The sequence below is a fragment of the Paraburkholderia rhynchosiae genome, from assembly GCF_002879865.1.
GTDB lineage: Bacteria > Pseudomonadota > Gammaproteobacteria > Burkholderiales > Burkholderiaceae > Paraburkholderia > Paraburkholderia rhynchosiae.
Genome location: NZ_PNXY01000010.1, coordinates 171642 through 229094 on the forward strand (window position 1 = coordinate 171642; position 57453 = coordinate 229094).

General features: G+C 63.6%; 47 protein-coding genes and 2 pseudogenes. 14 read left to right on the forward strand and 35 right to left on the reverse strand.

What is annotated here, in order from left to right:
• Nucleotides 1-83 precede the first annotated feature (83 nt).
• The 3 genes from C0Z16_RS16445 (at nt 84) to C0Z16_RS16455 (ending at nt 6336) form a co-directional block, all read left to right on the forward strand.
• Nucleotides 84-1520, forward strand: coding sequence for a sigma-54-dependent transcriptional regulator (locus C0Z16_RS16445; RefSeq protein WP_102633178.1), 1437 nt, complete (start codon nt 84-86; stop codon nt 1518-1520).
• A 91-nt stretch (nt 1521-1611) separates the two neighbouring features.
• On the forward strand, nt 1612-3357 hold the full coding sequence (locus C0Z16_RS16450) for an MFS transporter (RefSeq protein WP_102633179.1): 1746 nt from the start codon (nt 1612-1614) through the stop codon (nt 3355-3357).
• Nucleotides 3358-3606: 249 nt separating this feature from the next.
• Nucleotides 3607-6336, forward strand: a complete 2730-nt coding sequence (locus C0Z16_RS16455; RefSeq protein ID WP_102633180.1) for a mechanosensitive ion channel family protein — start codon at nt 3607-3609, stop codon at nt 6334-6336.
• 20 nt (nt 6337-6356) lie between these two features.
• Here C0Z16_RS16455 and C0Z16_RS16460 read toward each other — a convergent pair whose 3' ends face one another.
• The 8 genes from C0Z16_RS16460 to C0Z16_RS16495 all read right to left on the reverse strand — a co-directional run bounded on the left by C0Z16_RS16460 (nt 6357) and on the right by C0Z16_RS16495 (nt 17109).
• Entirely contained in the window at nt 6357-8621 is a 2265-nt protein-coding gene (locus C0Z16_RS16460; RefSeq protein ID WP_102633181.1) for an ATP-dependent DNA helicase, read from the reverse strand.
• Entirely contained in the window at nt 8618-10456 is a 1839-nt protein-coding gene (locus tag C0Z16_RS16465) for a VRR-NUC domain-containing protein (RefSeq protein ID WP_102633182.1), read from the reverse strand. The genes C0Z16_RS16460 and C0Z16_RS16465 overlap by 4 nt, the downstream gene beginning before the upstream one ends.
• A gap of 73 nt (nt 10457-10529) precedes the next feature.
• Entirely contained in the window at nt 10530-11114 is a 585-nt protein-coding gene (locus tag C0Z16_RS16470) for a LutC/YkgG family protein (RefSeq protein ID WP_102633183.1), read from the reverse strand.
• Nucleotides 11101-12492: a lactate utilization protein B gene (locus tag C0Z16_RS16475; RefSeq protein ID WP_102633184.1), complete on the reverse strand. Its 1392-nt coding sequence runs from the start codon at nt 12490-12492 to the stop codon at nt 11101-11103. The genes C0Z16_RS16470 and C0Z16_RS16475 overlap by 14 nt, the downstream gene beginning before the upstream one ends.
• Entirely contained in the window at nt 12489-13232 is a 744-nt protein-coding gene (locus C0Z16_RS16480; protein ID WP_102633185.1) for a (Fe-S)-binding protein, read from the reverse strand. Before C0Z16_RS16480 ends, C0Z16_RS16475 begins: the two co-directional genes overlap by 4 nt.
• Before the next feature lie 197 nt (nt 13233-13429).
• Complete coding sequence (locus tag C0Z16_RS16485; RefSeq protein WP_102633186.1) at nt 13430-14158, reverse strand: FadR/GntR family transcriptional regulator; 729 nt, start codon at nt 14156-14158, stop codon at nt 13430-13432.
• 152 nt (nt 14159-14310) lie between these two features.
• On the reverse strand, nt 14311-15489 hold the full coding sequence (locus tag C0Z16_RS16490; protein ID WP_102633187.1) for a pyridoxal phosphate-dependent aminotransferase: 1179 nt from the start codon (nt 15487-15489) through the stop codon (nt 14311-14313).
• Between the two features lie 138 nt (nt 15490-15627).
• Nucleotides 15628-17109 (reverse strand): RNA polymerase factor sigma-54, encoded by a 1482-nt coding sequence (locus C0Z16_RS16495; protein WP_102633188.1) that lies wholly within the window; start codon nt 17107-17109, stop codon nt 15628-15630.
• Nucleotides 17110-17604: 495 nt separating this feature from the next.
• Between C0Z16_RS16495 and C0Z16_RS16500 the strand changes: the two genes are divergently transcribed.
• On the forward strand, nt 17605-17943 hold the full coding sequence (locus C0Z16_RS16500; protein WP_102633242.1) for a BON domain-containing protein: 339 nt from the start codon (nt 17605-17607) through the stop codon (nt 17941-17943).
• Between the two features lie 124 nt (nt 17944-18067).
• Here C0Z16_RS16500 and C0Z16_RS16505 read toward each other — a convergent pair whose 3' ends face one another.
• The 6 genes from C0Z16_RS16505 to C0Z16_RS16530 form a co-directional block, all read right to left on the reverse strand.
• Nucleotides 18068-18517, reverse strand: a complete 450-nt coding sequence (locus tag C0Z16_RS16505) for a PA2169 family four-helix-bundle protein (protein ID WP_102633189.1) — start codon at nt 18515-18517, stop codon at nt 18068-18070.
• 180 nt (nt 18518-18697) lie between these two features.
• On the reverse strand, nt 18698-19279 hold the full coding sequence (locus C0Z16_RS16510) for a hypothetical protein (RefSeq protein ID WP_102633190.1): 582 nt from the start codon (nt 19277-19279) through the stop codon (nt 18698-18700).
• Nucleotides 19280-19359: 80 nt separating this feature from the next.
• The gene (locus tag C0Z16_RS16515) at nt 19360-19704 is read right to left on the reverse strand and encodes a DUF1488 family protein (protein ID WP_102633191.1); all 345 of its coding nucleotides are present in this window, start codon (nt 19702-19704) and stop codon (nt 19360-19362) included.
• A complete protein-coding gene (locus C0Z16_RS16520) occupies nt 19701-20267 on the reverse strand; it encodes a DUF4142 domain-containing protein (RefSeq protein ID WP_102633192.1) in 567 nt (188 codons plus the stop codon). Before C0Z16_RS16520 ends, C0Z16_RS16515 begins: the two co-directional genes overlap by 4 nt.
• Nucleotides 20268-20330: 63 nt before the next feature.
• A complete protein-coding gene (locus C0Z16_RS16525; protein ID WP_102633193.1) occupies nt 20331-20882 on the reverse strand; it encodes a type 1 glutamine amidotransferase domain-containing protein in 552 nt (183 codons plus the stop codon).
• Nucleotides 20883-21086: 204 nt separating this feature from the next.
• Nucleotides 21087-21431: a chemotaxis protein gene (locus C0Z16_RS16530; protein WP_102633194.1), complete on the reverse strand. Its 345-nt coding sequence runs from the start codon at nt 21429-21431 to the stop codon at nt 21087-21089.
• Nucleotides 21432-21583: 152 nt separating this feature from the next.
• On the opposite strand from C0Z16_RS16530, the gene C0Z16_RS16535 reads away from it, so the two are divergent.
• Nucleotides 21584-22897 (forward strand): DNA topoisomerase IB, encoded by a 1314-nt coding sequence (locus C0Z16_RS16535; RefSeq protein WP_102633195.1) that lies wholly within the window; start codon nt 21584-21586, stop codon nt 22895-22897.
• Nucleotides 22898-22926: 29 nt separating this feature from the next.
• On the opposite strand, the gene C0Z16_RS16540 is transcribed toward C0Z16_RS16535, so the two are convergent.
• On the reverse strand, nt 22927-23226 hold the full coding sequence (locus C0Z16_RS16540) for a hypothetical protein (RefSeq protein WP_102633196.1): 300 nt from the start codon (nt 23224-23226) through the stop codon (nt 22927-22929).
• 398 nt (nt 23227-23624) lie between these two features.
• Between C0Z16_RS16540 and C0Z16_RS16545 the strand changes: the two genes are divergently transcribed.
• From C0Z16_RS16545 to C0Z16_RS16555, 3 genes are all read left to right on the forward strand, one after another.
• Nucleotides 23625-24140, forward strand: coding sequence for a PRC-barrel domain-containing protein (locus tag C0Z16_RS16545; RefSeq protein ID WP_102633243.1), 516 nt, complete (start codon nt 23625-23627; stop codon nt 24138-24140).
• A 182-nt stretch (nt 24141-24322) separates the two neighbouring features.
• A complete protein-coding gene (locus tag C0Z16_RS16550) occupies nt 24323-24733 on the forward strand; it encodes a DUF3175 domain-containing protein (RefSeq protein ID WP_102633197.1) in 411 nt (136 codons plus the stop codon).
• 132 nt (nt 24734-24865) lie between these two features.
• Nucleotides 24866-26197 carry a cation:proton antiporter gene (locus C0Z16_RS16555; RefSeq protein WP_102633244.1) on the forward strand — a complete coding sequence of 444 codons (1332 nt, stop codon included), beginning with the start codon at nt 24866-24868 and terminating at the stop codon, nt 26195-26197.
• Between the two features lies 1 nt (nt 26198).
• On the opposite strand, the gene C0Z16_RS16560 is transcribed toward C0Z16_RS16555, so the two are convergent.
• The gene (locus C0Z16_RS16560; protein WP_102633198.1) at nt 26199-27248 is read right to left on the reverse strand and encodes an aldo/keto reductase; all 1050 of its coding nucleotides are present in this window, start codon (nt 27246-27248) and stop codon (nt 26199-26201) included.
• 265 nt (nt 27249-27513) lie between these two features.
• On the opposite strand from C0Z16_RS16560, the gene C0Z16_RS16565 reads away from it, so the two are divergent.
• Nucleotides 27514-32142 carry a DEAD/DEAH box helicase gene (locus C0Z16_RS16565; RefSeq protein WP_102633199.1) on the forward strand — a complete coding sequence of 1543 codons (4629 nt, stop codon included), beginning with the start codon at nt 27514-27516 and terminating at the stop codon, nt 32140-32142.
• A gap of 211 nt (nt 32143-32353) precedes the next feature.
• Complete coding sequence (gene pdeR, locus C0Z16_RS16570) at nt 32354-34357, forward strand: cyclic di-GMP phosphodiesterase (protein ID WP_102633200.1); 2004 nt, start codon at nt 32354-32356, stop codon at nt 34355-34357.
• 52 nt (nt 34358-34409) lie between these two features.
• Here the strand turns inward: pdeR and C0Z16_RS16575 are convergent, their stop codons facing one another.
• The 3 genes from C0Z16_RS16575 to C0Z16_RS16585 form a co-directional block, all read right to left on the reverse strand.
• The gene (locus C0Z16_RS16575) at nt 34410-35297 is read right to left on the reverse strand and encodes a crotonase/enoyl-CoA hydratase family protein (protein WP_102633201.1); all 888 of its coding nucleotides are present in this window, start codon (nt 35295-35297) and stop codon (nt 34410-34412) included.
• A 409-nt stretch (nt 35298-35706) separates the two neighbouring features.
• A complete protein-coding gene (locus tag C0Z16_RS16580) occupies nt 35707-36810 on the reverse strand; it encodes a malate/lactate/ureidoglycolate dehydrogenase (RefSeq protein WP_102633202.1) in 1104 nt (367 codons plus the stop codon).
• A gap of 158 nt (nt 36811-36968) precedes the next feature.
• Complete coding sequence (locus C0Z16_RS16585) at nt 36969-38432, reverse strand: M20 family metallopeptidase (protein WP_102633203.1); 1464 nt, start codon at nt 38430-38432, stop codon at nt 36969-36971.
• A gap of 288 nt (nt 38433-38720) precedes the next feature.
• On the opposite strand from C0Z16_RS16585, the gene C0Z16_RS16590 reads away from it, so the two are divergent.
• On the forward strand, nt 38721-39032 hold the full coding sequence (locus C0Z16_RS16590; RefSeq protein WP_102633204.1) for a superinfection immunity protein: 312 nt from the start codon (nt 38721-38723) through the stop codon (nt 39030-39032).
• Nucleotides 39033-39051: 19 nt separating this feature from the next.
• Here C0Z16_RS16590 and C0Z16_RS16595 read toward each other — a convergent pair whose 3' ends face one another.
• The 11 genes and pseudogenes from C0Z16_RS16595 to C0Z16_RS16640 form a co-directional block, all read right to left on the reverse strand.
• Nucleotides 39052-39321: a YodC family protein gene (locus C0Z16_RS16595; RefSeq protein ID WP_102633205.1), complete on the reverse strand. Its 270-nt coding sequence runs from the start codon at nt 39319-39321 to the stop codon at nt 39052-39054.
• 141 nt (nt 39322-39462) lie between these two features.
• Entirely contained in the window at nt 39463-39705 is a 243-nt protein-coding gene (locus C0Z16_RS37425; protein WP_146014317.1) for a hypothetical protein, read from the reverse strand.
• A 96-nt stretch (nt 39706-39801) separates the two neighbouring features.
• Nucleotides 39802-41404, reverse strand: a pseudogene (locus C0Z16_RS16600) (MFS transporter).
• A gap of 30 nt (nt 41405-41434) precedes the next feature.
• Nucleotides 41435-42073, reverse strand: coding sequence for a TetR/AcrR family transcriptional regulator (locus C0Z16_RS16605; protein ID WP_102633206.1), 639 nt, complete (start codon nt 42071-42073; stop codon nt 41435-41437).
• 70 nt (nt 42074-42143) lie between these two features.
• Nucleotides 42144-42992, reverse strand: a complete 849-nt coding sequence (locus C0Z16_RS16610) for an isocitrate lyase/PEP mutase family protein (RefSeq protein ID WP_102633245.1) — start codon at nt 42990-42992, stop codon at nt 42144-42146.
• 128 nt (nt 42993-43120) lie between these two features.
• Nucleotides 43121-43546: an OsmC family protein gene (locus C0Z16_RS16615; protein WP_102633246.1), complete on the reverse strand. Its 426-nt coding sequence runs from the start codon at nt 43544-43546 to the stop codon at nt 43121-43123.
• A 205-nt stretch (nt 43547-43751) separates the two neighbouring features.
• Nucleotides 43752-44306, reverse strand: coding sequence for a carboxymuconolactone decarboxylase family protein (locus tag C0Z16_RS16620; protein ID WP_102633207.1), 555 nt, complete (start codon nt 44304-44306; stop codon nt 43752-43754).
• Between the two features lie 106 nt (nt 44307-44412).
• A complete protein-coding gene (locus tag C0Z16_RS16625) occupies nt 44413-45741 on the reverse strand; it encodes an aspartate aminotransferase family protein (RefSeq protein WP_102633208.1) in 1329 nt (442 codons plus the stop codon).
• A 33-nt stretch (nt 45742-45774) separates the two neighbouring features.
• Nucleotides 45775-46842 carry a C45 family autoproteolytic acyltransferase/hydolase gene (locus tag C0Z16_RS16630; RefSeq protein ID WP_102633209.1) on the reverse strand — a complete coding sequence of 356 codons (1068 nt, stop codon included), beginning with the start codon at nt 46840-46842 and terminating at the stop codon, nt 45775-45777.
• Nucleotides 46843-46937: 95 nt separating this feature from the next.
• Nucleotides 46938-47792 (reverse strand): MurR/RpiR family transcriptional regulator, encoded by an 855-nt coding sequence (locus C0Z16_RS16635; RefSeq protein ID WP_102633210.1) that lies wholly within the window; start codon nt 47790-47792, stop codon nt 46938-46940.
• A 98-nt stretch (nt 47793-47890) separates the two neighbouring features.
• Entirely contained in the window at nt 47891-48649 is a 759-nt protein-coding gene (locus C0Z16_RS16640; protein WP_102633211.1) for a spermine/spermidine synthase domain-containing protein, read from the reverse strand.
• 288 nt (nt 48650-48937) lie between these two features.
• On the opposite strand from C0Z16_RS16640, the gene C0Z16_RS16645 reads away from it, so the two are divergent.
• Entirely contained in the window at nt 48938-50506 is a 1569-nt protein-coding gene (locus C0Z16_RS16645) for a sensor domain-containing diguanylate cyclase (RefSeq protein ID WP_102633212.1), read from the forward strand.
• 66 nt (nt 50507-50572) lie between these two features.
• On the opposite strand, the gene C0Z16_RS16650 is transcribed toward C0Z16_RS16645, so the two are convergent.
• Nucleotides 50573-50866, reverse strand: coding sequence for a hypothetical protein (locus C0Z16_RS16650; RefSeq protein WP_102633247.1), 294 nt, complete (start codon nt 50864-50866; stop codon nt 50573-50575).
• 263 nt (nt 50867-51129) lie between these two features.
• On the opposite strand from C0Z16_RS16650, the gene C0Z16_RS37760 reads away from it, so the two are divergent.
• Nucleotides 51130-51303 (forward strand): hypothetical protein, encoded by a 174-nt coding sequence (locus C0Z16_RS37760; RefSeq protein ID WP_158244493.1) that lies wholly within the window; start codon nt 51130-51132, stop codon nt 51301-51303.
• A gap of 490 nt (nt 51304-51793) precedes the next feature.
• On the opposite strand, the gene C0Z16_RS16665 is transcribed toward C0Z16_RS37760, so the two are convergent.
• Nucleotides 51794-54076, reverse strand: coding sequence for an amylo-alpha-1,6-glucosidase (locus tag C0Z16_RS16665; RefSeq protein WP_102633215.1), 2283 nt, complete (start codon nt 54074-54076; stop codon nt 51794-51796).
• Nucleotides 54077-54534: 458 nt separating this feature from the next.
• On the opposite strand from C0Z16_RS16665, the gene C0Z16_RS16670 reads away from it, so the two are divergent.
• Entirely contained in the window at nt 54535-54936 is a 402-nt protein-coding gene (locus C0Z16_RS16670) for a hypothetical protein (protein WP_102633216.1), read from the forward strand.
• Nucleotides 54937-54961: 25 nt separating this feature from the next.
• Here the strand turns inward: C0Z16_RS16670 and C0Z16_RS16675 are convergent.
• From C0Z16_RS16675 to C0Z16_RS16685, 3 genes and pseudogenes are all read right to left on the reverse strand, one after another.
• A pseudogene (locus tag C0Z16_RS16675) lies at nt 54962-55108 on the reverse strand (alpha/beta fold hydrolase); the annotation flags it as partial.
• 131 nt (nt 55109-55239) lie between these two features.
• Nucleotides 55240-56292 (reverse strand): rod shape-determining protein, encoded by a 1053-nt coding sequence (gene mreB / locus C0Z16_RS16680; protein WP_102633217.1) that lies wholly within the window; start codon nt 56290-56292, stop codon nt 55240-55242.
• Nucleotides 56293-56492: 200 nt separating this feature from the next.
• Nucleotides 56493-57152, reverse strand: coding sequence for an alpha/beta hydrolase (locus C0Z16_RS16685; RefSeq protein ID WP_102633248.1), 660 nt, complete (start codon nt 57150-57152; stop codon nt 56493-56495).
• Nucleotides 57153-57453: the final 301 nt, after the last annotated feature.

Below are 57453 nucleotides of genomic sequence, written 5' to 3' on the forward strand. Positions count from 1 at the left end.
CCGGAGGCCGGGGCGGCTTTCCGGTCTTTGAGAACGTCGAACAGCAGTCCTGAGAGCAGCATTGAATCGGGGGTAAATGAAAAATGGCTTTCGCACCTGCGGACACCGAACGCACCGTTCTTTACGTCTCGAACTCGCCTGATCAGAAACTCGCGGACTTCCTCGCCGCATCTGGCTGGCACGCCGTGCACACGAAAAGCACCGCGACCGCGGAACGCATGATCGAGCGCGACAACATCAAGGTCGGTCTCGTCGAACTGCCTAACGACTGCACGTCGCAGCATCTGTCCGCGCTCGCCTCCTGCATGCGGCGCGCCGAAACGAACTGGGTCGCGCAGATCGCGCCAGGCCAGGCGGATAACGAACTCGTCAGCCGCTTCATCCTGGATTACTGCTTCGACTTCGTCACGCGGCCGTGGCTCAACGAGCGGCTCGTGTTCGCGCTCGGCCACGCGCACGGGCTGTCGGCGCTGCGGCAAGTGCACGTGACGCCGGAACCGTCGCTCGGGCGTCATGGCATGGTCGGTCAATGCGAGGCGATGCAGCAGCTCTACCGGCGCATCGACAAATGCGGCGCGACGGAAGCGCCGGTGTTCGTCGCCGGCGAATCGGGCACGGGCAAAGAGCTGACTGCGCGCGCGATCCATGAACGCTCGCCGCGTACCGGCCGGGCGTTCGTCGCCATCAATTGCGCGGCGATTCCGCCGAGCCTGTTGCAGGCCGAACTGTTCGGCCACGAGCGCGGCGCCTTTACCGGCGCGCTTCAGCGCAAGATCGGCCGGATCGAAAGCGCTCATGAAGGCACGCTGTTTCTGGATGAAATCGGCGACATGCCGCACGAATGCCAGGCCGTCTTGCTGCGCTTCCTGCAGGAAGGCACGATTGAGCGGCTCGGCGGCAACGGTCCGATCCACGTGGATGTGCGGGTCATTTCGGCAACCCACGTCGACCTCGACAAAGCGGTTGAAGATGGCCGCTTTCGCGCCGACCTCTATCACCGGCTGTGCGTGCTGCGCCTCATTGAGCCGCCGTTGCGCGAGCGCGGCGGCGACATCAAGCTACTCGCCAACTATGCACTGAGCATGTACAAGCAGGACGGCGCGCGCAAACTGCGCGGACTGTCGAGCGACGCGATCGTCGCGATGTCGAACTACGCGTGGCCGGGCAACGTGCGCGAGCTGATCAACTGCGTGCGCCGCGCCGTCGTGATGAGCGAGGGACGCTTCATCACTGCGAGCGACCTCGGCCTGCCCGAGACGGACAACTGGCCGGCCGTCACACTGGCGGAAATCCGCAGCAAGGCCGAGAAAGATGCGATCGAGCATGCGTTGCAGCGGCATGGCTACAAATTGTCCGAGGCGGCGGCCGAACTCGGCATCTCGCGCGCCACGCTGTACCGGCTGATGCATGCGGACCGTCTGCATCAGGAGCCGTCAGGCGGCCGCACGTCGAGCGGCGCCGATGGCGACGACGAGGCCGAGCGGCGGGCGCCTTCACTGATGTCGGCGGCTCCGGCGTAGCTCGATAGCAGAGACCGCGCCAACCCACGCCGCCTGCGTCTTGCTGGAGCGATTGCTATGCTGAAGGCAATCGATCCACCCAGGAGCGCGCTTGGCCGATCAGCACATCCGGGCGTTGGGCCGCAGCGCGTCGCCGGCTCATCCTGCGCAGGCGAGCCCGTGCGACGCGCTCGTCATTCGCGCGCAAGTTCACAACCCGCACCGTCCCTGCGCACGTAAGAAGCTTGCGCTGGCCGCGACGGTCCTCGGTTCGAGCATGGCGTTCATTGACAGCTCCGTGGTCAACGTCGCCTTGCCAGCGCTGCAGGCGGAGCTGCACGCGAGCGTCGCGGCGATGCAGTGGGTCGTCGACGCCTATCTGCTCTTTCTCGGCGCGCTCGTGCTGGTGGGCGGCTCGCTCGGCGACACGCTGGGCCGGCGTACCGTGTTCATCGCCGGGATCGCGCTGTTCACGCTCGCCTCGATCGGCTGCGGTCTGGCGCCGGCTGCGGGCGCACTGATCGCGGCACGCGCCGTGCAAGGTGTCGGCGCCGCACTGCTCGTGCCGAGCAGCCTCGCGATCATCGGCGCGGTTTTCGACGATGCGGAGCGCGGCCGGGCGATCGGCACATGGGCAGGCGTCGGTGCGATCACTTCGGCGCTCGGGCCGGTGGCAGGCGGATGGCTCGTCGACGCGTTCTCGTGGCGGGCCATCTTCTTTCTCAACGTGCCGATTGCGCTCGCGACGACCGTACTTGCGGCTATTGCCGTCCCAAACAGCCGCAAATTTCGCGCGACAGAATTTCACGCCGCAGAGCCTAGCGATGCTCCGTCTCAGGCTCCGCGGGACGAAAGCGCGGCGCCCCGGCTCGACTGGCAAGGCGCGCTCGCCGCGACCGCCGGACTCGCCGCGCTGACCTACGGCCTTACGATCGCGTCCACGCGCGGTTTTGCGGACCGCTGGGTGCTGGCGTCACTGGTTGGCGGCATTGTCGTACTGGGCGCATTTGTCGCAATGGAAGCCCGAACCCGCAACCCGATGACGCCACTCGACGTGTTCCGCTCGCGCGACTTCGCCGGCGCAAATCTGGTGACCCTGCTGCTCTATTTCGGTCTTGGCGGCGCGTTGTTCTTCCTGCCGTTCACACTGATTCGCGCCTATGGTTACAGCGCGACCGAGGCCGGGGCGGCGCTACTGCCGGTGCCGGTCACCATCGGCCTGTTGTCGCGCTTCACCGGCGGTTTGACGAGCCGCTATGGCGCGCGAGTGCTGCTGAGCGTCGGGCCGCTCGTCGCGGCCAGCGGATTTGCGATGCTCGCACTGCCGTGGGTAGATGGCGAATACTGGCGCGGCTTTTTCCCGGCGCTGACCGTGCTTGGTCTCGGCATGACGATCACCGTCGCGCCGTTGACTACCACGGTCATGTCGTCCGTGCCGGGCGAGCGCGCTGGCATTGCGTCGGGCATCAATAACGCAGTCGCGCGCATCGCCGGTCTGCTGGCGATCGCGATGCTCGGCATCGTGTTCGCGTGGTCACACGACGCGGCGCTCGACGCGCGTCTCGCCGCATTACATGTTCCGCAAGCGGCACACGGCGCACATCCACTGGGTGAGTTCGGCGTGGATAGCGGCGGCGCGGCTGGGGCTGGGGCCGCTGGTCTAGATGGTCCGTCCCGGACGGAAGGGGTACAAGCTGCGGCGAAAGCTCCGGCCAATGCAAGCGCCGATGCACGGGCCGATGCACGGGCGTACGCTTTAGGCGCCGCGCTACGCGCCGTGGCGCTGGTGTCCGCCTTGTGTGCAGTCGCGGGGGCGATGCTGGCGGCGGCGATGATCCGAGGGCGGGCACATCAGTAGCGTTGCTAATCGCTGCCACGGCAGCGTAGCTCGCTACAGGCAAGCTATTTGCTACCGCTTGTGTCTTTACGCCGGCTGTTGCCTGTCAGCCCGGCCGTCGCCCAACAACGCCGCAGTTACAGGAACTTGTGCGACGAAAGCCGTGTCGGTTAAGGGATAAACCCAAAGGGCTAAACTCCAAGCCTCCAAACCGGCCGATGCGTCCCGCAAGCCGTCCGCACCGTAGCCCGTCCGCCCGTCCTACAGCCTATGCGCAAATTACTACACGCCTGCTTCCTCGCCGTTATCCTTCTCGGCGCGCCGTCCGTTTTCGCCGCGGTGACGCCGGCCACAGCCGCTTCCGCAGCCTCCGGCACCGCGGTCACGTTGACGCCCGATCAGGCGCGGCAGGCTCTCTCGGTTCTCAACGATCCGAAGCGCCGCGCGCAAGTTGCCGATACCTTGCAGGCCATCGCCGCAGCCGGCGCGCTGAGTGCGCCGGCGTCCGCCGCGACGCCCGCGTCGGCGCCCGCCGCGGCCAGCGGCGCTGCCGCTCTCGTGCCCGCCGCGTTCAAGTCGAACGGACTCGCGTCGCAACTCGCGCGTCAAGGCGCGCACTGGGCGGTCCATCTGGGCGCGTCGCTGCGCAGTTCGGTCACGGCTCTACTCGACGTCGCTTCGGTACGCGCATGGTGGAACTGGCAATCGACCAGCCCGCAAGCACGCTCGGTTTTCACGCACGTCGCGTGGTCGCTGCTGGCTGCGCTGCTGCCCGCGCTCGTGCTCGAATGGCTGGCGCGGCGTCTGTTGCGCCGCGCGTACCGCGCATTAGCCGCGCGCCGTGAACACGGCGCTGAAGCCGACGCGCCGCGCACGGACTTGCCGGTCGACGTCGAACCACAACCTGCCGACGCGCCCAACGCCGCGCCTCCCCTGCCCGCCCCGCCGCTCGCAGAGGCTCAGGCAGAGGCGCAGGCCAAAGCCCAAGCGTCGACGGCGGGCACAGCGGCCAATGAGCCAGGCGCGGCAACGACGCTCGCAACCGGCCAACCCGCCATGACGCCCCCACCCTCATCTGCGCACGGCAAAGCCGCCGAAGCCAGGGGCAAGCAGAACGCCACGCATCACTGGACGCTTTTGCAGCGCCTGCCGCGCGCGCTTTTCATTACCGTGCTGCGCCTCGTGCCGCTTGCGGTGTTCGTCGGCGCGGCGAGCGCGCTCATGTCCATCTTCACCGACGACGGCACGCCGCAAGACCGCGCGCTCGATTCGCTCGTCGACATCTACGTGCTGTGCCGCCTCGTCGTGATCGTCGGCGATTTCTTCCTGCAACCTGGCGCGCCGCGTTTGCGTCTGTTGCGCATGAGCGATGCATGGGCCGCGTTCGTGCATCGCTGGTTGATACGGATTGTCAGCGTGGTGGGCGCGGGTTCGGCGGTGGCCGAGATCGCGCAGTCGCTGGGTCTGAGCGACGCCGCGCATCTCGCGTTGATGAAAGTCGTCGCGCTCGCCGGCCACGTCATGATCTCGATACTGATCCTGCAGTGTGCGAAGCCTGTGGGCGAACTGATCCGCCAGCGCATGGCGTCGCGCAAGTCGCTCGAGATGGCCGGCAATGCCCTCGCCGATGCCTGGGCATGGCTCGCGGCATTCGTCGTGATGGCGCTGTGGTTCATCTGGGCGCTCGACGTGCAAAACGGCTATCACGCATTGCTGCATCTCGGCGGCATGTCCCTCGCGGTGCTGGTGGGCGCGCGCGTGATGTCCATCGTGATCTTCGGCGGACTCGCGCGGCTCTTCAACGGACAGGAAGACGCCGCGAAGTCGCTCGTGCATCAGCACGCGTACCGCTATTACCCGCTATTGCGGCGCGTGGTGTCGTGGATCATCGGCATCGTGACCGCGCTGGCATTGCTCCAGGTCTGGGGCGTCGATATCGCCGACGTGTTCCGCTCCGGTACGGTCGGCCATCGTCTCGCCTCGGCGATCGTCACAATTGGCGTCGCCGCCGTGATCGCGCTGCTCGTGTGGGAAAGCGTCAACGTGTCGGTCGAGCGGCGGCTCGATCGCTGGACGACGAGCGGCGACCTGGTGCGCGCCGCGCGTTTGCGCACACTGCTTCCGATGCTGCGCACGGGGCTCTTCTGCGTGATTGCGCTCGTCGTCGTGCTCACCGGATTGAGCGAACTCGGCGTGAACATCGGGCCGCTTCTGGCGGGCGCGAGCATCTTCGGCGTGGCGCTCGGCTTCGGCTCGCAAAAGCTGGTGCAGGATTTCATCACCGGCATTTTCCTGTTGATGGAAAACGCGATGCAGGTCGGCGACTGGGTGACGCTCGCGGGCGTGTCCGGCACCGTCGAATATCTGTCCATACGCACGGTGCGGCTGCGCGGCAGCGACGGCTCGCTGTTCACTGTGCCGTTCAGTTCTGTCTCGACGGTGAACAATACGAATCGCGGCATCGGCAATGCGGCGGTGCGTGTCAACATCGTGTTTGGGCAGGACGTGGATCTGGCGATCGACACGCTGAAGGAAATCGGCGCCGCGCTGCGCGAGGAGGAGAAGTTTAAGGACGGCATCCTGTCCGACTTCAGTTTCTGGGGCGTCGACGCGGTGGACGGCTCGGCCGTGACGCTGGCCGGCCAGATGCAGTGCCGGGATTCGGCGCGCTGGGGCGTGCAGCGCGAATTCAACCGGCGCATTCTCGACCAGTTTCGCGAGCGCGGCATCGAAATTGCGAACCCGCAGCGTAATCTGTTGACCTGGGACCCCGACAGCGTCGCCCCCCGTATCGAAGCGGACGAGCCCCAGAAGGACGAGCCTCAGAAGGACGAGCCGAAAGAAGCGCCACAAGGCCGCTCTTCCGCCGATGGCGCATCGTCGTCCGACGGCGCGTCAAAAGGCGACGCGCCGGTGGAAGACCAGATTCCTGTCGACTCGAAGCCCGCAGGCGGCCCCGGCACGCCAGCCAATCCTGGCTCGACGTCGCCGCACGAGTGAAGCGATATGACCGTGGGCGCTTATTGAACCTGCCACCAGCGCGGCAACAGGCGGCGCACCTCGGGCCGCCTGTAGCGGTCGTCGATCAGATGCACGACGCCCTCGTCGTGCTCAGTGCGAATCACTCGCCCGGCCGCCTGCACGACTTTTTGTAAACCAGGGTACAGGTACATGTATTCGTAGCCGTTGCCGAATCGCGCGTCCATCGTGCGGCGCATCTCTTCGTTGACTTCATTCATTTGCGGCAAGCCAAGCGTCGCGATGAAAGCGCCGATCAACTGCTGTCCGACCAGATCGACGCCCTCGGAAAACGCGCCGCCGAGCACGGCGAAGCCGACGCCCTGCTGCGTGCTGCGAAATCGGGCGAGAAACGCGTCGCGCGCCGCTTCGTCCATGCCCGGTTCTTGCGCCCACACGGGCAAACCGGGATGACGCTCGCGCATCAACGCAACCACCTGTTTTAAATATTCGAAACTGCTCAGGAACCCCAGGTAATTGCCAGGCTGCGTCGTGTACTGCCTGGCTATCAGTTCGACGATAGGCACGAGCGAGCGCTCGCGGTCGCGCCAACGCGTCGACACATTGCCAGCCACATGCACTTGCAATTGCTCCGCGCGAAACGGCCCTTCGACGTCCAGCCATTGCGTCTCTGGTGGAAGCCCCAGCGTATCGCGGTAAAAGTGATGCGGACTGAGGGTGCCCGAGAACATTACCGTGGTGCGCGCCGCGGCATAACGCGGCGCGAGAAACGGCGCGGGAATCACATTGCGCACGCATAGCGTGCAATTGCTTTGGTTGCGCGAAGCGTGGCGGTCCGCTGTGAGTGCGATGTCGAAAATCGAATGCTCGCCAAATTGCTCGGCGAGCGCGACGAAATGCATCGCATCGAAGAAAAAGCGCAGCGACGCCTCGTCGATGGAAAGCGGTGCCTCGGCAAGCTGATCCGTAACCGCGCCGATCAGATTTTGCGCTGCCGACAGCAGTTTGCCCGGCACGTCCGCATAGACCTGGTACGAGGCGGTTTGCGCTCGCTTCACCGCGTTCCATTCGCGCTGCAAACGTTCGAGCGGCTTGCGCAAAGTGGCCGGCGCCGTCTTGCACGCGAGCCGCAAAGCGGCCTGATCCAGCGAGGCCGTGTACATGCGGCGCGCACGGTCGAGCAGATTGTGCGCTTCGTCCACCAGTACGCCGACGCGCCACTGGTTGATCTGCGTGAGCGCGTAGAGCATCGCACTGCTGTCGTAATAGTAGTTGTAATCGCCCACTACCACGTCGGCCCAGCGTGCGAGTTCCTGCGCAAGATAGTACGGGCAGACGTCGTGAGCGAGCGCCGCTTCGCGGACGGCCGCGCGATCGAGCCGAGGGCCGGCGAGCGCCGCGCTGCGCGCCGCGTGGAGCCGGTCATAAAAGCCCCGCGCGAGCGGACACGATTCACCGTTGCAGGCTTTGTCCGGATGCTCACAGGCTTTGTCGCGCGCGACCAGTTCAAGCGTTCTCAACGGCACAGGCGCGGCGCTTTGGCGAAGCGTTTCGATAGCGTCGAGTGCAAGCGCGCGGCCCGGCGTCTTTGCAGTGAGAAAGAGCACGCGATCGATCTGCTCCGACGCGCACGCCTTCAGCAACGGAAAAATAGTGGCCAACGTTTTACCGATGCCGGTTGGCGCCTGCGCCATCAACGGCTTGCCATCGCGCGCGGCACGATAGACCGACACCGCCAACTCGCGCTGTCCGCTGCGAAACTGCGCATGCGGAAACTGCAGTGCACTCAAGGCGGCGTTGCGCGCCGCACGATGCGCTTCTTCCTGCACGGCCCAGTCGAGAAACCGCTCGCATTGCTCGACGAAGAAAATCTCCAGTTCGCGCGCGGTGTGCGTTTGCGTCAGCAGCGTTTCCTTCTGACTGCCGATGTCGAAGTACACGAGCGCCACCGTCAACCCGGCAAGCTCGCGCGCGCGGCACAGCAGATGCCCGTACGCCAGCGCCTGCGCCCAATGCAACGTGCGGTGATTTGCGGGCATGCGTTCCAGGTCGCCACGATGCGTCTTGACCTCTTCAAGCCGGTTAGCCACCGGATCGTAGCCGTCCGCGCGACCGCGCACGGTGAGGTTGCGATGCGTGCCTGTCAGCGTGATTTCGGTTTCGTAGCCGCCTGCGCGACGGCCCGCGACCGTCATATGACCCGCCATGCCTTCGAGCGAAGTCGGCGCCGGCGTGAACCGAAGATCGAGATCGCCGCGTCTTGCGGTGAACTCGCACATTGCCCGCACGGCGACGACGTAAGTCATGCGGTGCGCTCCGCGGCGAACGTCGGGTTTGACGTTGCCTCGGCGATTGACTCTGTGCTCGCATTCGCGACCCCATTTGCGACTGCTTCTCCGACTGCTTCGTCAGTCCAACGCACATCGAGCACGCGCACCGACATGCCATGCTGCACGCAGTACGCGAGCCAGCGAATCTGGTTGTCCTGCAAACGGTCGCCGGGGCCCTTCACTTCGATCAACTCATAACGGCGCTCGGTGGGCCAGAAACGGATCAGATCGGGCAGACCCGAGCGATTGCCGCGGATGTCGAGCAGCAAGCGCTCAAACCACAATTTCAAATGCTCGGCGGGCAGGCAGTCGAGCGCCGTCGCGACAAGCTCCGGCGTAAGCAGTCCCCAGAACAGGAACGGCGATTGCACACCGGCCTTGCCATGCAGATGCCGCTCAATCGTCTCGCGATAGATGCCGCTATCGAGTTGAGCCAGACACGCCGCGAACTGTTCCGCGCGCCGCGCATGGAAATCCGGCGCGTGAAGGTCGGCGGGACCACGTTGGAACGGATGAAAGAACGCACCCGGCAGCGCCGCGAACACCGGCTCCCAGCACAGCAGTCCGAACAGGGAGTTGATCAGCGCATTCTCGACGTAATGCACGGGCGCGGACTCGCAAGTCAAATGATCGCGGACGACATATTCGACCGCTTGCGGCGCCTGCGGCCTCGGCAATATCAGTGTGCTGCGTTCCGCCGCGCGCGCAGCAACCGCGCGAACCGTCGGCTGACCGAGCTTACGCCGCAAACGCGGCAACATGCGCGCAATGCGCTGCGCCTCTTCCTCGCTCTCGGGCAAGACGGCGGCCTGCGAAGCGAGCGCGAGCGCTTCTTCAAAACGCTCGCTGCGCTCGAGCACGCGCATCCGCCGATGGCGCGCGCCCGGCCATGCGCAAACCTCGTACACGGCGAGCGCAGTGAGCCAATTCTGGCGCCGTTCGCAATGCTGGCCGATGCGAAAGAGCAGCTTCGCGCGGCGCGTTTCGAGCCACGAGTTAGAGATTTGAACCGCCTGAATGCGAGCGACCAGATCATGGATCGCCGCGCTCTCCATGTCGCCGCTAACGAGCGATCCCAATGATTCTATTGATTCAAGCTCGTCACGGCACACATGCAACGCGAGATAAACGTCCACGTCCACGCGCTGCTGAAAGGCTCGCGACGACGGCGCAAACGCCACCTTTTCATACTGGAAGACGCCGAGATCGGCGAGCACGAATTCGGACCAGTCCTGTTGGAGATTGCCGAAGAACATCAGACGCAGACGTTCGCAGAGCGGCGCGATATCGACGCGGAACACGCAATCGGTCGTTTGACTGTGCCAGGCAGAGAGCGGGCGCGCCAGGCAACCAGCTGTATCTGGCTCATCGAGTTCTGCGTAGAACGGACGCAGCGCTTCCAGCAAATCCGGCTTACGCAAACTCCTTGCCCCGGGAACCAATGCGAGTGCATCCGCGAACAGGTCGAGCAATTCGGGGCGCGTGGTGAGCGCGAAAAGATCGTCGAGTGTGAGAGGCGGCTCGGGGTCCAGCCAGCCGAGCGCCGTGATGGGCGCTGCGGCTCGCAACGGGCAGCCGATCTCATCGTAAGACAGGCGGCTCGCGCGAAACAGCGTGCCTTTGCGCATCAGCATGCGGACCAGCAGCGCGCGCGACACTTGCGGCAAGACCGCGAAAGAGCCGAGAAAAGCGCGCTCGTGCGTATCGAGCAGATCGTCGTAACGTTGTGCGAGCCACGCCAGCGCACGCTCAAAGTTCAGCAGATAGTAAGGGACGCCGGCGAGGGAATCCGGCGGAGCATCGGTTGCCACGGAGTTTGCAGGACCTGTACGTTTATACAGTGATGATAGCAAACTCCCTTGCCGTCACCGCGAGCGCTTTCCCTTAGGGCGCGATCCACACCACCGTCAACGAGCGCACGCCTTGCGCGCCGCGAATCAGCACGCCTTCGATGTCCGCCGTCGCCGAGGGCCCCGTCACGAGCGCGGCATAACGCGCGTCACGAAAATCATCGCGGCGGTAAACGTCCTGCAAACCTTCGATCAGTTGCGCTGGATCGAGCAGCACAATCAGATGCTGCACGATGTAACCCAACGCATTGACCACGTACTCGCGTTCGCTGAACCACACCGAGCCCGTCTCGGCGACGCCGAAGCGCGCACGCACCACCCCGACATCGACGTCCTGCAACGAGGCCGGTTCGGTATCGGCTCTGAGCGCACGCGTGCCGGGCACTTCGGCGGTGGCTGATGCGACCGATACCGCCGCGCCGAATCGCTCGCGGATCAGGCCGGCGACGTCCGAGCCCGCCGCGACTTCGACACACGCGCCGCCCATCATTTGCAATGCGGCGGCAAAGCGCGCGCGCAGATCGCCGCCGACAGCGCTGAACAACGGCACGTCGGGCCGCGGTCGCGCCGCCGGTTGCGCCTGGCGCACTTTCGCGAGAAAGGCCTCACGCGTTGCCATCGCCACCTCCTCGGTTTTGCTTGTACCAGGCGTGGAAGGTCTGCTTCGGTGCCTCCGGCAATTCGCGTTGCCTGCCCCAGATATTCAATGGGTTATAGAGCACGAAGTTCGGCAGCCGCCGCAATGCGCCGCTCATGGACGCCACCGTCGCGCGATATAGCGTCGAGCTCCCGAGCAGTCGCCCGGCCATCTTCAACACTTCCTGCTTCACGAAAGGCACTTCGTGACGCTCGGCAATCACCGTGCGCCATTTGTAGATCTGCTCGTGAATATTGATCTTCACCGGACATACATTCGTGCAACTGCCGTTGAGCGTGGACGCGAACGGCAGCGCGCTATAGCGCTTCAGATCGAACGTCGGGTTGATGATCGCCCCAATCGGCCCCGAGTAAGTGCCGCCATACGACAGACCGCCGCTGCGCCGGTAAACGGGACACGTGTTCATGCACGCGCCGCAGCGAATGCATTTCAGCGAATACCAGAAGTCTTCCATCGCGAGCCGTTCGGAACGGCCATGATCGACCAGGATGAAATGCATCTCGGCGCCCGGACGCGGCGCGCGGAAATGCGACGTGTATTGCGTGATCGGCGAACCAAGCGCGCTACGCGAGAGCATGCGAATGAACACGCCGAGATCGGAGACCTTCGGGATCAGCTTCTCGATACCAATCGACGCGATATGCAATGGCGGCACATTCGCCGAAAGATCCGCGTTGCCTTCGTTCGTGCACACCACGACCGTGCCCGTCTCCGCTACCGCGAAATTGCAGCCGGTCATGCCCGCCGTTTTCTCGCGTACGAAATACGGGCGCGTATTCATACGCTGACTTTCGGCGAGATAATGAATGTCGCTGTTTTTCGGGTCTGTGCCGATGGTTCGGCCGAACAGTTCGGCGACGTCCGCGCGCAGTTTGTGCACCGCGGGCACCACCATATGGCTCGGGTCCTGATGATCGAGTTGCTGGATGCGCTCACCCAGATCGGTTTCCATCACCGTGATGCCGCGCGGTTCGAGATATTCGCGCATCTTGCATTCGTCGGTGAGCATGGACTTGCTTTTGACAAGCGTGGTCATGCCGCGCTCCGACATGATCTTGTGCACGAGCGCGTTGTGCTCTTCGGCCGTCGATGCGCAATGTACGACCACACCATTCGCCTCGGCCGCCGCCGCGAACTGTTCGAGGTACTCGGACAAATGCGATAGCGTGTGTTCCTTGATGCCTGATGCAAGCTCTCGCAACGTCTCCCATTCGGCAATGCCGTGCGCCTGTGCGTCGCGTTTCTCACGCAAATCCCATAGACGCCTGTCGTGAAACGCAACGTGCTCCGTCTTTTTGATGAACTGGCCGGCTGCTCTTGCGTGGTCGATCCGGCTCATGCGCGCGCTCCGTTCAGCACTTGCGCGATGTGGATGAAGCGCGCGTCGGCTTTCATGCGTTCCGCGCAGCCTTGTTGATGCATCAGGCACGACATGTCGCCCGATACGATGTATTGCGCGCCGGCGTTCAGATGATCGCGCACCTTGTCCTGCCCCATGCGTACTGACACCGGCTCTTCTGTGACGGAGAACGTGCCGCCGAAACCGCAGCATTCGTCCGGCCGCGACGGCTTCACGAACTCGATGCCCTTTACACCTTCGAGCAACGCACGCGGCTTCGAAAATGGCGTGCCCGCTACTTCCGACACCGATGCTTCCTTCAGATGCCGCAATGCGCTGCAACTGTTATGCAAGCCGACGCGATACGGAAACTCGGCCCAAGGAAATTCGCGCGCGCCGACCACGTCGTGCAGAAACTCGACGAGCTCATAAGCGCTCGCGCGCACCTTCTTTACATCATCGGTTTGATCGATGGCGGTTAGATGCTCACGCACATGATGAATACAGCTCGCCGACGGTCCGACAATGTAGTCGTAGCCCGCGAAGTTGCGCGCGAACACGCGCTCGGCGCCGGCCGCTTCGGCGTGCGCGCCACTGTTGGCCATTGGCTGGCCGCAACAGGTCTGCTCCTGCGGATAGTCGACCTCGATGCCGAAGCGTTCGAGCAATTCGAGCGTGGCGATGCCGACCTCGGGATAGAACGCGTCGATGAAGCACGGAATAAAGAGGGCGACTTTCATAGGCTCATCGAAGGTAAAGCGGCATACGGAGACACCGCCAGTAAGGCTGGTATGCTTGGTCTGACCAAAATATAAGGAAGTCGCTTCGGCGTGTCAATCGGAAGATCGTCAGCGCAATTGGCGAGCGGCGGCGAACCGCCCCGAGCGTCAGTCCCGATCCAACGGTGTGAAGGTGAATCGAATGTTCCGAACGAGGCCTACAGTTTCGCCGCGTCTTCCTGATAGATCTCGCGCACGAAGGCCAGATGACGCTCGGCGGCCTTGCGCGCCTTTTGCGCGTCGCGCGCGATAACGGCGTCGTAGATGGCCTGATGCTGGCTCATCAGCTGCTTTTCCATCACCTCGTCGTAATCGATCAGCCGATGATATTGGCGCATGCCTTCGCGAATCAGCGTATGAATGCCGTGCATCACATGCGCGAGTGCGATGTTGTGCGTGGAGTCGGCAATCGCGAGATGAAATGCAGCATCGAGTTCCGCGAGATTCACGCGGTCTTGCGACAGCGAAGCCGCCTTCAATGCCTCGAACGCGGCCTTGATCTTGCGAAGATCGGCGGCGGTGGCCCGCTCAGCCGCATACACCGTCGAAATGGATTCGAGCCCCTGGCGCAACTCGAGAATGTCGGCACTGGTACGCGGATTCTGAAGAAGCAGCTCCGCGAGCGGCTTCGAGATGATCGGCGCAGTCAGGTCCACCACCATAAAGCCGCCCCGCCCAGAGGTGGCGATATATCCATCCGACTCCAGCCGGATCAGCGCTTCGCGCAACGAAGGCCGCGAGACGGCGAGCTGCGTGGCCAGATCGCGTTCAGCCGGCAGCCGGTCGCCCGGCATCAACGTGCCGTCCGAGATCAGTTGCTTGATCTGGTCGGCTACGACATCGGACAGCCGTTTGCGCGTGAAGGACTGGATCGGGCGAAAGTGCATAGGCGGCGGCTGACAAAGCCGGATTGTTCAGGGTGGTTCGTTAGCGACGGTTAGCGACGGTGCGGAACGGTTAGCGGCGCACGCGAGGCGGGTGAATTATACCGTTGCGCGGCTCGCACAAATTAGCCTGCGCGAGCGCGCATCCACGAGTCTCAACGCAACGGCAATGCCGCCACAAACGCCGCAATCCGTTCGCATGCGTCGGCAAGACGCGTTTCATCGACGACAAAGCCCAGCCGCACGAAACCGCTCGCGGTCTCGCCAAAAGCGCTGGCGTCGAGCACCGACACCCCTTGCGCGCGAAACAGTTGCCACGTGAAATCCATCGTATCGAGGCCCGTGCCGCTTACGTCGACCATCATGAACATGCCGGCTTCGGGCAGCAGACAGCGCAGTCGCGGAATGCGGCTCAAACGCTCGAACACCACGTCGCGGCGGCGCCGGTAGATGTCGCGCATCTCCGCGACGATGCGCGCCTTCTCCCGCAGCGCCGTCAACGCGGCTTGCTGGATGAAACCCGGCAGGCCGTACAGCATGGCGAGCGCGAGCCGCCCCATATGTTCGATGAGTGGCGTGGGCCCGATCGCCCAGCCCACGCGCCACCCCGCCATTGCATGCGATTTGGACAGACTGCCGAGCGTGACCGTACGCTCGGCCATGCCGGGCAACGACATGATGCTCAGGTGTTCGCGCTCGAACGTGAGATCGGCGTAGACCTCGTCGGACAGCACCCACAGATCGTGCTCGCACGCGAGCCGCGCAATGCGTTCGAGGTCAGCGCGCGGCATCACGACACCGGTCGGATTGCACGGCGTGGCGAAGAAAATCGCCTTCGTGGCCGGCGTAACCGCACGCTCGAGCGCATCGCAGTCCAGGTGAAACGCCCGCGCGGGATCGACCGGCACCGGCACTAGCGTGGCCCCTGCGGCGCGCACGCAAGCTTCGTAGGTGAGGTACATCGGCTCCGGAACGACCACTTCGTCGCCCGCTTCGAGTAGGCAGAGCGACGTGGCGAACACGCCGTTTTGCGCGCCCGCCGTGAGAATCACATTCGCCGCGCTCACGGCGCAGCCGCTCATGCGCGCGTGCTCTTCGGCAATCGCCGCGCGCAGCGGATCGCGGCCGGACACCGCGCTGTAATGCGTATCGCCGCCGCGCAAGGCTTCGATAGCGCGCTCGACAATCGGCGTGGGCGTCGCGAAGTCGGGGTCCCCCACGCTCAGCACGATGACGTCCTCGCCATTCGCGGCCGCCTGCTGCGCCACGCGATGAATCTCCCATGCCGACGTGCGCCGCCCTTGCAAACCCTCGACCCGACTCGAATACTTCATCGCGCTCACCCGTTTCTGATTTGACCCGCCAATGTAAATGGGTGCGCGCGAAACGTCCAGATACGAAAAAGCGCCATGCGGGCGGACAGCCTCGCGTGGCGCTTCAGTGGAGCCCCTGCTTGCACGGACGCCGCAAGTTCAGACTTGGCGGCGCAACTCCGCCGGTGGCACCTTCATCAAATGACGATACTTCGCGACAGTGCGGCGCGCGACGAGCACGCCCTGGTCGGCGAGCATCTTCGCAAGCGTCACGTCCGAAAGCGGATCGCGTGTATTTTCCGCGGCGATCATTTCCTTGAGCAGCGCCCGCACCGCGGCGGCGGAACAGGTGCCGCCGCTTTCGGTGCCGAGCTCGCGCGGGAAAAAATGCTTGAATTCGAAAATGCCGCGTGGCGTGGCCATATATTTGTTGCCGGTCGCGCGCGAGATGGTCGATTCGTGCAGACCCAGTTCGTCGGCGACATCGCGCAACACCATCGGCTTGAGCGCGATTTCACCGTACTGGAAAAACGCCTTCTGATGCGCGACGATGCACTCGGCCACGCGTTGAATCGTGTCGAAGCGTTGTTGCGCATTCCTGATCAACCAGCGCGCCTCCTGAAGCTGCTGGGCGAGCGGCGAACGGCTTGCACCCGCCGACTGCGCAAACAGTTCGGCATACATGCGATGAATCCGTGCGCGCGGCTGAACCGCCGGGTTGATCGTCACGACCCATTTGTTGCGCACCTGACGCACGATCACGTCCGGCACGACGTAGTTATCCTCAGTGCGGCCATAGCAGTTGCCTGGCTTCGGATCGAGCTTGCGCACCAGAGCACAGGCCACGCGCAACTCGTCAGCACTGCAGCCGATCTGCTTTTGCAGTTCGGCCTGCTCGCGACGCGCGAGCCGTTCCAGATGATGCTCGACGATTTGCCGCGCGACATCGCGCCCCGGCGTGTCGGCGGGCAACGCATTCACCTGCAGCAACAGACACTCGGACAGAGAACGTGCACCGAGCCCCGGCCGGTCGAGCGACTGCACGAGGCGCAGTGCCACGAGCAATTCCTCTTCCGTCAACTCGGGGTCGAGATCGACGCTGCCGGCGAGATCGGCGAGGTCCTGGCGCAGATAACCGTCGTCGTCGAGCGCCTCGATGATGAAGCGCGCGACGGCGCGATCGCGGTCGTCGAGCCGGTAGAGACGTAGCGCGTCATGTAGCTGCTCGCGCAATGTCGGTTGCGAGCGCGCCCATTCGGCGGGATCGCTGCCGTCTGAGTCGCCGTTCTGGCGCGCCGAACTGCGGCTGCTGTAGTCGCCCGAAAAATCGCCGGGCATGTCGTCAGGGCCACTGCTATCGAGCGTCTCTGCTGTGACCGCTTCAGCCGGCAACGCATCCGGCTCCGCTGTCGCAACCGCATCGGTGGCAGGCAGCGCGCCGGACTCTTCGCCGGGCGCTGCAGTGGCAAGCGCGACGTCCTCGGTATCTGACGAGTCGTATTCGAGGAACGGATTCGTGTCGAGCGCAGTTCGCAATTCCTGCTGGAACTCCAGAGACGATAGCTGCAACAGACGCACCGATTGCTGCAGACGCGGCGTGAGTGCAAGAGACTGCCTTGTGCGAAGTTCGATTGAAGGCATCGTGTTGAGGTCCCGTGGAAGCTGAAGATGAAGGGTGACGTGAATACAGCAACACCTGTACCAGGCTTCGCAACGCGCTGTTTTTCCTACGCTTTGTATTTTTCAGGCCCACCAATTGCGCCCCCTTCCGAAGCCATTTTTACAAGCGACCCGGCAAATTCCGGTTGGACTTCGCACTAGCGATAGAGCCCTTTTCTATCGGTGCTTTCCTCTATTCATCAGCAGAAAAGCGACGACACGAGCGGCACTTGCGCGATTGCTGCCACCAACGCACGCGCGCAGGCACAGACTTTGCACCTCAGCAGCATGTGGACGGACGAGTGTCTTTGCATCCCGCCGCGGATTCGCGCAGCGACTGTGAGGACCCGGCCGGTGTCGATAACGGGCCCTGACGGGGCCGTAGCGGCAACGACCCCACGCGCGTCATCGGCGGCCTTGGCCGCGATCGACCGCAGGCAACAAGACCGCACTTTCATCAACACCGAAGGAGAAACCATGAAGACCATCCAACTGTTGAAGACCGCAGGCAGCATCGCTTGTGTTGCATTCGCCCTTAACGCCACTGCGCAAACCAGCGCCTCGGCTCCGCGGGCCTCGTCAGAAACCATCGGCGAGCACATCGACGACGGCACCATCACCACCAAGGTCAAGGCAGAACTGCTGGGCGCGAAGAACGTGAAATCGACGCATATCCACGTGAAGACTCGTAAGGGCGTCGTGTGGCTCACGGGCACGGTGCCTTCCGCCAACGACAAATCTGCTGCCCAGGAAGTCGTGGAAGGTGTGAAGGGCGTGAGCAGCGTGAAGAACCGCCTCAAAATCGCTGCCGAATAACTTCAACTGCAACTCCAACTCCAGTTCTGGCTTTCGCGTCGAGCGAATGGAAAAGCCGTCCGCGTGTGAGCATGCGGACGGCTTTTTTCGTCGAAGCCGGGTCTCGAAGCCCGGCCTTTAGCCGTTAGCTTTTCGCGGCATACTGGTCGCGCAGATCGCGCACGCGGTCATGGTTTTGCAGCACGCCCTGGTACTGACGCTCGACAATCGCGCGCACGTCCGCGGGCAATTCCTTTTCCAGCGCGTCGTGATAGTTCTTCTTCGCGACGTCCTCGCCCTTCTCGACCTCGACAAGAATCTGGTGATCGCTGCGGTTCGTCACGGCCGACTTCATGTCGACCCAACCGCGATGCAGCGCGCCGCTCACGCTTCCGCCCGTTTCCGGCTTGCCTCCCAAACGCTGAACCACATCCTGCAACTCACGTGCGCCGCGTGTGCAATCTTCGGCACGCGCCAGGAATATCGTCTTCAATTGCGGGTCGCGCGCATCTTCGGCTGCCTTGCGAAAGCCCTTTTCGCCATCCTTCGACGTTTCGATGAGATCGTTGAGCACGGAAACAACGTTCGTAGCCATTCAATACCTCCAGGGATTTCGTTAATCGTGGAATCCGTCGCCGGCATTCGCGCATGTTTTGCTGCGCGCCTGTCGCCAGCTTGTCATTGCTGCATATGGCAACGGGGTTCGTCGATTACTTCGCATGGGGCGTGCCCGGAGCGTCGCGTCGAGCGCTGCATACTTCGGCATCCAATCGCATCAAGCGCGATTTTCGTTGTACTCGTTGAGCGGCACGGGGTCCCGCAGCGGATCGAAGTCGGCCCAGCGGCCTTGCTGCCAGCGGCCCGTCGCGCGTTCAATGGAGACGCCGCCTGCTTCGCGCAACACCCGCGCGGCGTCGAGCTGATTATCCGGCGACACGTGCACCGCAACCAGCACGCCGGAATCGCGCGCCTCGTGATGAAACGCGGGGCCGAGTCCCCCATTACCGTTATCACGTGTGCGCCACATCGCACCGGCCAGCGAGCCGATATAGGCGCCGACGCCCGCCGCTATGACGGAAACGAGCAACGGCGCCGAGAACGCCGCGAATATACCCACGCCGATAATCGCGCCCGCCACGGCGCCGATCGTCACGCCGAGGCCCGCACCCTTCGGTGCGCCCTTCGCGCCCGCATCGGTGCCGATGTCGCCGCCAATCGGAAAACGCGCATGCTGGCCGCGCGGATTGACGAAAAACAGCGTGACGTCTTCTTCTACAAAGCCGGCATTAAAGAGTTTTTGCGCCGCTTCTTCCGCGGCAGGGAAAGTCGTAAAGCGTGCTGCGACGATGAGCGACATAAGGCCTCCTTGCATCGTGATAGCGTTTTGACGGACGGCGCTCGCGAGTTGCGGTGCGCCTTCAGAAACGGGCGGCGGCGCTAGGCCGCCGTGCCGCGGTCGGGTTCCATGCCTTCCACTCTGAACAATCCGCTATGCAAGATTACGCCCTCGCCGTTGTTCTGGTCGAGCGCCTCGGCGCAGACCGAACGGATCCGGTTGCGGCCTTTGTCGAAGGCCTCCATCAATGCGCTTTCGAGCGGCGACTCGGCGCCGAAATGATCTTCCAGCGCTTCGACGGTAATCGCGCAGACAACCGGTTCGCCTTCCACGCTGGCCATGAATCGAAGCGTCAGATTCGCTCCGTCGAAGATCGGCTTATCGTCGGAAAAAGTGATCTGCATAAGGGAATCCTCATAGGCAGGACGCGGCAGGATTGCGTTCATGATGACGAACCCTTCATTGCGCCGGCGAGTTGCTGCGCCATCTCGAGATGATGCTTGATGATCGGCAGCGCGCGTGCGGCCGCGGCCTTCAGTTGCGAGTCGGTGCCGCTCTGACTCTCCTGCTGGAACAGATCGACCGCTCGCTGATGCGCTTCGAGCCCAATCTGCTCGACGTACGCCTCGTCGAACTGCTGGCCCTTGAGCGTCTGCAGTTTGCCGACCAGAGCCGAGTCCGCGGCCGGCACCGCGTCGAGCCTCTGCTTCGCAGCGAGCGCCGCCATGCTGCGAGCGAGCTTCGTATGATCGGTAATCATCTGCTGCGCGAACTTCTTCACACGCGGATCGCGTGAATTCTTCAGCGCGACCTTGCTGGCCGCAATCTCCGTGGCGTCGGCTTTCGAAGCGTCCTGAATGAACTGCTGATCCGCGGGCGAAAGCCTCGTGCCGGTGACGGGCGCGTCGCTCGCGGGGGCGTCGCTCGCCTGCGCATACACCGCGCCGACCGACGCCGCGCCTAGACTTAGCGCAACAGTCATCACTTGTAGGGAATACCGTGGTTTCATGCATTTTCTCCCTGGTTCACGGAGTCACCGAGGCCTTCTCGCTTGCCTTTGCAACTCGCCCGCTCATGCAGCCTTGCGTTTCGACAATTGCCCGATCAATGCCTTGTTGAATGCGGGAAGGTCGTCGGGCTTGCGGCTCGAAATCAGATTGTTGTCTTCGACCACTTCCTGATCGATCCACGTGCCGCCCGCGTTACGGATATCGTCTTGCAGGCTCGGCCAGCTCGTTACCGTGCGGCCCTTGATGATTCCCGCCGACACGGGGAGCCACGTGCCGTGGCAAATCACCGCGATCGGCTTCTTCGCACTGTCGGCCGCTTTGACGAATGCCTGAGCCTGCGGCAGCAGACGAATCGCGTCGCCGTTCACTACGCCGCCTGGCAATACGACGGCGTCGTAGTCGTCCGCGCTCGCTTTGTCGAAAGTCGAATCGACCTCGACCGTGTCGCCTTTGTCGACATGCTTGAAGCCCTGGATCTTGCCGGCCTTCGCTGAAATCACATGCACGGTCGCGCCGGCTTCAGAAAGCGCGCGTTTGGGCTCGATCAGTTCCGCCTGTTCGAAACCATCCATCGCGAGTACGGCTACCTTCAGACCGTCGAGGCTGTTAGCCATGCGTTCTCTCCTTCAATCAAGTGCGGGGCCGCGCGCATGGAGCGCTGCTTGGTGCGCTGCTTGGTGCGCTGCTTGATGCCCTTTGGCCCCTTGGTCCATCATTAATCACGTCGCAGCAAAGCGCGTGCCCGGCGCCCGAGGCGCGGCGCAGCGCCCCGTTGCGACGGGCTTTGCAGGCGGACTCTACTGAACCGCTAAAACGGCTCACAGACCGCTCGGGTCCTCGTCGAGGCCGTCGTCATCGTCAGCAGCTGACGGCGTCACGATGCGGTCCGGTTCGATGTCCCGATCCGGATCGAGCGTCGAATCGCCGTCCGCTGCGGCGCGCTCGCCGGTGCCGGCGCGATCGGTGTCGCTGCTGAGTTCCGCGTCGCCCGCTTCGAGCGCGTGATTGTCGAGTTCCGTGTCGACGTCGAACTCGTGACGCTTCGCACCGGCGACATCGCTGCCGCTATCGGACGAATCGCTCGGGCCCAACGCGCCCGTCGTGCCGGAGGTTTGTTTGACGACCTGTTGCGGCTCTTCGTCGGGATTCAGCGTGCTGCTCATAGCGCTCTCCTTTTGCAGTGTCGATACGTATGACCTGGTTCGCAAGGACTGTTCCGCCCGTGTGTGGGCGGCTGCAGCGCTGGGCACTGCCTTTGCTTCGGGCCATCACGGGCGCAACGCGCGCTTCACGCTTGAAACTTCTACCTGCAAAGATGGCCACGACGAACAGCACGACTCACAACGCTCACGCATCGGCCAACGACAGCGAGAAGCCAGTCGCGCCAGCCGCGATGCCACCTGGCTTGCGCCATGCCGACGACAGCAAGCCCGGCTACACGCGCAAGCGCGAGAAAGGCGGATTCGCGTATTTCGACGTTGAAGGCAAACGCATCGACGACGAGGCGGAAATCCAGCGCATCAACTCGCTCGCGATTCCACCCGCGTACGAAGACGTATGGATCTGCCCGGACCCGCGCGGCCACATTCAGGCGACCGGCCGCGACACACGCGGGCGCAAGCAGTACCGTTATCACCCGCGCTGGCGCGAAACGCGCGACGCCGACAAGTACGAACGCATGGCGCAATTTGGGCGAGCCTTGCCGAGGATTCGCGCCCGCGTAGCGCACGATCTCGAATTGCCGGGCATGCCTTGCGACAAGGTCGTGGCGGCTGTCGTGCGCCTGCTCGATACGACGCTGGTTCGCATCGGCAGTGTCGAGTACGCGCGCGAGAACCAGTCGTATGGCCTGACGACGCTGCGCAAAAAGCATGTGAAGGTGGAAGCGGGACAACTGCGTTTCAAGTTTCGCGGCAAGAGCGGCATCGAACATGACGTGACCGTCGACGACGCGCGCATCAAACGCATCGTGCGGCGCTGCGCGGAACTGCCAGGTCATGACCTGTTCCAGTATCTCGACGAAGACGGCACGCGCCGTACTGTCGGCTCGGCCGACATCAACGATTATCTGCGTCGTGCAAGCGGCGCGGACTTCACCGCTAAGGACTACCGAACGTGGGCCGGCAGCGTCTATGCGCTCGCCTCGCTAAGGCGCCTCGTGTGCGGCAGCGCCGCGGAAGCACGCAGCCATATCGTTGCGACCGTCAAGGAAGTGGCGGGCTTGCTGCGCAACACACCGGCGGTGTGCCGGCGTTGCTACATCCATCCGGCGATCATCAATGCCTTCGAAGCCGACGAATTGCGAAGCTTGCCGCCCGGCCAGGCGCGCCGTGGCCTCAAAGTGGACGAGGTGGCGTTTGCCTCGCTGCTCGCGCATGCGGAGAAGCGCGCCGCCAAACTCGCGCGCGAAGCAGGCGCGAAAGGCCGGAAGCTACGCGAGACCGAAGCTGCCGACAGCATCAACGGCTCAATTACGACGCTGCTGAAGAAGTCGCGCGCGATTCGCAAGCAAGCGGCGGCGAAAACCAGTGGGAAAGCCGCTGCCAAGACCGGCGCGCGAACAACGCGGCGGACCGCGAGCGCTCCTGCCGGGTCCGCACCGCAAGATGAAAAACCAGTGGCGCGATAGGGTCGTTCTTTATTACTTCGGGCAACGAATTATTTTTCCTCTTCTTTGAAAGCGGCCATCACGAGCCATACGTCACGCTCGCCATCGCGGATTTCCGCAGCGAGCGCATAGGGATCGCCCGGATCGCAAACGCGCTCCAGCGCTTCATGCGCCACTTCTCCGTTGGGGAACACGCGCTCCGTCAACGGCCTGACTTCCTGCTTCCCCTCGAACATCCGCTGATTCCTGCGATACACGAGCGTCTGCGATTTCCAGTCATCAAAACATTCCCGCACGTGGGTGAAGTCGCCGCCACAGATATTCGCCTGGTAATGAATTTTTTGGGTCATGATCGTATCTCCCGCGATGCGTCGATGCCTGCTTCGCCGCATCGATACAGCCGGCGCAGGGAGATGTGATGCGTTTTCGCTGCACCGGATTCATGATGCTCAACTTTTTTCGAGCAATTGACATGCCGCCCGACTATCGGTTCCCACACCGTGGCGGCCGCCCGGCGGCCGCAGGAATTTCAACGGCACACGCATCATTTACGCGTGACGGCGGCGTGTGTCGCGCGTCAGCCCGCGACCATGCCACCACCATGCGCCGGCTTCACGTGCGGGCCTGCACGTTTGCGGGCAACGCGCGCGAAGGTGTTTCCCTCAGCGCATCGCAAGCGCTTTCGAAACCGCGAGGAACGCTCGTTGCTGCATCGTTCTTCACCCCTAACCTGCAAAGGAGGCACATCATGGTCATGCAAAGTCAGACGCAAGGCACGGAAGGCGCACGTATCGTCGGAAAAGGAAGTGCGACGGCGGAAGGTCCCGGGCCGGACGTGATGGCGGCAGACACGCTCGACGACAACAGGGTGCTCAGCAGTGACGGTGAGGACATCGGCAAGATCAAGGACATCATGCTCGACGTCCGTTCCGGCCGCATCGCGTACGCCGTGCTTTCGAGCGGCGGCTTCCTCGGCATCGGCGACAAGCTGCTCGCCATTCCCTGGCGCGCGCTCACCCTCGACACCGAGCAGAAGTGCTTCGTGCTGAACATGACGGCGGAACGCGTGAAAAGCGCACCGGGGTTCGACAAGGACCACTGGCCGTCGATGGCGGATCAGACATGGGCCACGTCCGTGCACCAGTACTACGGCAGCGAGCCGTACTGGAGCCGCGACCGGTTCGATATGCGCGATGACGTCGGCGTAGGCGACCTTCCGGCCGGTTCGTCGGATGCGCCCGAATCTGGCGGAGTCAAGCTGTAAGCGGCGATCCGTTGCAAGGGCGTGAGGCGCTAAAGCGCTTCATGACGCGTGCTCACGACGCGCCGGCATGCCGCCATCGCGGCGGCCGGCGCGTTTAACTTTCAGTGTACGAAGGCCTCGCGGAGGGCGCGGACCAGCAAGCACGACCGACGCAAACACGACCTGAAAGGGAGGCAACTCCGATGGCGACCAGAAAGACCACCAGCAAATCCCGACGCCCAAAGGCGCGCGGCAAATCAGGACGTCCGCCGCGTCAACGCCACGCGCAGGCCCATGCCGCGCAACATGCGAAGGCGTCGCGCGCAGGCGGTGGCAAGAGTTCGCGCAAATGGTCGCATCATGTGATGGAAACCAGCGACGCCATGGATCTCGAGCACGACATCTTCAAAAGCGGCAACGCCGAAGACATTGCCCAATCGCTGAAACACTCGTCGACGAAAAGCCGCCGGCGCAAAGGCACGCCGTTTCAATCGGCGATGTCTATGCTTAACTTCTACATCAACCGCGCGGGCCGGAACCTGCCGAAAACCCGCCGCGCAACGCTGGAGCAAGCCAAGCGCAAGCTGCGCGAAGCGTTCGGACGTGCGCCTTGAAGTGGTCTGTAGCGACTCGACGCGCCTTCATGCGCGTCGATATGCGTTGAGGTGACGCGTCTGGGCTTCGCGCCCCATCCACCCGTCGCGGCATGTGGGATCAATCCGCATGCCGGCCCTCACCGGATGCTCATGCACGAAACTTTGTGGTTTCTCATTGTTGGTGCCGTGCTCGTCTTCATGGGCGTGGCGGCAACGACACTACGGCGGCTGCCCGTCAGCGCCGCCATGTTCTACGTCGTGATCGGCTACGCGCTGGGGCCGCCCGGCCTCGATCTGCTGCGTCTCGACATGATTGCCGACGCGCATCTGCTGCGCACCGTCACCGAGGTTGCGCTGCTGGTGTCGCTGTTCGCCATCGGACTGCGTTTGCGCGTGGGCATGCTCGACAAACTGTGGATGGTGCCGCTGCGTCTCGGCTTTCTCGCGATGCTGGCGACGGTGCCGTTGCTCACGATCTTCAGTGTGTACGTGCTGCATCTCGGCTGGGGACCGGCCGTATTGCTGGCCGCGATCCTCGCGCCGACAGATCCGGTGCTGGCCCACGACGTCCAGGTGCACGACCCCGACGATCACGACCTCCTGCGCTTCGCGCTATCGGGCGAAGGCGGCCTGAACGACGGCATCGCGCTACCCTTCGCGATGGTGGGTCTCGCGTTGTGCGCAGCGCACGCAGCCAACATGGGTACACAGGCGGGCGACGTACTGAACCTGAAGCTAGCCGGCACCGCTATATGGGGCGTGCTGGGCGCGATTGCGATTGGCGCCCTGCTCGGCTGGGTGACGACGCACGCGGTGGCCTGGCTGCGCACGCGCCATGCTCATGCGCTGGGCCTCGAAGGTTTTTTCGCGCTGGGGCTCATCGGCCTGTCGTTCGGTGCGGCACAACTCGCGCAGACCTACGGCTTTCTTGCGGTGTTCGCGGCGGGCGTGTCGATGCGCCGCGTCGAACATCGTGCCAGTGGCGAAAACTCGCCGCGCGAAACCATCGGCACCGTCGATTCAGAGGATGTCGAAGCAACTGCGTCCGATCCCGAGAAAGCGCATGCATTTATGACGGAGTCCGTATTAGGCTTCACGATCGAGCTCGAACGCATTGCCGAAGTGATCATCATGGCAATGGTCGGCAACGTGCTCGCCACGCTGGATGCGCCGCTTTTCACCTGGCAGGCGCTTGCGCTGACCGTGGCGCTCTTCGTGCTCGTGCGGCCCGCGTCGGTGGAGTTGTCGCTGCTCGGCTCGGCGGCCGCGCCCACGCAGAGGCGCTTGATGAGCTGGTTCGGCATTCGCGGCGTGGGCTCGTTTTACTACCTCGCTTATTCGCTGGAACACGGCCCCACCGCCGACGTGAAACCGCTCGTGCCCCTTGCGCTCGCGGTCGTCACGGCCTCGGTGGTGATTCATGGCGTGTCAGCGACGCCGCTGATGAACCGTTATCGCCGGTTGCGCCGCAGCGAAAGTTAGCTCACGCCGGACGGCGCGCGTCGTCCAACTGCTTGCGGCGCGCCTCGCCTTGCCGCGCCAGCATCCAGCCCGGATACTCGGCGGGCAGCGCGCTCACCTGATCGAGCTTTGCCAGTTCATCGGCGGTGAGCGCGACGCCGGTGGCCGCGATGTTGTCGTCGAGCTGCTCGACTTTCTTTGCGCCGACAATCACCGACGTCACCACGCGCTGATGCAGCAGCCAAGCGAGCGCGATCTGCGCCACGGACACGCGTTTGGTTTCGGCGATCTCGCGCATCGCATCGATACAGCCGTACGCGCGCTCGCGATCAACCGGCGGAAAGTCGAACGTCGTACGGCGGCTGCCCGCCTCGCCCTGCTGCTCGCGCCCGTATTTGCCGCTCAGCAGGCCGCCCGCGAGCGGACTCCACACCATCAGCCCCAGGCCTTCGCTTTGCAGCATCGGCACGAGTTCGCGTTCGAGGTCGCGGCCCGCGACGGTGTAGTACGCCTGCAGCGTCTCGAAGCGTGCGAGCCCCAAACGCTCAGCAATGCCGAGCGCCTTCATGATCTGCCACGCGGCCCAGTTCGACACGCCGACATAGCGCACATGGCCGTGCTGCACGAGCGTATCGAGCGCGCGCACGGTTTCCTCGATCGGCGTGGCCGGATCGAAACCGTGGATCTGATACAGGTCGACGTGATCGAGTTGCAGGCGCTTCAAACTCGCCTTCATCCCGTCGATGATGTGATACCGCGACGCGCCGCGCGCGTTCGGAAACTCGCCGGTCGGGCCGAACACCTTGGTCGCCACCACGACCTTGTCGCGCGGCACTTTGAGGTTTTTCAGCGCCTGCCCGGTGATCTGCTCGGACAGGCCTTCGGCGTAGACGTCGGCCGTGTCGATGAAGTTGATGCCCGCGTCGAGCGCCCGGCCGACGAGCCGCTCCGCGTCCGCCTGCTGCAAATCGCCAATCTGCTTCCACATGCCTTCGCCGCCGCCAAAGGTCATCGTGCCCAGACATAATTCGGAAACAAAGACACCGGTACGGCCAAGCTGGTTGTATCGCATTGTCGAACCTCCATCGCAGATGAGTGGACAGGTGAGCCGTAAAGAGTACTGCAATTGGCGAGTTCCAGCAGGCTGGCTACCCTCGCCCAAGGGAACCGTAGTTGCAAGCGCACCGCTTGGCAAAATCCGCGGAAACCTGCCAGACTGGCTTTCTGATTCGGCGGGAGTTCGCCATTCCGCCGCCCGCCGTTCTGCGGTTTGTTGGCGCAACGCGCGGGTTTACCGTTCTCTGGATATGACGCGTTACGTCCCCAACTAAACACGCATGATTTCAGCCACCACGCTCGCCACTACAGCCACCCCAACCACGCCAGCCGCCACGCCGCGCGCGGCCACCGCTTCGCCAGCGCCAGATCGCGCCGCGGCGGAAGGCGCGCTGGCGGGCTTTCATCCCGCGGTTGCCGGCTGGTTTGCGAAGACCTTCCCCGCGCCGACCGACGCCCAAGCCGCCGCCTGGCCGCAGATTCGCCGCGGCCGTCCGACGCTGGTAGCCGCGCCGACCGGTTCGGGCAAAACGCTCACGGCGTTCCTTTCCGCACTCGACGATCTGGTCCAGCAAGGTCTCGCGAACAACGGCGCATTGCCCGACGAAACGTTGGTGGTCTACGTGTCGCCGTTGAAGGCGCTGTCAAACGACATCCGCCTGAATCTGCAGATGCCGTTGCAAGGCATTGCCGCGGAACTCGATGCGCGCGGCCTGCCGCCGCTCGATATCCGCACGGCCGTGCGCACCGGCGACACCACGCAGCAGGAACGCAACGCGCTGAAAAAGCGCGCGCCGCATATTCTCGTGACGACGCCGGAGTCGCTCTATGTGCTGCTCGGCTCCGATTCGGGCCGACGCATGCTGGCCACGGTGCGTACCGTGATCGTCGACGAAATTCATGCGCTTGCCGGCAGCAAGCGCGGCAGCCATCTCGCGCTCAGTCTCGAACGTCTCGACGCGCTCTGTCAGCGGCGCTTGCCGCGCATCGGCCTGTCCGCGACGCAAAAACCGGTGAGCGCGGTGGCACGATTTCTCGTAGGCGGCGGCAGTATCGAAAGCGGTGCGCCCGCGGACTGCGCGATCGTCAACGTGGGGCACATCCGTGAGCGCGATCTCGCGCTGGAAATTCCGCCGGTGCCGCTCGAAGCGGTCATGCCGAACGAAGTGTGGGAGCGCGTCTACGACCGTCTCGCGGAACTCGTCGCGCTGCATCGCACGACGCTGATCTTTGTGAACACGCGGCGCATGGCCGAGCGCGCGGCACGTCACCTGACCGAGCGGCTCGGCAAGGAGGCCGTCGCCGCGCACCACGGCAGTCTCGCGAAAGAACATCGTTTCGATGCCGAACAGCGGCTCAAGCGCGGCGAACTGCGCGTGCTGATCGCCACGGCTTCGCTGGAACTGGGCATCGATATCGGCGACGTCGATCTGGTCTGCCAGATGGGTTCGCCGCGCGCAATCGCGCCGTTCCTGCAACGCGTCGGGCGGTCGGGCCACCATGTCGGCGGCCTGCCTAAAGGGCGGCTCTTTCCGACTTCGCGCGACGATCTGATCGAATGCGCGGCGCTGCTCGATTGCGTGCGGCGCGGCGAACTCGACGCGCTGCGCATTCCGCGCGCGCCGCTCGATGTGCTCGCGCAACAGATCGTCGCCGAGGTATCGAGCGCCGAATGGAGCGAGGATGCGCTGTTCGACCTGATGCGACGCGCCGCGCCGTACGCGGACCTGGAACGTGAACAGTTCGACGCGGTGCTGCGCATGCTCGCCGAAGGCTACACGAGCCGTCATGGACCGCGTGCCGCGTACATTCATCGTGATGTGGTGAGCGGCACGTTGCGCGGCCGGCGCGGTGGCAAGCTCGTCGCGGTCACGTCGGGCGGCACGATTCCAGAGAACGCCGACTATGCGGTGGTGCTCGAACCACAGGCGATCAATATCGGCACCGTCAACGAAGACTTCGCTGTCGAAAGTCTCGCTGGCGACGTGTTCCAGCTCGGCAACGCGTCGTACCGGATACTGCGGATCGAAAGCGGCCGCGTGCGGGTCGAGGACGCGCAAGGCCAGCCGCCCAATATTCCTTTCTGGCTCGGCGAAGCGCCGGGGCGCAGCGACGAACTGTCGTTCGGCGTCGCGCGCCTGCGGGAGCAGATTGCGCGTCTGCTCGCCCCGGACGATCCGGCGGCGACGGCGGCGACGGCGCCGCTAATGCAAACGCAAGCGCGAGCTCAGGCGAACAACAACGCTTCGAAGGCGACCGCCGTTGAAAACCTGACTAGCGAAACCGCCGATGCATCTAACCTAATGCCCGCGCGTCTCGAACGCGCGATCGACTGGCTCATCTCCGAACTCGGTCTTGACGAAGGCGCCGCGCGTCAGATCGTCGACTATCTCGCGCGGGCACGCGCCGCGCTCGGTGTCCTGCCGACGCAGGACACGCTCGTCATGGAGCGCTTCTTCGATGAATCGGGCGGCACACAGCTCGTGATCCATGCGCCGTTCGGCAGTCGCGTGAATCGCGCGTGGGGCCTCGCGCTGCGCAAGCGCTTTTGCCGCGCCTTCAATTTCGAACTGCAAGCCGCCGCGACCGAGGACGCCATCGTGCTGTCCCTGACCGGCAGCCATTCATTCGTACTGGATGAAGTGTGGCGCTATCTGCATTCGAACAGCGCCGAGCATCTGCTGATTCAGGCGCTGCTCGACGCGCCGCTTTTCGGTGTGCGCTGGCGCTGGAATGCGACCACCGCGCTCGGCCTGCCGCGCTACACCGGCGGACGCAAAACGGCGCCGCAATTGCAACGCATGCGCAGCGAGGATCTGCTCACCAGCGTCTTTCCGGAACAGGCCGCGTGTCTGGAGAACGTGGTCGGCGAGCGCGAACTGCCGCGCCATCCGTTAGTCGACCAGACCGTCGACGACTGCCTGCACGACGCAATGGACAGCGAGCGCTGGATCGCGCTGCTGCGCCGTATTGAAAGCGGCGACGTGCGTCTCGTGGCGCGCGATCTGCCGGCACCGTCGCCGCTCGCCGCCGAAATTCTGACCGCCAAGCCCTACGCCTATCTCGACGACGCGCCGATCGAGGAACGCCGCACGCAAGCCGTGCTGAATCGCCGCTGGACCGATCCGGCCAGCGCCGACGATCTCGGCGCGCTGGATGCCGACGCGATCGCCAGCGTGCGGGAAGAAGCGTGGCCGCAGGCACGCAGCCTCGATGAAATGCATGAAGCGCTGATGGGTCTCGCGTGCATCACCGAGGCCGAGGCGCAGCACAATGAAGGCTGGCCGGCATGGCTCGCGTCGCTCGCGCAATCCGGCCGCGCGACTCGCTTGCAGATTGCCGCCGATGCCGCACTGTGGCTCCCCGCCGAACGTCTGACGTGTTTCGACGCGCTCTATCCGGACACGAAAGGCGGCAGGGAGAAAGGCGGAGAAGCGAACGGCGCCCGCTTCACCCCGGCGCTCACCGCGCCGAAAGGCTACTCTGAAACGTGGGCCGCCGACGACGCCTTACTCGACGTGCTGCGCGCCCGGCTGACGGGTTTCGGTCCGCTGCCCGTCAGCGCGATTGCAGGCGCGCTGAGGCTGCCGGAGACATCGATCGAACAGGCGCTTGGCCGTCTCGAAGCGGAAGGCTATGTGATGCGCGGCCGCTTCACGCCGCAGACCGCTGACGAAGAATGGTGCGAGCGGCACCTTCTCGCGCGGATACACCGCTACACCGTCAAACGTTTGCGTCGGGAAATCGAGCCGGTGGAACGGCACGACTTCATGCGCTTCCTGTTCGAATGGCAGCACCTGACGCCGGACACGCGCAGCGAAGGACGCGACGCGCTCGCCGCCGTGCTCGAACAGATGGAAGGCTTCCAGGCCGCGGCAAGCGCGTGGGAGGAAGACATCCTGCCCGCGCGCGTCAAGGCGTATTCGAATACTTCGCTCGACGAACTATGCCGGGCCGGCAAGATCGTCTGGACCCGGCTGACTGAACGCTCTCGCAGCACCGCGGGCCCGGTGCGCAGTACGCCTATCGTGCTGTTGCCGCGCGCACAGGTGCGCACGTGGAGCGCACTGATCGATCCGGCGCGGCAACCGGAGTTGTCGGCGCGCGCCCAGTCTGTGCATGACGTGCTGTCGCAACACGGCGCAATGTTCTTCGACGAATTGCTGCACGAACTTCGCGTCTTGCGTATCGAACTGGAAAATGCGCTCGGCGAACTGGTGGCGGCCGGCCTCGTCAATTCGGACAGCTTCGCAGGCTTGCGCGCATTGCTGAAGCCGGCCGCCAAACGCAATGCGTATTCGGGCAGCCGACGCATGAGAGCCACCGCATTGATTGGCGGCATGGACGACGCGGGACGCTGGGCACTCGTCAACCGGCGCAACGCCGTTGCAGAAAACGCGGAACCTGCCGTGAAAACGGATGCACCGCCGCAGCGCCGCCAGTTGCCGCCCGACATCCTCGAACATGTCGCGATGACGTTGCTACGGCGCTACGGCGTCGTCTTCTGGCGTTTGCTCGAACGCGAAGCCGACTGGCTGCCGCCCTGGCGCGATCTGCTGCGCGTCTACCAGCGGCTCGAAGCGCGCGGCGTGATTCGCGGCGGACGCTTCGTGAACGGACTCGCCGGCGAGCAGTTCGCGTTACCGGAAGCGATTCCTTTGCTGCGCGAAGTTCGCCGGCATGCGAACGATGGTGCTTTTGTGTGCGTCGGCGCAACCGATCCGCTCAATCTCGCAGGCACGCTGTTGGTGGGAGAACGCGTGCCGGCTGTCGCGGGCAACCGCGTTCTCTATCGCGATGGCGTCGTTGTGGCGACGCTCGCGGCGGGCGCGTTCTGGTTCGAACCGTCGATCGAGGCGAATCCGGTGGAACGCGAGCGGGCGCGCAGTTGGCTGACGCGCCGGTTCTAGTTTTGCGAATGCGTAAAGTGTGCCCAGGTCGCGATTAAAGCGCTGCTTCTTTTACCGGTTCATGCGCGAAAAGGCGAAGCCCCCGCGCTATTCAGGTTTTACGGCCGGAATTTTGGCTGCTTCGCTACAATGGGCCCGTCTTTAAGTATGATGAAGACTGTCTGCCGTCATCCGCCATCACGGCCGAAACGGCACACCGCCCGGGGATCCCATGAATGACGACCAACACGAGCAGGTGCTTTACGCACAGTTCGGCACAAGCAGCCCTTGCTGGCGTCTGTCGAGCGACAGCAACGCGCTCGAACTGACGCCAGTCACGGGGGACGTGCCGGCCAACGTTGCCATTCCGCTGAATCCTCAACAGGCCGCGCAAGTCCGCTGCCTCACGGGCATTACATCGCATCTGATTCTCGACGTGCGGCTATTCGGCGAGCCATTGCGTTTGCACCTCGTCGGCAGAAAGATCAACAGCAGTAGTTGGGCCGGCACGGCGTCGGCTTATGACGACACCGAATCCGTCGCGCGCGATCTGATGCATGGCTTGTCATTCGCCGAGCAGGTCGTGTCCGAAGTCAATTCCGTTGTGGTGATCGTCGACCGGCATGGGCGAATTCAGCGCTTTAACCGGCTCGCCGAAGAACTCACGGGCGTCAAGGAAGAGAACATTATTGGGCGCAATGTGTGGGCGCTTTTCATGTCGTCGGAAGACGGCGCGGCGTCGAGTCAGAACATTGCGGGCTTTTTCAATCGCGGCGTGTCGTATGAAGTCGAGCGGCGCATCAAGACACTGCACGGCGAACGGCTCTTCCTGTTTCGCAACAAGTTCGTGCAGAGCGGCAGCGGCGTGGATGAACAGTATCTGATCTGCTCGGGCACGGACATCACTGAAGAACGCCTCGCGCAAGACCGTCTCACGCTACTTGCGAACACCGACTCGCTCACCGGACTCGCCAATCGCAACGCGATCCACGACAACATCCGCACTGCGATCGAAGACGCCGCGCCCGGCGAATCGGTGGGCGTGCTCTTTCTCGACCTTGACAACTTCAAGAAGGTCAACGATCACTACGGTCACGTATTCGGCGACCGTTTGATCCGCGATGTATCGGCGGCAATCGGTACGTGTCTGAACCAAGGCGACACGCTTGCGCGGCTCGGCGGCGACGAGTTCATCGTGCTCGCGGCCAAGGGCACGGCCCACGAACTTGAAGCGACCGCGCAGCGCATTCTCGAGCGCATGCGCACGCCGTTCAGCCTCGGGCTCGTCGAAGTCTATACGGGCTGCTCGATCGGCATTGCGCGCTATCCGGAGCACGGCGACAACCTGGAGTCGCTAATCCGTTCCGCCGATACCGCGATGTACGTCGCAAAAGACGAAGGCAAGCGCACGCACCGCGTGTTCTCGCCGGAGATGAACCGCAAGGTCGCCGAGTACATGTGGCTCGACACCAACCTGCGGCGCGGGCTCGACGAAGGCCAGTTGACGCTGCACTATCAGCCCAAGCTGCTGCTCTCGAACGGCGCGGTGCAAGGCGTGGAAGCGCTGGTGCGCTGGAATTCGCCAGAGCGCGGGCAGGTCATGCCGGCGGAGTTCATTCGTTATGCCGAAGAGTCGGGGCTGATCGGCGTGCTCGGCCGCTGGGTCATGGCAACAGCCGCGAAGCAGGCCGCCAAATGGAAAGCGGACGGCTACAACCTGCGCATCGCGATCAATGTGTCGGCGCGGCAACTGGTCGATACCGCCGTGGTCCGGCATTTCAACGAAGCGCTTCAACAGGCGAATCTCGACCCTTGTCTGATCGACGTCGAACTCACCGAGAGTTGCCTGATAGAAGACGAAGCCGCGGCAATGGATCTGATCAAGCAGTTCCGCCAGCTCGGTGCGCAAGTGCATCTCGACGACTTCGGCACCGGCTATTCGTCGCTGTCGCAATTGGGCCGCATTCCGCTCGACGTCATCAAGCTCGACCGCAGCTTCGTGCGTTCAATCAACGCCGACACCAAAGCGCAAGCGCTGGTCCGCTCGATGGTCGCGGTTGCGCAGGAACTCGACTTCAAGGTCGTCGCGGAAGGCATCGAAACGGAGTCGGAAGAGGCCTTCATGAAGGGGCTGGGCGTCGAATACGTCCAAGGCTATCTGTACGCTCACCCAATGCCCGCCGCGGACTTCGAGCGCTGGCTGAACGACAGGCAGAAGCTCAGGCTGATTGCCTGAGCTTGCGCAGTGCAATGGGCAGTGGGCGCCCTCGCGCCGCACCGGAAACGGATCAGCCGAAGTTGGCCGCGCTAGCAGCGGTCTGCCGCAGATTCGACGTGCGGCGGTTTTGCAGCATCACGAGCCGCTCCATGAAGGCAAGGTCCTTCTCTTCGATCATGAAAGCGGCGTCCACCCAATCCTCGGTGATTTCCATCAGTTCGGCGCGCGACAATTGCAGCACGCGCTGACGCGCCCGCAGCATCGCGCGGATGCCGTTCATTTTCGGCTTGAGGGTGTCGATAAAGGTGCGCGTCGCCATGTAGGCGTCGCCCGGTTCGAACAGCTGATCGACGAGACCTTTGTTGTGGTGCCATTCCGCCGTATGCGGCTCGCCCACGCCGATCAGCTCCTCAGCGAGCCGCATCCCGGCTTTGCGCGCGACGAGCGAATAGCCGCCCATGCCGGGGAACAGATTGAACGCGATTTCGGGAAAGCCCATGCGCGCGTCCGATTGCGCGAGCAGGAAGTGATGCGCGAGCGCAGCCTCGAAGCCGCCGCCGAGCGCCGTGCCCTCAACCATCGCAATCGAAATCGCACCAGTATCGAAACCGCGCGCCGCCGCATGAACGCAGTCGACGCAGGCACGCGCATACGCCATCAGCGCTTGACGCTTGCCCGAGCGGATCGCCTCGGCGAAGAAATCGAGGTCGCCGCCGACGTTGTAGATGTTCGGAATCAGCGAACCGGTCACCCAGAAGTCAATCGGCAGACCCGAGTCGCGCGCGGCTTGCGCGAGTTCCAGAATGTCGTGCACCAGTTCCAGATTGAAACAGGGACGCGGTTGCGCACGCAGCATCATCCACATGACATTCCGGCCTTCTTCATAGTAAGCGCAGATTTGCGACAGATTGCCGGCTTCGAGGAACGGGCGGCAGGCGTGGTGGTTGTGCAGATTCATTTTGATCGGTCCTTTAAGGTTAAACACTGATATTGCAATGCGAGCCTAAAGCAGACCGGAATCGGATGGGAGCGTGGTAACCAACAGATCAATGCAAGGAGGTCTCAAAGCCTTGCTGGACGGGCGTCACGGCAGCAGCCCAGGACGGCGTGGCGCACCCCGCGAGCGCAAACGCTTGCGCGGCGAAGATGCGCGACATAGCGCGAAATTGCGCGCAAACGGGGCAATTAATTAGTGAGTGGACAAAGGCGCGATTTGCCCTCGAATTGGAAAAAAAAGGAAATAAGGTCCGATTAGGCGGCGCAGTCGAAAATGCCGCTTGCGAATATTTTTTTATTCGTGGGCTAACAGACGGAATATGCAATGCGCAGCTATTCCACGCCGCGCATCGTTTTCGTTTCCAGCGGCGCTACTTGAGGAACCCCGACCAGTGCGCGATGTCGTCGGCGCTCATGCCGACGGCGAGCGCGGCCGAGCAGATTTGCGTCCACGTGGCGGCATCGATGGGAATGCCTTCAGCTTCGCGCTGGGCGCGCATCACACGTTCCGGTTCGCCGGGCTCATAGATACGCTCGGCGCCCGCCGCGAGCGGCGAGGCCTTGACCCACTCGATGAACGCATCGGCTTCGGCTTGCGCGGCGGGAGCGTCGAACGCAGCCGGGTCGATGATCACCGACAGCATGCAATTGATGATCGCGTTCGTCGTGCCGAGCGTGTCGGCGTGCGTGGTAAAGCCGCCCGCCAGCGCGCCGCTGAAAATCTCGCACATGGCCGCGAGCCCAAAACCCTTGTGGCCGCCGAAGGGCGTGAGCGATCCGAACGGCGCTTCGTGCATGACGGTGGGATCGACCGTCGGCACGCCTTGATCATCGATCAACGCGCCGGGCGGCACCTGCTTGCCCTGGTTGTACGCGACGCGCGTCTTGCCATACGCCACGGTGCTGGTCGCGAAGTCGAGCACGAGCGGCGGCTTGCCGGGCCGCGGATAAGCCGCACAGAACGGATTGGTGCCGATGCGGCGGTCGGCGCCGCCGAACGGCGCGACGAGCGGGTCGCCGGCCACGTTGACGAAGTGGAACGACACGAGGCCGGCGCGCGCGCATTGCTCGGCCCAATGGCCAATGCGGCCGATGTGGTGCGCATCGCGCAGGCCCACCGCGCAAATACCGATGCGCTGAGCGCGCGCGATGCCCTGCTCCATCGCTTCGAACGCGACCACCTGGCCGAAGCCTTTGCAGCCTTCGACGGTCAGCACGGCGCCCGCGTCTTTCACCACCTCGGCATGCAGGTTCAGTTGTAGTTGTCCGTCGGCGAGCGACGCCACATAGCGCGGAATCATGCCCACGCCGTGCGAATCGTGCCCGGTCAGGTTCGCCGCCACCAGATGATCCGCGACCAGTTCCGCTTCGCGCGGCGCGCTGCCCGCCTGCTGCCAGATCGCCCTGACGCAGGCGTGCAGTTGATCGGCCGGAATGCGGGGGCTGGTGGATTGTGCGCGGTCGTTATCGGTCATCCAGGTGTCGGCCTTTAGTGCACAGCATTGGGAGGAACGCTCGGCGAGCCGCGCGCGCATTGCATGCGGCTGCACGCAATGGCACGCAAGCCCGCGCTTACTTGACGAAGGGTTCAACCCGCCCTTCATGCGAGGCTCGGGCGAGGCTTAAGCAGCGTTCAAGGCGCGGCAGCGATCACCTGCGCAACCGCGGCCGTGAGCTTCTTGCCGTACGGGACGTGCAAAAATTCATTCGGCCCGTGCGCATTCGACTTCGGTCCCAACACGCCGCACACCATGAACTGCGATTTCGGAAAACCCGCCTTCAACACGTTCATCAGCGGGATCGTGCCACCCTGCCCCATGTAGGCGACGTCGGCACCGTAATGCTGGCGCGATGCGTCGTTCAACGCAGTGGCGAGCCACGGCGCCAGTTCTGGCGCGCTCCAGCCGCTCGCCGAGCCGGCGTCGGGTTTGAACGTCACCTTCGCGTTGTACGGTGGATCGAATTCGAGCAGCGCCTTCAGGTCCGCGACAGCCTTTTCCGCTTCGATCAGCGGCGGCAGGCGCAGCGACAGCTTGAACGCCGTGCGCGGACGCAGCACGTTGCCGGCATCGGCGAGCGCGGGCAAGCCGGCCGCACCCGTCACTGACAGCGACGGACGCCACGTCGAATTGAGTAAGGCCTCTTTCGGATCGGTCGTGGTGGGCAGCACCTGACGGCCGTCCTGACCGCAAGCCCACGGCAGCGTCTTCCAGACATCGTCGCCGAGAATCTGCGCGGTCGCTTCAGCTTCGCGCAGACGGTCGGCTGGAATCGGGCAATGAAAGCCCTTGGGCAGCAACGTGCCGTTGGCAGCATCCTCCAGCCGGTCGAACAGTTGCCGCATGATGCGGAAGCTCGACGGCGCGATGCCGCCGTATCCGCCCGAGTGAATGCCTTCGTCGAGCACCTGCACTTCGAGGTCGCCCGCGACGAGTCCGCGCAGCGACGTGGTGAGCCACAACTGATCGTAATTGCCCGCGCCCGAGTCGAGGCACACGACGAGACCGACGTTGCCAAGCCGCTCGCGCAATGCGTCGACGTACGGCAGCAGATCGTAGCTGCCCGACTCCTCGCAAGTTTCGATCAGACCGACGCAGCGCGGCCGCTCGATGCCTTGCGCGTCAAGCGCAGCGAGCGCGGTGATGCTCGCGTAGATCGCGTAGCCGTCGTCGGCGCCGCCGCGGCCATAGAGCTTGTCGTTCTCGAGCTTGGGCGTCCACGGGCCGAGGTCGCTGCGCCAGCCATCGAATTCCGGCTGCTTGTCGAGGTGGCCGTACAGCACGATGGTTTCGTCGCTGCCGGAACGCGTTGCCGGCGTCTCGAAGAAAATCACCGGCGTGCGGCCCGGCAAGCGGACCACTTCGAGTTTCAGGCCGCGCACGGGCTGTTGCTCGGCCCACTGCGCGGCATCGGTAATCACGCGTTCCAGATAACCGTGCTTGACCCACTCGGGATCGAACGCCGGACTCTTGGCCGGCACCGCTATGTAGTCCGTCAGCGCGGGCACGATCTCGTCGTTCCATTTACGGTCGACGAATTCGCGGAGCGTGTCGGGGTTGAGGCGTTGGGCCTGCTGGGTCGTATCGTCGGAGGTCATGATGGCGGTCCGTAACGGTCTCGTTCACTCGAAATGAACATGATAGTCCCGATGCGGGAGGTGCTGAAGTCCTCGCGGCTATCGGCCTGATGCGAAGGCGGTTGAACCGCGGCGAGCATGGCGCGCGTGGATAAGACCTATTCGTTCACGCTGCACGGGACAAACAATCGCGCGACAATCGACACGTGAGCTGCGCGTGGTTGCGTGCGCAGGTTAAACGTGCCGGTTGCGTGCGCTGGTTAACTACGTTGACTGCCGCGCAGGTAGTCGTGTATCGGGAGGCGGCAAATGAATGGCAGCGTTGTCGTTCAGATCATCGCCGTGGTGATTGCGCTGGCGCTGTATTTCCTGCCGGCGATTCTGGCCGATCGACGCAAGCGCGTCGACGTGCTGACGCTCGCGCTCTTTAACGCGTGCCTTGGCTGGACGGTGCTTGGCTGGCTGCTCGCACTCTACTGGTCGTTGCAGCCGAACCCGCCAAAAAACATCGCGGGCGACGTGGCGGAAAAACGGAAGCTGGTGCGGATGCGCGCGTTTTCGTCCGCGCTGCTGGTACGCGTGCAACAGCGCACCACAGCGCGGGACCGCTCGCAGAAATAGTGAGTGAGGACGGTCGCGGCTATGCCGCGCGGCCCACCCGATTCCACAGCACGGAGCCCGCAGGAATGGAGCGCGGCTCGGCGCGTACGCTGGAAGGCGCGAACATTTCGCGGCGCAGTTCGCCGTGTTCGTCGAACCACTCGCAGATCAGCCACTCGCCAGGATTGAGCGCAACCGGCCCCGCATACGTCACGGTCATGCGCGGGCCTCCTTCCTTTAACGTGACGACGTCCCCGGTAGTGAAACGGGCAGGAGGCAGTGTGAGTGCGTCAATGGTAGCGGTCAGCATATTCAATCCTCTTCGGAACCGTTAGCAGTATTCAAGTCATGCGCCGTCTATCGACTAAGACCGACTGAGTGAACCCTCTAAAACGCGTTCAGATTAACAATTGAAATTAAAGACGGCAAGCGCTTTTTATTGATACCGTTTTCACAACCGGAATAAAGACTTTTTGACGCAGCGCAATTGCGGGTAAAACCGGAGGCCGCCTGGCAAGCCGTGGAGACCGCCACCGTGCGCCAGCGCACAGACCGCAAGAGTTACTGCATCAGGAATGTCGAGCGAGTAGAAAATGCGCACCTTTTTCTTCATATCTAACCGATGTTTTTGAATCGGATAAGGGTTGTTACTATTCGCCGCACCGTCCCGATTACCTGTGAATGACTCAATCATCGGTAAATGCACCCTGGATTAAAAATGCGCTCCCTCTAAATTGCATAATCAGTTTCACGCGGCGCAGCCATGAAAACGATTACCCGCGGGGCATTCTCAAACGGTCTGCCCCGCGCCCCGCAATGCAAGCTGCTGATGCTGCACAAGCAGCACGCTTAAACCAATGCAAGCGAACATCAGCACCGCGTTGATCGCGAGGCTCAACTGGAACGCGTGCGCCTACGCGGCCGGCGTCGGGTGCCCGCCGATCGCTCCGAAAAAACGCGCCGCTAATCGCCGCGGTGCCGAAAGCCGAGCCGATCTGCAAGGTCGACGAAACCACGCCCGAAGCAAGTCCCGCCTTCTCGGGAGCGACCTCCAGCAGCACGATGCGCATGATCGACGGCAACAGCAAGCCGTGACCGACGCCCGCGCACACCAGCCCCGCGTAGAACAGCAGCTCAAGCGCGGCGGCCTGGCTCGCCGACCAGCCCGTCACCGTGAAGCCGAGGGTCATCATTGAAAAGCCGAGCGTGAGCACATGGCCGCCGATGCGCTTGACCACCGCGGGCGAAGTCAGCGGCCCGATCACGAAGCCGATGGCGAACGGCATGATCGCGACGCCCGACGCGAGCAGCCTCCAGTGCAAGCCCGTTTGCAGAAAGATGCCGTAGGTCAGGAAAAACCCGCTGTTGCAATAAAACAGGAAGGCGAGCACGAGACCGAGCGCGAACGCCCGATTGCGAAACAGTTGCAGGTCGACCAGCGGATGACCGCCGCCGCGCTCCACGCGCCGCTCGGTGACGACAAACAGCGCCAATGACGGCACGGCGAGCGCGAACATCACGAAGGTCCATGCGGGCCAGCCGGCTTCGCGGCCATGCGTTATCGGGTAGATCGCGAGCAGCAGCACGGCCGAGAGCAAGGCCATGCCTTTCATGTCGAGGCCGGTGCGCGTGGCCGGCTGGTTCTCGGGCACGAACTTCCATGTGCCGAGAAACGCGGCAATGCCGATCGGAATATTGATCAAAAAGATGATCCGCCAGTCGAGCCCGAACAGGTGATAGGTGATCAGCGCGCCGCCGCCAAGCTGACCGACAATCGACGACAGACCGAACACGAAACCATAAAAGCTCATCAGGCGGGTCTGCTGATGCATCGGAACGACTGCGCGGATCGTGGCGAGCACTTGCGGCGCCATAACCGCCGCTGCCATGCCCTGCACGATGCGCGAAATCACCAGCATGTGGCCGCTCGTGGCAAAGCCGCACAGCGCCGAAGCGACGACGAACGCGGCCATGCCCGTCATGAACATGCGGCGCCGGCCGAACAGATCGCCGAGCCGCCCGCCGGTGATCAGCAGCACTGCATACACAGGCGCGTAGGCGGACACCACGAGTGGCAACTGCGCATCGGTCGCATTCAGGCCCATGCGGATGGACGGCAACGCCAGGTTGACGATGAAGTAATCGAGCGGCGCGAGGAAAGCGCCGACGAACAGCACGGCAAGCGCTAGTCCTTGGCGTTCCAAAGGCGGCGCGGTTTTTTCGCGGCTCGATCTGCTCTCATTCATATTGGCGCCGGTGGCCGCAACCTTCGCCGCGGCGCTCGCCGCCACCGCGCCTGGGCAGACGACCGTGCCCTCGCAGATTGCCGCGCCGGAAGCGCCGACTGCGCCGGCGAATACCCCAGACGCGGACTTGATCGGTTCTGATTTCATGACTGATCGTTCAATAAATCGACAAAAAATTTAGACGAGTGCGCGCATGGCGACGTCCACGATTCCGGCGAGCGCATCCTGCTTGTGGGCGACCCGCCCCAACACGCGCAGACCTTGCATCACACACAGCAGGAAATCGCCGACGGCTTTTTCGTCGAGCGTGGAGTTGAATGCGCCGCTTGCCTGGCCGCGAATCACCGACGCCGCCAGCAACGTCGCCATGCGCCGCTGGATAGCGGCGATGCGGCTGCGCAATTCCTCGTCGCCGGGTTGCATCTCCAGTGTGGTGTTGGTGATGAAACAACTGCGCTCGCCGCTCAGCGCGCACGCGACGCGCGCGTAATGCAGCAGCGCGTTGCGCAGCGCCTCTTCCGGCGGCACGGGCGCGTTCAGCCGCTCGGCCAGACGCGCGACCGAACCCTCGGCGTAATGATCCAGCGCGGCGAGCATGATGCCGTGCTTGTCGCCGAATACGCCGTACAGGCTGCCGCGCAGGAGGCCCGTGGCCTTGCAGAGGTCGTCGATCGACGTGGCGTGGTAGCCGTGGTTCCAGAACACCTGGCTCGCGCTGGCGAGCACGCTGTCCGTGTCGAACTCGCGCGGACGCCCGCGCGGGCAGATTTCGCCTGCTTTCTTCGACGCTGGTTTGGGATGGCCGGTTGACTTCATCTCACGGATATTATGACTAACCGTTCAACAAATCAAACCGAAATTCCGTGGATGGCGGTTCAGAGCCTTCCTAGCGCGGCGTCTCCCATTTCTCAGCGGCCGTGCTGAAAAGCTGGTTGAGCTCGTTGCCGCTAGCCGCATCTATTGCGTAATTGAACGTGCCATGGTCGCGTATTTCGTGCGCGGCGCGCAGGAAAGCGCCGAGCGCCGCGCGTGCCAGCGAGCCCCCGACACTCACGCGGCGCACGCCCATCGCACGCAATTCGTCGAAACTGAGCAAGACGCCCTGCAAGCCCATCAACACGTTGACGGGCCGCTCAAGCGCGTCGACCACGGCGGCGATCTCCTCGCGCGTCTTGAGGCCCGGTGCGTACAGCACGTCGGCGCCGGCTTCCTGATAGGCCTGCAAGCGGCGGATCGTATCTTCGATATCCGGGCGGCCGACCAGGTAGTTCTCGGCGCGCGCCGTCAGCGTGAATGGGAACGGTTGCGCGCGAGCCGCTTCGACGGCGGCGCGCACGCGCTCGACGGCGGCCCCGAACGCGTAGATGGGCTCGTCGGCGCGGCCGGTCGCGTCTTCGATGGAGCCGCCGACCACGCCCGCTTGCGCCGCTTGCCGGATGGTTTCGGCGCAGTCTTCGGGCGCATCGCCGAAGCCGTTTTCCAGATCGGCGCTGACCGGCAAATCGGTCGCGCCGGCAATGTCCGCGAGATGGAGCATCATCTGTGCGCGGCCGACGGCGTTATCCGGCAAGCCGCGCGAAAAGGCATAGCCGGCGCTGCTGGTGGCGAGCGCCTTGAAGCCGGCCAGCGCGAGAAGCCGCGCCGAGCCGATGTCCCACGGGTTAGGAATGACGAAGGCTTCGTGCGCTGCGTGCAGGGCCTGGAATTGCCGTGCTTTTTCGGCTTGGGTTGTCATCGACGGTGCCATTGCGAAAGCGCCGCGCCGGTGAAAGATGCCGGCAGCGCGGCGCGGGTTGCCAGGAAGTTGTGAAGGGCGGAGAACGATGCCGGGCATCAATCGCCGCCAACTCGTCTACGCTCAGCTCAGGTTTCGAGCTTCGCATCCATCGTGATGGTCGCGTTCAGCACCTTCGACACCGGACAGCCCGCCTTGGCGTCCGCGGTGGCTTTGTCGAACGCGGCCCGATCGCCGCCAGGAATTTTCACGGCCACGTCCAGATGCACGGCAGTGATCGTGAAGCCGCCGCCGTCTTTGTCGAGCGTGACCGTGGCCGTGGTGCCGATCCGTTCCGGCGTGATGCCGGCCTTACCCAGTTCCGCCGACAGCGCCATCGAAAAGCACCCCGCGTGGGCAGCGGCGATCAGCTCTTCCGGATTCGTGCCGATGCCGTCCGCGAAGCGCGTCGCAAACGAATATTGAGTCTCCTTGAGGACGCCGCTATCGGTGGAAATCGAGCCCTTGCCGTCTTGCAGGCCGCCTTGCCAGACTGCTGATGCCTTGCGCTTCATCGCTCTCTCCTGTTTGTGCCCTGCTTCGCGCGCTGCACGACTTACCACGATGCCCGCCGCAACGGTCCAGCCCGGATGTTCCGCGGCCTCGGCATCGGTCGCGAGTGCCGCGCTGAGTGACAGGCGCGGACGTGGACCGATCTTCATCATAGGCGCTTCCGTGTGCCAATGTCGTGACGGTGCCACTCAGGGGCGCATTGCAGCGCTACTCGGCGAACGGCAAACTGTCCTGGCCGAGCGCGCGCATGTCGAACACGTTCAGCGTCATTGCGACGAGTGCGTAGTAGCCCAGAAGCCCGACGAGGTTGATCACGACCTGGTGCCCGAAGCGCTCAACCGCTTTCGCATAGGTCGCGTCCGACACGCGTTTGGTGTCGTAAAGCTCGCTTGCGAAGTCGTGGATCAGCGCGTCATCCGGGTCCGCGAAGTCCGGGCGCCGGCCCTGGCGGATCGACTCGGCGTCCGCTTCGCGAACGCCCGCATCCAGCGCGATCGGATAGTGGATGTACCACTCCGCCTGCGCCTGCCAGCGCGCTGCCGTCGCGAGAATGGCCAGTTCGGAGAGCCGCAGCGGCAAACCCGTGCGGTAGCGGCAGAACGCGCCCAGACGCTGCGCCTGCTGCGCGAGTTCCGGGCTATGAATCCAGCCGAGAAACGGCCCGTTCAGATTGCCGCGCGGACCGGACAAAATCTCGTCGAGAACGGCCTTTTGCTCGGGCGTTGCGTCGGATATCTGGAAAGGGGGCAAACGCTCGGTCATCGTCGGTCTCGCAAGGTGAATATGAATAGGCTGAGGTGTTCTATCGTGCAACCCCGGCGCAACCCGGGCGCGGCAGCAGCGTGGTCGGAGCGCGCTTAACATGCGCTCAGATTGCGGCAAGCGCGCCGTCGATCGCATCGGCCAGCCGGCTGACAATTTCGTCGATGTCGCGCGCCGTGCAGATAAACGGCGGCGCCAGCAGCACATGATCGCCGATCTTGCCGTCGACCGTGCCGCCCATCGGATACACCATCAAGCCGCGCGCGAATGCCTCGCGGCGAATCGCAGCGTGCAGCTTCAGGCCCGCGTCGAACGGCGTTTTGTTGCCGCGGTCCTTGACCACTTCGACGCCGACAAAGAGCCCGCGCCCGCGCACGTCGCCGATATGCGGATGGCGTGCATAGCGCTCGCGCAGCAGCCCGCGCAATTGTTCGCCGCGCGCCACCACGTTGGGCAGCAATTTGTCGTCCGCGATCACGCGCTGCACTTCGAGCGCCGCGGCGCATGCGGTTGCGTGGCCGATATACGTATGGCCATGCTGAAAGAAGCCCGAGCCGCCGACTATCGCCTGATAGATCCGGTCGCTCACCAGCGTCGCGCCAATCGGCTGATAGCCGGCGCCGAGCCCTTTCGCGACGGTCAGCATGTCCGGCGCGATGCCGTCTTCCTCGCACGCATACAGATAACCCGTGCGGCCCATGCCCGACATGATTTCGTCGAGAATCAGCAGCACGCCGTAGCGATCGCACACCGCGCGAATCTTGCGAAAATAGTCGCGCACCGGCGGCACGGCGCCCGCAGTCGCGCCGACCACCGTTTCCGCGACGAAGGCCGCGACCGTATCCGCGCCGAGTTCGAGGATCTTCTGCTCCAGTTCATCCGCCAGACGCTGCGCGAATTCCGTTTCGCTTTCGCCGGCGCGCTGCTCGCGGTACGCGTAACACGGGCTCACGTGATGCGCTTCGATCAGCATCGGCAGAAACGGCTCGCGCCGCCACGCGTTACCGCCGATTGCCAGTGCGCCTAGCGTGTTGCCGTGATAGCTCTGCCGCCGCGCGATGAAATGGCGCCGCTGCGGCTCGCCTTTTTCCACGAAGTACTGACGCGCGAGTTTCAACGCGGCCTCGATCGCCTCGGAGCCGCCCGATACGAAATACACATGTTCCAGACCTTGCGGCGCGCTCGCGACGAGCCGGTCCGCGAGTTCCTCGGCGGGCTGCGTCGTGAAGAATGACGTGTGCGCGTACGGCAAGTGTTGCGCCTGCCGTTTGATCGCGTCGATCACGCGCTGATTGCTGTGGCCGAGGCACGACACCGCCGCGCCGCCCGATGCGTCGATATAGCGCTTGCCGGTCGAATCGATGATCTCGATGCCGTCGCCCGCAACGGCGATGGGCAACGACTGTTTCGGCGAACGATGAAACACAGTGGACATGGTTTTCACTTCTAGAGAATGGCATTGGGCCGCTCAGGCAGCGGACATGGGCGTCGTGCTGGAAATGAATGTGTCGAATACGCGCTGCCCCTCGCGGACAACTTGCATCGAGACACCGGCGTGACCGATTTCGAAAAGCGCGGTGGCCAGCGTGTTTTCGTCGTCGGGATCGGACGGGTCGTCGCGATAGATCGGCAAGCCCGATGGCGCGCGATCCTGCAGCACGTCGAGCAACGCGTTCGCATTCAATGGACTCGCCGCGGCCAGCAGGAGCGCCTCCACGCGAAGCTGCCTGTCGCGCGACGAATCCGTGATGATCTGCGCTTGCGCTTCGCAACCCGGGTGAATCATGTGGTTCGCGTGGCCCGCGCGAGTCCGGATGGTTTGCAGCGAGCAGCGCCGTGCAGTCGCCTCGACGCTGACGAGGCGCGCGTCACTCGCACAGCCGAGCGTGTGGTGAAAGCCGCTCGCAGCCGGGGCGCCGCGCAGCATGTGCAGCGCTTCATCGAGCGAGCCTGAGTCGAGAACGGCGCGGGCGAGAATCATGCGCGGCACCCCGACGGCGGGCGCGCGAATGCGCAGGTTGTTGATCGTCTGCACGAGACCGGCGCGGTTCGCCGCGAAGGTGTGTCCCGGCAGCGACCCCGGATAATAGAAACTCACGAAGCCGGGCTTGCCTGACGGTCGAACATCAACGAGTGCGCAGCGCTCGCGCAGGAACGGGTCCCCGTCTTCGTTGTGCGCGATGAAGCGCGTGTCGCCTTCGACAGCCGCGAGCGTGGTGCAACCGTCCGGCGCATGATGGATCAGCTCGCCGCGGCAGTTCCACAGGAAGACGTCTTCGACAGGCCAGCGCAAGCCGGCCGCCATGCCGTCGAGTTCAGCTAGCAATGCGGGGAAATGCGCGCGGGCCGCGTCACGCAGCGCCTGCACGAACGGATCGCCGCGCCAACGGCGAACCGCTCGCCATGCGCTGCTTTGATCCATGTAATCGGCGAACACGGGTCTCGCCAGTTCGCCCAGACGGTAGCCGATTTCATACGGCTCACCGCCTACTTCGTGAAGCTTCAGGTTCGGCGTCAATGCCACGGCTCCATCCATTCAACAATCGGTACGTGTTTATACTTCTAAACAACATTTGTTGTCAAACGGGCCGATGCGGCATCAGAGGAAAAATCTGCCGCGGCGGTGAAGACTCAAGGCACGTACGCGCCCTTCGCGTGCAGCGACTGCTCGGCGATGCCAAGCTGTTCGACCGCGTCCGCGCCTTCGAGCGCGAGCAGATGCGCGACGAGCGATTCGGCGATCGCCGTGGCCGCCACCAGCGAAGGAAAGAACGATGGGCTCTCGTGCGAGAAGATCAGCACCTTGTCGGCGTTCAGCGCGATAGGCGAAACGGCGCTGTCGGTAATGGCAATGAGTTTGCTGCCCTTTTCCAGCGCAGCTTCCGCCACGCGCGCCGCTTCAACGGAATACGGCGCGAAACTGATCACGATGGTTGCACTGTCGCGCGCCACGGTGCGCAGTTGCATTTCGAGCGTGCCGGCTTCGCCGTTGAGCAGCGACACCGACGAACGGAACAACCGGTAACCGTACACGAGCCCAAACGCGACCGAGTAGCAGGAGCGGAACCCGGCCACATGCACATGCGGCGCGCGCCGCAACAGCCGCGCCGCTTCGACGATCACGCGGCCGTTATGCGCGGCGGTGACTTCGAGGTTGTGCTGTTGTGCGACGAGCAGATCGCTCGCCAGCGCGTCTTTCGATTTGACAAGGGAGCGCGCGCGGCTCGTCAGCGGCTCGGGCCGCGTGCGCACACGCGCGACGAACAGGTTGCGCAGTTCGTTCCAGCCAGGAAACCCGAGTTGCTGCGAAAGGCGCACGAGCGACGCGGGTTGCACCTGCGCGCGTTCGGCGACTTTGCGCATCGACGAGACAGCAACTTCGTCCGGATGATCGAGCAGGAAACCCGCGCCCATCTGGAATTGCGGACTCAGTTCGGAGAAGCGCGCCCGGATCAGGGCGGCGAGCTGATCAAAACTGTCTGGCATGCGAGGGTCCGGGCGGCTGTTGAGGTAATGACAACAAATGTTACCACCGGGAGTGGACCCAGGATGGTTTGGGCAAGCCAATAGGGGGGTCTGGCGGCTCAGCAGATTTCTGGAGCGAACGACCGCCCAGCAAAACAGTGTGAGCCGAAATCCAGACCGGTTTTAGCGTGAAATTTTGCCGCGCGCTCGTTGATCTCTTCCCATGCAAAGTCCGGAGCGTCTTTCCATAAAACCATGACGCCCCGGTCGGGCGCAACGACAAGGAATTCCTTGTGCGCAAAAATATCCGACAGCATTGGCACATAAGTAGCAGCCCACCCAGCCGGGGGACGATAAATATTTATAGTCATCAAACCACCGGCGCGCAGCATGTGATGGCAGGCTCTGTAAAACTGAGCGGTATGTAAAGCGTCGACCATGCAGTTGTCCTTGCCAAAGGCATCGGAAAGAATGAGGTCGCATTGCCCCTGATATTCCTCAATGAAGTCCACAGCGTCAGCCACCACCACCTGCAACCGCTCATCGTCGGCGGGCAGGCCGAAATGCGTTCGCGCTATGTCGACAACCTCGGGATCAATTTCCAACGCTAACAGGCGTAATTCGGGCAGGTAGCGGTGAACGAATTTTGCCTGCTGACCACCTCCAAGCCCAATCAGAACGACATCTCTTGGCTTTGGAATAAAAACCAGCGGTTGCAGCATTTTTCGCATGTACTCGGATTCGAGTTGGTCTGGAGCTGAGAGATTCATCTCCGTCACATAGGACGTCTCGTCGTCGAGCCACTGAAGAAGCAAGCGGTCTCCGCCTTTCAGGATTTTGTATTTTTCCGTTTCGAGAATGCGCTCTTCGATAATCACTATTATCTCCAACAGAAGTCCACACTTGAAGAATTCACGGATCCATTAATCCAGAATTTGCGCCGGGGGAGTCGGTAGGATTGTCGGTGCGGACCGCGTTCGTATGCGCTTTAACTAACGAAGAACAGGGTCCGCCCGCGAATTGTCGCTCTCGTCTGTCGAACGGCATGTCCAGTGGACTGGCGTGGGTCCCACTCCTACCCCAGGAAAATCCCCATAAAGAACTGCCGCACTTAGCCGTTAAGACAGTAACCGTATCCCGGCCCCCGCACTAACCCGAGCGGTACCATGGCAGTAAATCTTTCCGTTTCCGAGTCGATTCTCGCGACTCCGCCCGAACTGGGCGCAGCCGTCTCACCGTCCATCCGTTCGAGCCTGTTGTCGACGCTGTTCGACAACGTGCGGCCATTGCTGATGTCGGTGGTTGCAAGCTCTTTTGTCGCCACAGTGGCCTACATTCGCTTGCATCAACCGTGGACGATTGTCTGGCTCTTCGCCGACGTATGGGTTTTTCTAGGACGCCTGAGCATCATCTACGCCTACATTGCGCACGGCCGGAAAGGCTCAGTCAATCCCGGCCCGTGGGCCGCGGCCTACGCTCCGTTGTGCCTGACCACGAGCCTGTTGCTCGGATTAGGGACAATGGGCTGCGTGAGAGCCGCCGATACCACCCTGGCATCGCTCGCCATCATGGTGGCATCCGGCATTCTCGGCGGAATTGCTTCGAGGAACGCCGCAGTCCCGCGTCTCGCGATCGGGCAAATATGCCTCGTGTCCATACCGATCGGGATCGGCGCATTGCTGACGGACACCAATGGTTCGTGGATCCTCATGCCGCCGCTGCTCATGTACGTCGGCGCAATGACATCTATCGTGCGGCGCCATTACAAGGGGCTGGTCGCGCTCATGACCGCGGAACAGAATCACGCCGAACTCGCGGCGCGCTTCGATGCCGCGCTGACCCACATGCCGCACGGACTTTGCACCATCGACCGTTCGGGAAGAGTGGTCATTGCCAATAGCCGCACCGCGGAGCTCTTCGGCGCAACGGTCGAAATGCTGAAACTCAACGTACCCCTTCCCGAGTTCATCGGTCATGTCGGCCTCGCGCAGTTCGGCGAGACGCTGCGCAAGCAGTTGATGGAGCGGTGCACCGCATGGTTGCATGGCGAGCGGCGGCCGCTGGACCTGGAACTTCGGGACGGCCGTCAACTGGAGATGACGCGCAATCCGGTCCCCGACGGCAGCGCCGTGGTCATCATTGAAGACGTCACGGAACGCCGGCTAAGCGAAGCCAAGGCTCTTCATCTGGCTCATCACGATTCGCTCACAGGGTTGGCGAACCGCCGCGAACTGCGCGACCGGCTCGAGCAGATTCTTTCGAGGACGCGCTCAGGCAGCGATACGCGCACCGCCGTCCTGTATCTGGATCTGGACGGCTTCAAGCAGGTCAATGACCGACACGGCCATACCGCCGGCGACGAAGTTCTGGAGACGGTGGCCGCACGCCTGAGGCAAACGCTGCGGCATGGCGAATTCGCCGCGCGCCTGGGCGGCGACGAGTTTGCCGTTATTGTCGAAGATGCCACGCTGTCTTCGATTGCCGCCATTGCCCAGCGCGTGATCCGCGCTATTGCGAAGCCGTATCGGCTGTCGCCCGGCGGCGCAATGAGCATCGGCACCAGCATCGGCATTGCGTTGGCGACGGTGAACGAGCCCGTCGACGACCTTATCCGTCGAGCCGACGTAGCCATGTACGACGCGAAAAAGGCCGGCAAAGGCACCTATCGGGTCTCTGACGAACAAACCGCACTCGAGCCGGGCACCGATTGGGATGGGAGCGTCGGCACTGCGTAGCGCATCAACGGCAGCGCGGCATCGACGCTCACGTGATGGGCAAGCGTGGCAACAACCGCATTCGCGTCAGTAAGTTTTCTTCATGCCGCCGCTATCGGAGGCAGGGGCCTCCATCGCCCCTTTCTTCTGCTTTTTCATCTGCTTCTGCGACGTACCGTTCGACGTTCCCATGCTGTTCGCGCCCGACGCGCCCGGCGACGACGCCAGGGGTCCACTCGCATTCGGCGTTGGCATTCCGGTACCGCCCTGGCCCGCGCCGGCGCCCCCGCCGCCCGTCGTTCCCGCTCCCTGCGCGTAGACCGCGCCCGACAAGCCCAGCATCAACGCCGACAACACCACTCCTTTCGTAGCAACTCGCATAATCGCATTCCTCCGTTGCAAAGCGACTGGCTGCACCGTAGCGTGCACGCCTTGCCGTCCTTCGCCGCAATCCGCGTGCCGCTCTTCGAGTTCGCCATGGCCGAAGCCCGTTCGCCCGCGCGTCACGGCGAGTCGTGCGTACGGGGTGTTTCTCCCTGATTGACCCGTCTCCGGGCGTGGGCTACAAATTCAGTATGCATATCCGGCTAGCGCTTTAGACCGACGAAAAGCGCCCGGAACTCCAGCCCGCCCGGGACCATGTGATGACAGACCATCGGAAGGAACAGAGCCGCGACGACCGCGGCGCAGAGGACAAACACCATCTCGCCGGCAAGCCCGCCAAGCCGGGCAACGGCCCGCCACCAACCGCTGACACGCCCACCCCGATCCTCCAGTCCGAGGACGACGAGTTGTTCGACGAAGACGCGCCCCAATAGCCGGCACAGGCGGCACACCCAGCGGCTTCGTTAAGCACGCTGCGAATCCAGGCCGTGCACAATCGCCGCAGCGAGGCGGAGGAAGCCGTCATGCTTACGAGATTTTTTGCACTGGCAGCATGCGTTGTGGCCTTCGCAGGAACGGCGTACTCGCAGGGGAATAACGCCGGTGCGGGAGCAGTCCGACCACGGGGGGATGCTGGCGCAAACAGCCGCGCTATGCCTCCAGCGCCAGCTTCCGCGCCGACAACCGGCTCTCCCATCCTGCTGCCCGGTGTGGGCATCATTGTTCCGCCCGACGATGGCGGCAGACCGCCGCGTCCCGAGGCATCGCCGGGCACGCCCGCTAATCCGAGCGGCTTGAAGAAGCCCGATTGAGATCGGGCCAACGGTCAGGCAAACGACCAAGCCAACGAGTGGGCCAAGCTCGGGGCCAACCTCGGGGCCAACCTCGGCACCCTCGGCGCCCTCGAAAACGTAGCCACCGCGCTCACAGAAGCGCAACCACCCGCACATCGCCCTGCTCGGCCGAGGCCACCACCTTTTCGCCGATACGGCGGAACGTGATCGACACCGAAGCGTCGCCCACTTGCAGATCCCCTAGCTCCAGCCAGTCGATGCCTTCCGGCAGCATCGGCTGCTCAATCAGCACTTCGCGGCGTTCAGCGTCGATCGTGATGCCGAGACACGCCTCCAGCATCATGAAGGGCGACCCCGCTGCCCAGGCCTGCGGCAGACACGCGACCGGATAAGCGGTGGGCGGCTCACCGCGTCGACGCAGGAAACCGCAGAACAGTTCCGGCAGACGCATGTCGAAATTCACCGCCGCCTGAAATAGCGCTTGCAAGAGCCGCACCGCCGCCGCCTTGCCGCCGTAACGCGACAGGCCGCGCGCGCACAGTGCGTTGTCGTGCGGCCAGACCGAGCCGTTGTGATACGCCATTGGATTAAAACGCGACTGGCTCGCGGCCAGCGTGCGCACGCCCCAGCCCGTGTGAAACAGCGTGGAGTCGAGCGCGCGCACCACCGATTCGCCGCGCTTGCGCGAAGGCAAACCGAAAGCAAGCAGGTGGCCCGCGTTCGACGCCATCACGCGGCACAGTTCGCCGTGGCCGTCGAGCGCGATGCCGTAGAAGCCCGACTCTTCCATCCAGAACTTTTCTTCGACGCACTCGCGTAGTTTCTTCGCGCGCGTCTTGTATTGCGCGGCCGCATCGTGCAGGCCGCGCAGCCTTGCATGGTGCGCCATGGTGTCGAAGGCGGCGCTCGCGTACGCCTGTACTTCGACAAGCGCGATCGGACCATCGGGGAAACGGCCGTCCGCATGGAACACCGAATCGTGGCTGTCCTTCCAGCCCTGGTTGGCGAGGCCGCCGTCCGACTCGCGCTGATAATCGAGCAGACCGTACGGGTTCTTGTCGCACACGCCCGCGACCCAGCCGGCCGCGCGCTCGAGCGCCGGCCACAATTCGTCTATCAACCCGACGTCGCCAGTGCGCGCCGCATACGCGCCGGCCAGCACGATGAAGAGCGGGGTGGTGTCGACGCCGCCGTAATACAGTGCGAACGGTACTTCGCCGGTGGCCGCCATTTCGCCCTTGCGCATCTCGTGCATGATTTTGCCGGGCGCGGCGTCGCGAAACGGCGAGTTCTCGTGCGCCTGATGTTCGGCGAGAAAGCGCAGCACACCCGCGGCAAGTTGCGGCTGCAACCAGAGCGTCTGCAACGAGGTAATGACGGCGTCGCGGCCGAACGGCGTGGAGAACCACGGAATGCCCGCATACGGATACGGGCCCGTCGCGAGGTCGGTGGTTAAAAGGCCGAGGTCGGCAAGCGAGCGGTCGATCCACGCATTGAAGAGCGGATTGCTCGAACGCACGCGCGCGGTCACGCGGCGCCGTTCGCGCATGACAAGATGGGCATCCACCAGCGCCGCACGCACCGCGGCACGGCCGACGCGCGGGCGCTCCGTGTCGATCTGCGACATATGCGCTTCGCTCACCGGATGAGTCGGCGACGACACGCCGGCACTCGGCGTATCCGGCGTCTGTGCGACGACCTGAACCGCGACCGACAGATAGATCGATACGCACGCCTGGGCCGGCAGCTTGACCGTGTAGTCCGCGCGATTGGCGAACAGCTTGTCGGGCTGCGGCGCGAAAGCGATCTGCACGTTGCGCGCCACGTCGTCGAGGCCGACATAGCCGAGCAGCACCTCGTGGTTCTCCACGCGCGCCGCTTCGATGCGCCCCTGCTTGGCGCGCTGCAGGCCGCGCACTTCGAACATGTCGCGGAAGTCGCTGGCAAAGGAAATCGACAGCGGCACGATGGCGTCGCTCGTGCCGTAGTTGGTGAGTTCGATGGCTTCGTTGAGCACCGTGCCCGACAGCACGCGCACGCGTTCGACGTGGATCACGCCTTCGGGTGTGCTGGGGCCGCCGAGCGGCGGCAATGGCCGGTTGGTCAGATGCGCGGTAAATGAAGTGTTGTCGCTGCTAACGCTGCCCGACAGCAGCGACGGCGCACGGCCTCCGAACGTCAGGCGCAGTTGCGAGAGGACGCGGGTATCGTTGACGAACAGGCCGTCGTCATGGCCGGTGATATCGCCGAGAGAATCGTTGACGATGAAGGTGTCGCCCGACTTCAGCACATGCTGCATGGCGCTTGCAACGTTGAGGTTTTCCGTCGGGATGAACGCACCGTCCGGCTCGGATTCACGATGATCGATTCCGCCCGAGTGGGACAGGCCGCCGAGGGCTTCAGGCTGCTGCATCAGGGTCGCTCCTATGGGTTCGCTGCTGCGTTTCGCTTCACTTCAGGTGGCTTCAGGTTGCTGCCGGGCACTGCCGGGTACTGCGCGTGACCACCGCTTACCGCCCGGCCGATTCCGATTGTAGAAGGTCTCGTCACGTCAGACGAACTTATCGCGAGGGAGTTTCGGATTTTTTCGGTGGCACGCGACCTGCAGAGAATCCCCGCCTTTCAGTTGCGTTTCCGACCGCTTGCCTGTGCGGCGTCGAACCCGCACTCGCTTCATGACTGCGCTTGCTGACCGCGCTTCTTGAGGACGCTAGCAGCAACAATGTTTTGCTTGAGCCGCACTGAGTCCGCAGCGGTGCTTCTGCGATACTGCTTCCGTGTTCTGCTTGCCCGGCGGACACATCGCTGTCTTTGGCCCGCCATGCTTAGGCGGGCCTTTTTAATCAGCCAGAAGGAACAGGAAGAACCCGAATGAACGCCTCTCTTGAAACGCTTTTTCCGGATCATGTCCATAGCGAAGACAGCGTCGTCAGCGCGCTGAACCATCAGGACATCGTCGTCGCGTTATCGGCGGCGCTGAAGACGCAGGACGTGGCCGTGTTGCACATGCTCTATCCGCGTACCGATGCACGCACGCATCGCAGCCTCGATACGCTAGTCGATGTATTGCATGGACACGGCCTGCATGAAGTCGCCGATCTGATCGCGCATGAAGCGCACTATCTGCTGTTCAAGGATCCGGCGAAGGCATTGAAAGCCTTCCACGAAATTCGCAACGACTCGCTCGCGATCGGCGTGCATCTGTACTATCACGGCCTCGTCGGCGAAGCGGCGGAACGCGCGCTCGATAAAGACGCGCATCGCAAGGCGTAAGCAGTCGGCCTGAATGATCCGCCGGTTATCCGGCGTTCATCGCGCGAATGAATTCGTCGATGTAACGATTGAACGCCGACGGACGCGCGAGGTTCATGCCGTGCGACGCGCCGCGCACCGTTTCGCGGCGCGCATCCGGCAGCCACGATTGCAGCGCGGCGGCTGTGCGGCGGAGAGTTCGATGAAAGCAGGCGTCAAAGCAGAAGCGGATTGACATCTGCGTCATAGCCGATGAAGCCCGCAGCCAGGTGCTTACAGAAAGTTGCCGCATTTCACAAAAGCACGCGCCAGGTCCCCGTTAGATCATTCGTACGCGATGTCGTCCAGCAAACCGGTGGCGGCCGCCACTCCGGCGCCGCGCACCGCACAGGTCAGCGGTTCGTCGGCGATGCGGACTTCAAGTCCGATTTCATTCGTCAGGCGGCGCTCCAGATTGCCGAGCAGCGCCCCGCCGCCCGTCAACACGATGCCGTTGTGCGCGATGTCGGTGACGAGTTCGGCCGGCGCCATTTCCAGCCCGCGCTTTATCGCGCCGATCACCTGGCGCAGCGGTCCTTCGATTGCATCGGCAATATCGTGATTGCTGAGCTGGACCGTGCGCGGCAAGCCGTCGTCCATGCTGCGCCCCGTCGCGTTCATGTATTCGGCGGGCACATCGCGCACCGCCGAACCGATGTTCTTCTTCACATGCTCCGCGGTCTGCTCGCCGATCAGCACGCCATACAGATTGCGCACATAACCGATGATCGCCATGTCGAAGCTGTCGCCGCCCACGCGGATCGAGCCGCTATACGCAGTGCCGCCCAGCGTGATCACGCCGACTTCGGTTGTGCCGCCGCCGATATCGACGACCATCGAACCGGTCGCTTCGGAGACCGGCAAGCCGGCGCCGACCGCCGACGCCAGCGATTCGCCGATGAGGCTCACCTTCCACGCGCCTGCCGCGACGGCCGCTTCCCTGATCGCGCGGCGTTCGACCTGGGTCGCTCCCGCCGGCACGCACAGCGTGAACGCGGCGCGGCGGCTGAACACTTGCCGCGGACGCGCCATGTCGACGAATTGCCGGATCATGTGCTCGGCGGCGGAGAAGTTGGCGATCACGCCGTGGCGCATTGGCCGCACCGCTTCGAGATTGCGCGGCGCGCGGCCGAGAAGCTGACGCGCCTCCATGCCGACCGCCGCCACGCGTTTGAATCCGGCGGAGTGCGCCTTCTCGAAACACACGACCGACGGCTGATTCAGCACGATGCCACCGTCGTCCGTGTAGATGAGGGTGTTGGCCGTGCCGAGGTCTACCGTCACAGCCTGGCGGAACAGTCGATCGAAAAGCGGGTGATGCGGCGTCGGTCTGGCCATAGGGAGGCTCTGTTGTGTCGCTCGGTTGCGTCGCTCAGTTGCGTCGTTTAGCGCCCATGCCGGGCATTATGAAAAATGCGCCCCCGGTCACCCAGGCCGCGGGCATTGCGCAATCCGCGCGGCGGGGGTGATTTTCTTGTTATGAGCAGTTAACGGCAAGCCGATCGATATCTTTAGGCCCGCTTTTCGATCGGACCGTGTCAATCGCGCGACAACGCGCCCAGCGTGCGTTCCAGCGCCTCCTGACCGAGCGCGACGCCGTCCGCGTCGATCGTATGGCCGATGCCCGGCAACGCGTACGCGTCGACGGTATAGCCGGCCGCGCTGAACGCGTCGGCGGCGTGTTCGAGTTCCTGCACGGGAATCACCTCGTCATCCTCGCCGTGGACCAGGGTGAGCGGCGTGCCATTGCGCGCGATCACGGGCGAAGCGAGCCGCCCCGAATACGCGACGACGCACGCGGCGCCCTCCACGCTCGTCGCCGCATGATGCAGCGCCATGATGGAACCTTGCGAAAAGCCAACCAATGCAAGGCGCCCGAAAGCCAGATGCCAATGCGCGAGTTCGGCTTCGAGCATGCGACGTAATGCCGAGTAAGCAGCGGCGGCACGCGCCTCGCGATTGCCTTCGCCGATGTCGCGCAGACTGAACCATTGACGCCCGCCAAAACCGCCGTCGAACGGATCCGTGCCGTCGAGCGACGTGAAGGCGACGTCCGGCAGACGCTCGCTCCAGATGTCCGCGAGCGGCATCAGATCGCGCGCGTTGCTGCCCACGCCGTGCATCAGCACGACCAGAGCTTTGGCAGGCGCAGCGAGCGGCGCGCGCCGCCAGCCGTGTTCGAATTGCTCCCAGACCATATTGCTTTCCCTCGCTCGGTTTGATTTGTGATTGATGGTGGCCGCCCGGTACGCACGTGAATGCAGCTTCATGCGGTTTGGGTTCGGTCCCAGCCGCGAGCATACGCTGCCAGGTTCGTTTGCGCCGCTCGCTGCCCGCACCGGCGACGTCCAGATGTGAATACAGGTATCCTTTTGCGAGCATCTGGCGGGCCAGCCGCGCCGTGCGCCGCATTGAACTGCCTTCAGCTGCGTTGAGTTGAACTCGTCGCAGACACGTAGCCGCTGCCGCGCAGGAACACCGGCGCGCGAGTTCCGCGGC

Excerpts from the sequence above, each read along its gene's own strand:
- C0Z16_RS16565 (WP_102633199.1), top strand. The coding sequence starts at position 27,514 with ATGATTTCAGCCACCACGCTCGCCACTACAGCCACCCCAACCACGCCA.
- C0Z16_RS16670 (WP_102633216.1), top strand. The coding sequence starts at position 54,535 with ATGAACGCCTCTCTTGAAACGCTTTTTCCGGATCATGTCCATAGCGAA.
- C0Z16_RS16645 (WP_102633212.1), top strand. The coding sequence starts at position 48,938 with ATGGCAGTAAATCTTTCCGTTTCCGAGTCGATTCTCGCGACTCCGCCC.
- C0Z16_RS16480 (WP_102633185.1), bottom strand. The coding sequence starts at position 13,232 with ATGAAAGTCGCCCTCTTTATTCCGTGCTTCATCGACGCGTTCTATCCC.
- C0Z16_RS16585 (WP_102633203.1), bottom strand. The coding sequence starts at position 38,432 with ATGACCTCCGACGATACGACCCAGCAGGCCCAACGCCTCAACCCCGAC.
- C0Z16_RS16540 (WP_102633196.1), bottom strand. The coding sequence starts at position 23,226 with ATGACCCAAAAAATTCATTACCAGGCGAATATCTGTGGCGGCGACTTC.
- C0Z16_RS16550 (WP_102633197.1), top strand. The coding sequence starts at position 24,323 with ATGGCGACCAGAAAGACCACCAGCAAATCCCGACGCCCAAAGGCGCGC.
- C0Z16_RS37760 (WP_158244493.1), top strand. The coding sequence starts at position 51,130 with ATGACAGACCATCGGAAGGAACAGAGCCGCGACGACCGCGGCGCAGAG.
- C0Z16_RS16635 (WP_102633210.1), bottom strand. The coding sequence starts at position 47,792 with ATGCCAGACAGTTTTGATCAGCTCGCCGCCCTGATCCGGGCGCGCTTC.
- C0Z16_RS16685 (WP_102633248.1), bottom strand. The coding sequence starts at position 57,152 with ATGGTCTGGGAGCAATTCGAACACGGCTGGCGGCGCGCGCCGCTCGCT.
- C0Z16_RS16535 (WP_102633195.1), top strand. The coding sequence starts at position 21,584 with ATGGCCACGACGAACAGCACGACTCACAACGCTCACGCATCGGCCAAC.
- C0Z16_RS16590 (WP_102633204.1), top strand. The coding sequence starts at position 38,721 with ATGAATGGCAGCGTTGTCGTTCAGATCATCGCCGTGGTGATTGCGCTG.
- C0Z16_RS16555 (WP_102633244.1), top strand. The coding sequence starts at position 24,866 with ATGCACGAAACTTTGTGGTTTCTCATTGTTGGTGCCGTGCTCGTCTTC.
- C0Z16_RS16580 (WP_102633202.1), bottom strand. The coding sequence starts at position 36,810 with ATGACCGATAACGACCGCGCACAATCCACCAGCCCCCGCATTCCGGCC.
- C0Z16_RS16605 (WP_102633206.1), bottom strand. The coding sequence starts at position 42,073 with ATGAAGTCAACCGGCCATCCCAAACCAGCGTCGAAGAAAGCAGGCGAA.
- C0Z16_RS16495 (WP_102633188.1), bottom strand. The coding sequence starts at position 17,109 with ATGCCTTCAATCGAACTTCGCACAAGGCAGTCTCTTGCACTCACGCCG.
- C0Z16_RS16490 (WP_102633187.1), bottom strand. The coding sequence starts at position 15,489 with ATGAAGTATTCGAGTCGGGTCGAGGGTTTGCAAGGGCGGCGCACGTCG.
- C0Z16_RS16515 (WP_102633191.1), bottom strand. The coding sequence starts at position 19,704 with ATGAACGCAATCCTGCCGCGTCCTGCCTATGAGGATTCCCTTATGCAG.
- C0Z16_RS16610 (WP_102633245.1), bottom strand. The coding sequence starts at position 42,992 with ATGACAACCCAAGCCGAAAAAGCACGGCAATTCCAGGCCCTGCACGCA.
- C0Z16_RS16615 (WP_102633246.1), bottom strand. The coding sequence starts at position 43,546 with ATGAAGCGCAAGGCATCAGCAGTCTGGCAAGGCGGCCTGCAAGACGGC.
- C0Z16_RS16525 (WP_102633193.1), bottom strand. The coding sequence starts at position 20,882 with ATGGCTAACAGCCTCGACGGTCTGAAGGTAGCCGTACTCGCGATGGAT.
- C0Z16_RS16475 (WP_102633184.1), bottom strand. The coding sequence starts at position 12,492 with ATGAGCCGGATCGACCACGCAAGAGCAGCCGGCCAGTTCATCAAAAAG.
- C0Z16_RS16620 (WP_102633207.1), bottom strand. The coding sequence starts at position 44,306 with ATGACCGAGCGTTTGCCCCCTTTCCAGATATCCGACGCAACGCCCGAG.
- pdeR (WP_102633200.1), top strand. The coding sequence starts at position 32,354 with ATGAATGACGACCAACACGAGCAGGTGCTTTACGCACAGTTCGGCACA.
- C0Z16_RS16560 (WP_102633198.1), bottom strand. The coding sequence starts at position 27,248 with ATGCGATACAACCAGCTTGGCCGTACCGGTGTCTTTGTTTCCGAATTA.
- C0Z16_RS37425 (WP_146014317.1), bottom strand. The coding sequence starts at position 39,705 with ATGATTGAGTCATTCACAGGTAATCGGGACGGTGCGGCGAATAGTAAC.
- mreB (WP_102633217.1), bottom strand. The coding sequence starts at position 56,292 with ATGGCCAGACCGACGCCGCATCACCCGCTTTTCGATCGACTGTTCCGC.
- C0Z16_RS16595 (WP_102633205.1), bottom strand. The coding sequence starts at position 39,321 with ATGCTGACCGCTACCATTGACGCACTCACACTGCCTCCTGCCCGTTTC.
- C0Z16_RS16665 (WP_102633215.1), bottom strand. The coding sequence starts at position 54,076 with ATGCAGCAGCCTGAAGCCCTCGGCGGCCTGTCCCACTCGGGCGGAATC.
- C0Z16_RS16455 (WP_102633180.1), top strand. The coding sequence starts at position 3,607 with ATGCGCAAATTACTACACGCCTGCTTCCTCGCCGTTATCCTTCTCGGC.
- C0Z16_RS16500 (WP_102633242.1), top strand. The coding sequence starts at position 17,605 with ATGAAGACCATCCAACTGTTGAAGACCGCAGGCAGCATCGCTTGTGTT.
- C0Z16_RS16650 (WP_102633247.1), bottom strand. The coding sequence starts at position 50,866 with ATGCGAGTTGCTACGAAAGGAGTGGTGTTGTCGGCGTTGATGCTGGGC.
- C0Z16_RS16445 (WP_102633178.1), top strand. The coding sequence starts at position 84 with ATGGCTTTCGCACCTGCGGACACCGAACGCACCGTTCTTTACGTCTCG.
- C0Z16_RS16520 (WP_102633192.1), bottom strand. The coding sequence starts at position 20,267 with ATGAAACCACGGTATTCCCTACAAGTGATGACTGTTGCGCTAAGTCTA.
- C0Z16_RS16485 (WP_102633186.1), bottom strand. The coding sequence starts at position 14,158 with ATGCACTTTCGCCCGATCCAGTCCTTCACGCGCAAACGGCTGTCCGAT.
- C0Z16_RS16630 (WP_102633209.1), bottom strand. The coding sequence starts at position 46,842 with ATGGATGGAGCCGTGGCATTGACGCCGAACCTGAAGCTTCACGAAGTA.
- C0Z16_RS16505 (WP_102633189.1), bottom strand. The coding sequence starts at position 18,517 with ATGGCTACGAACGTTGTTTCCGTGCTCAACGATCTCATCGAAACGTCG.
- C0Z16_RS16545 (WP_102633243.1), top strand. The coding sequence starts at position 23,625 with ATGGTCATGCAAAGTCAGACGCAAGGCACGGAAGGCGCACGTATCGTC.
- C0Z16_RS16575 (WP_102633201.1), bottom strand. The coding sequence starts at position 35,297 with ATGAATCTGCACAACCACCACGCCTGCCGCCCGTTCCTCGAAGCCGGC.
- C0Z16_RS16460 (WP_102633181.1), bottom strand. The coding sequence starts at position 8,621 with ATGACTTACGTCGTCGCCGTGCGGGCAATGTGCGAGTTCACCGCAAGA.
- C0Z16_RS16470 (WP_102633183.1), bottom strand. The coding sequence starts at position 11,114 with ATGGCAACGCGTGAGGCCTTTCTCGCGAAAGTGCGCCAGGCGCAACCG.
- C0Z16_RS16625 (WP_102633208.1), bottom strand. The coding sequence starts at position 45,741 with ATGTCCACTGTGTTTCATCGTTCGCCGAAACAGTCGTTGCCCATCGCC.
- C0Z16_RS16510 (WP_102633190.1), bottom strand. The coding sequence starts at position 19,279 with ATGTCGCTCATCGTCGCAGCACGCTTTACGACTTTCCCTGCCGCGGAA.
- C0Z16_RS16530 (WP_102633194.1), bottom strand. The coding sequence starts at position 21,431 with ATGAGCAGCACGCTGAATCCCGACGAAGAGCCGCAACAGGTCGTCAAA.